At 69.6% G+C, this 55842-nt stretch carries 52 protein-coding genes and 1 pseudogene (2 of these 53 only partly in view); 25 read left to right on the top strand and 28 right to left on the bottom strand.

All coding sequences use genetic code 11. The features are described 5' to 3' along the window. Positions 1-721 carry the 5' portion of an amidohydrolase family protein gene (locus tag ACZ67T_RS16935; protein WP_469984725.1) on the bottom strand. 506 nt of this gene lie to the left of the window's left edge, so only the first 721 of its 1227 coding nucleotides appear in the window; its start codon is at positions 719-721; the stop codon falls past the left edge of the window. A 78-nt stretch (positions 722-799) separates the two neighbouring features. Here ACZ67T_RS16935 and ACZ67T_RS16930 point away from each other — a divergent pair, with 78 nt between their 5' ends. Beyond that, positions 800-1492 carry a FadR/GntR family transcriptional regulator gene (locus tag ACZ67T_RS16930; protein ID WP_469984723.1) on the top strand — a complete coding sequence of 231 codons (693 nt, stop codon included), beginning with the start codon at positions 800-802 and terminating at the stop codon, positions 1490-1492. Between the two features lie 72 nt (positions 1493-1564). Beyond that, complete coding sequence (locus tag ACZ67T_RS16925; protein ID WP_469984722.1) at positions 1565-2218, top strand: GntR family transcriptional regulator; 654 nt, start codon at positions 1565-1567, stop codon at positions 2216-2218. Positions 2219-2238: 20 nt separating this feature from the next. Here ACZ67T_RS16925 and ACZ67T_RS16920 read toward each other — a convergent pair whose 3' ends face one another. From ACZ67T_RS16920 to ACZ67T_RS16905, 4 genes are read right to left on the bottom strand one after another with little or no spacing between them, the layout of a single operon-like run. After that, the gene (locus ACZ67T_RS16920) at positions 2239-3555 is read right to left on the bottom strand and encodes a cytosine permease (protein ID WP_469984721.1); all 1317 of its coding nucleotides are present in this window, start codon (positions 3553-3555) and stop codon (positions 2239-2241) included. A 31-nt stretch (positions 3556-3586) separates the two neighbouring features. Further along, on the bottom strand, positions 3587-5020 hold the full coding sequence (locus tag ACZ67T_RS16915; protein ID WP_469984719.1) for a YlbE family protein: 1434 nt from the start codon (positions 5018-5020) through the stop codon (positions 3587-3589). Next, positions 5017-6564: an acyl-CoA synthetase FdrA gene (gene fdrA, locus ACZ67T_RS16910; protein WP_469984717.1), complete on the bottom strand. Its 1548-nt coding sequence runs from the start codon at positions 6562-6564 to the stop codon at positions 5017-5019. The genes ACZ67T_RS16915 and fdrA overlap by 4 nt, the downstream gene beginning before the upstream one ends. After that, the gene (locus ACZ67T_RS16905; RefSeq protein WP_469984715.1) at positions 6561-7499 is read right to left on the bottom strand and encodes an oxamate carbamoyltransferase subunit AllH family protein; all 939 of its coding nucleotides are present in this window, start codon (positions 7497-7499) and stop codon (positions 6561-6563) included. The genes fdrA and ACZ67T_RS16905 overlap by 4 nt, the downstream gene beginning before the upstream one ends. A 113-nt stretch (positions 7500-7612) precedes the next feature. Here ACZ67T_RS16905 and arcC point away from each other — a divergent pair, with 113 nt between their 5' ends. Then, entirely contained in the window at positions 7613-8542 is a 930-nt protein-coding gene (arcC, locus tag ACZ67T_RS16900; protein ID WP_469984712.1) for a carbamate kinase, read from the top strand. A 99-nt stretch (positions 8543-8641) separates the two neighbouring features. Here the strand turns inward: arcC and ACZ67T_RS16895 are convergent, their stop codons facing one another. After that, positions 8642-10150: an MFS transporter gene (locus tag ACZ67T_RS16895; protein WP_469984710.1), complete on the bottom strand. Its 1509-nt coding sequence runs from the start codon at positions 10148-10150 to the stop codon at positions 8642-8644. A gap of 313 nt (positions 10151-10463) precedes the next feature. On the opposite strand from ACZ67T_RS16895, the gene ACZ67T_RS16890 reads away from it, so the two are divergent. After that, a complete protein-coding gene (locus ACZ67T_RS16890; protein WP_469984709.1) occupies positions 10464-11954 on the top strand; it encodes an NCS1 family nucleobase:cation symporter-1 in 1491 nt (496 codons plus the stop codon). A 76-nt stretch (positions 11955-12030) separates the two neighbouring features. Beyond that, the gene (locus ACZ67T_RS16885; protein ID WP_469984707.1) at positions 12031-12756 is read left to right on the top strand and encodes an aspartate/glutamate racemase family protein; all 726 of its coding nucleotides are present in this window, start codon (positions 12031-12033) and stop codon (positions 12754-12756) included. Between the two features lie 166 nt (positions 12757-12922). On the opposite strand, the gene ACZ67T_RS16880 is transcribed toward ACZ67T_RS16885, so the two are convergent. The 4 genes from ACZ67T_RS16880 to ACZ67T_RS16865 form a co-directional block, all read right to left on the bottom strand. Then, positions 12923-13495 (bottom strand): dihydrofolate reductase family protein, encoded by a 573-nt coding sequence (locus tag ACZ67T_RS16880; protein WP_469984705.1) that lies wholly within the window; start codon positions 13493-13495, stop codon positions 12923-12925. A gap of 123 nt (positions 13496-13618) precedes the next feature. Continuing rightward, positions 13619-14176: a hypothetical protein gene (locus tag ACZ67T_RS16875; RefSeq protein ID WP_469984704.1), complete on the bottom strand. Its 558-nt coding sequence runs from the start codon at positions 14174-14176 to the stop codon at positions 13619-13621. A 63-nt stretch (positions 14177-14239) separates the two neighbouring features. Then, on the bottom strand, positions 14240-15028 hold the full coding sequence (locus ACZ67T_RS16870) for an ArsR/SmtB family transcription factor (RefSeq protein ID WP_469985007.1): 789 nt from the start codon (positions 15026-15028) through the stop codon (positions 14240-14242). Positions 15029-15142: 114 nt separating this feature from the next. Then, a complete protein-coding gene (locus tag ACZ67T_RS16865) occupies positions 15143-15589 on the bottom strand; it encodes an HGxxPAAW family protein (protein WP_469984703.1) in 447 nt (148 codons plus the stop codon). A gap of 91 nt (positions 15590-15680) precedes the next feature. On the opposite strand from ACZ67T_RS16865, the gene ACZ67T_RS16860 reads away from it, so the two are divergent. Further along, positions 15681-16295: a TetR/AcrR family transcriptional regulator gene (locus ACZ67T_RS16860; protein ID WP_469985006.1), complete on the top strand. Its 615-nt coding sequence runs from the start codon at positions 15681-15683 to the stop codon at positions 16293-16295. 111 nt (positions 16296-16406) lie between these two features. On the opposite strand, the gene ACZ67T_RS16855 is transcribed toward ACZ67T_RS16860, so the two are convergent. Beyond that, positions 16407-17270, bottom strand: a complete 864-nt coding sequence (locus ACZ67T_RS16855; RefSeq protein WP_469984701.1) for an NmrA family NAD(P)-binding protein — start codon at positions 17268-17270, stop codon at positions 16407-16409. A 151-nt stretch (positions 17271-17421) separates the two neighbouring features. Here ACZ67T_RS16855 and ACZ67T_RS16850 point away from each other — a divergent pair, with 151 nt between their 5' ends. From ACZ67T_RS16850 to ACZ67T_RS16840, 3 genes are all read left to right on the top strand, one after another. Further along, a complete protein-coding gene (locus tag ACZ67T_RS16850; RefSeq protein ID WP_469984699.1) occupies positions 17422-18108 on the top strand; it encodes a TetR/AcrR family transcriptional regulator in 687 nt (228 codons plus the stop codon). Between the two features lie 312 nt (positions 18109-18420). Next, positions 18421-19173: a class I SAM-dependent methyltransferase gene (locus tag ACZ67T_RS16845; protein WP_469984698.1), complete on the top strand. Its 753-nt coding sequence runs from the start codon at positions 18421-18423 to the stop codon at positions 19171-19173. A 205-nt stretch (positions 19174-19378) separates the two neighbouring features. Further along, positions 19379-20119 carry a carbonic anhydrase gene (locus ACZ67T_RS16840; protein ID WP_469984696.1) on the top strand — a complete coding sequence of 247 codons (741 nt, stop codon included), beginning with the start codon at positions 19379-19381 and terminating at the stop codon, positions 20117-20119. Positions 20120-20221: 102 nt separating this feature from the next. Here the strand turns inward: ACZ67T_RS16840 and ACZ67T_RS16835 are convergent. Further along, a pseudogene (locus ACZ67T_RS16835) lies at positions 20222-20628 on the bottom strand (FAD-dependent monooxygenase); the annotation flags it as partial. Positions 20629-20689: 61 nt separating this feature from the next. On the opposite strand from ACZ67T_RS16835, the gene ACZ67T_RS16830 reads away from it, so the two are divergent. Continuing rightward, on the top strand, positions 20690-21946 hold the full coding sequence (locus ACZ67T_RS16830) for an FUSC family protein (RefSeq protein ID WP_469985005.1): 1257 nt from the start codon (positions 20690-20692) through the stop codon (positions 21944-21946). Positions 21947-21966: 20 nt separating this feature from the next. On the opposite strand, the gene ACZ67T_RS16825 is transcribed toward ACZ67T_RS16830, so the two are convergent. Then, a complete protein-coding gene (locus ACZ67T_RS16825; RefSeq protein ID WP_469984694.1) occupies positions 21967-22533 on the bottom strand; it encodes a TetR family transcriptional regulator in 567 nt (188 codons plus the stop codon). Positions 22534-22636: 103 nt separating this feature from the next. Here ACZ67T_RS16825 and ACZ67T_RS16820 point away from each other — a divergent pair, with 103 nt between their 5' ends. Continuing rightward, positions 22637-23560: an SDR family oxidoreductase gene (locus ACZ67T_RS16820; protein WP_469984692.1), complete on the top strand. Its 924-nt coding sequence runs from the start codon at positions 22637-22639 to the stop codon at positions 23558-23560. A 301-nt stretch (positions 23561-23861) separates the two neighbouring features. On the opposite strand, the gene ACZ67T_RS16815 is transcribed toward ACZ67T_RS16820, so the two are convergent. The 4 genes from ACZ67T_RS16815 to ACZ67T_RS16800 all read right to left on the bottom strand — a co-directional run bounded on the left by ACZ67T_RS16815 (position 23862) and on the right by ACZ67T_RS16800 (position 28971). Continuing rightward, positions 23862-25196, bottom strand: a complete 1335-nt coding sequence (locus ACZ67T_RS16815) for a wax ester/triacylglycerol synthase domain-containing protein (RefSeq protein WP_469984691.1) — start codon at positions 25194-25196, stop codon at positions 23862-23864. Between the two features lie 89 nt (positions 25197-25285). Continuing rightward, on the bottom strand, positions 25286-26572 hold the full coding sequence (locus tag ACZ67T_RS16810) for a nucleotide disphospho-sugar-binding domain-containing protein (RefSeq protein ID WP_469984689.1): 1287 nt from the start codon (positions 26570-26572) through the stop codon (positions 25286-25288). 152 nt (positions 26573-26724) lie between these two features. Then, positions 26725-27660, bottom strand: coding sequence for an alpha/beta fold hydrolase (locus ACZ67T_RS16805; RefSeq protein ID WP_469984687.1), 936 nt, complete (start codon positions 27658-27660; stop codon positions 26725-26727). 276 nt (positions 27661-27936) lie between these two features. Then, positions 27937-28971 carry an alpha/beta hydrolase gene (locus tag ACZ67T_RS16800; protein ID WP_469984685.1) on the bottom strand — a complete coding sequence of 345 codons (1035 nt, stop codon included), beginning with the start codon at positions 28969-28971 and terminating at the stop codon, positions 27937-27939. A 189-nt stretch (positions 28972-29160) separates the two neighbouring features. Between ACZ67T_RS16800 and ACZ67T_RS16795 the strand changes: the two genes are divergently transcribed. Next, a complete protein-coding gene (locus ACZ67T_RS16795; protein WP_469984684.1) occupies positions 29161-29571 on the top strand; it encodes a hypothetical protein in 411 nt (136 codons plus the stop codon). Positions 29572-29598: 27 nt separating this feature from the next. On the opposite strand, the gene ACZ67T_RS16790 is transcribed toward ACZ67T_RS16795, so the two are convergent. Beyond that, the gene (locus ACZ67T_RS16790; protein WP_469984683.1) at positions 29599-30333 is read right to left on the bottom strand and encodes a FadR/GntR family transcriptional regulator; all 735 of its coding nucleotides are present in this window, start codon (positions 30331-30333) and stop codon (positions 29599-29601) included. A gap of 4 nt (positions 30334-30337) precedes the next feature. Next, complete coding sequence (locus ACZ67T_RS16785) at positions 30338-31669, bottom strand: enolase C-terminal domain-like protein (protein ID WP_469984682.1); 1332 nt, start codon at positions 31667-31669, stop codon at positions 30338-30340. A 226-nt stretch (positions 31670-31895) separates the two neighbouring features. Between ACZ67T_RS16785 and ACZ67T_RS16780 the strand changes: the two genes are divergently transcribed. The 3 genes from ACZ67T_RS16780 (at position 31896) to ACZ67T_RS16770 (ending at position 34923) form a co-directional block, all read left to right on the top strand. After that, positions 31896-33221, top strand: a complete 1326-nt coding sequence (locus ACZ67T_RS16780; protein WP_469984680.1) for an MFS transporter — start codon at positions 31896-31898, stop codon at positions 33219-33221. Beyond that, positions 33196-34125: a fumarylacetoacetate hydrolase family protein gene (locus ACZ67T_RS16775; RefSeq protein ID WP_469984678.1), complete on the top strand. Its 930-nt coding sequence runs from the start codon at positions 33196-33198 to the stop codon at positions 34123-34125. The genes ACZ67T_RS16780 and ACZ67T_RS16775 overlap by 26 nt, the downstream gene beginning before the upstream one ends. Positions 34126-34284: 159 nt before the next feature. Further along, positions 34285-34923: a class I SAM-dependent methyltransferase gene (locus ACZ67T_RS16770; protein WP_469984677.1), complete on the top strand. Its 639-nt coding sequence runs from the start codon at positions 34285-34287 to the stop codon at positions 34921-34923. 41 nt (positions 34924-34964) lie between these two features. Here ACZ67T_RS16770 and ACZ67T_RS16765 read toward each other — a convergent pair whose 3' ends face one another. Further along, positions 34965-35381 carry a VOC family protein gene (locus tag ACZ67T_RS16765; RefSeq protein WP_469984675.1) on the bottom strand — a complete coding sequence of 139 codons (417 nt, stop codon included), beginning with the start codon at positions 35379-35381 and terminating at the stop codon, positions 34965-34967. 152 nt (positions 35382-35533) lie between these two features. Between ACZ67T_RS16765 and ACZ67T_RS16760 the strand changes: the two genes are divergently transcribed. Then, positions 35534-36076 carry a DUF1707 SHOCT-like domain-containing protein gene (locus tag ACZ67T_RS16760; protein ID WP_469984673.1) on the top strand — a complete coding sequence of 181 codons (543 nt, stop codon included), beginning with the start codon at positions 35534-35536 and terminating at the stop codon, positions 36074-36076. Positions 36077-36146: 70 nt separating this feature from the next. Here ACZ67T_RS16760 and ACZ67T_RS16755 read toward each other — a convergent pair whose 3' ends face one another. After that, positions 36147-37100: a DUF5996 family protein gene (locus tag ACZ67T_RS16755; protein ID WP_469984672.1), complete on the bottom strand. Its 954-nt coding sequence runs from the start codon at positions 37098-37100 to the stop codon at positions 36147-36149. A 214-nt stretch (positions 37101-37314) separates the two neighbouring features. Next, positions 37315-38109, bottom strand: a complete 795-nt coding sequence (locus ACZ67T_RS16750; RefSeq protein ID WP_469984671.1) for an SDR family NAD(P)-dependent oxidoreductase — start codon at positions 38107-38109, stop codon at positions 37315-37317. A gap of 418 nt (positions 38110-38527) precedes the next feature. Between ACZ67T_RS16750 and ACZ67T_RS16745 the strand changes: the two genes are divergently transcribed. Further along, the gene (locus tag ACZ67T_RS16745; RefSeq protein ID WP_469984670.1) at positions 38528-39025 is read left to right on the top strand and encodes a lamin tail domain-containing protein; all 498 of its coding nucleotides are present in this window, start codon (positions 38528-38530) and stop codon (positions 39023-39025) included. Between the two features lie 133 nt (positions 39026-39158). On the opposite strand, the gene ACZ67T_RS16740 is transcribed toward ACZ67T_RS16745, so the two are convergent. Together ACZ67T_RS16740 and ACZ67T_RS16735 are read right to left on the bottom strand one after the other, a co-directional pair. Further along, positions 39159-39227, bottom strand: a complete 69-nt coding sequence (locus ACZ67T_RS16740; protein ID WP_469985003.1) for a hypothetical protein — start codon at positions 39225-39227, stop codon at positions 39159-39161. Between the two features lie 127 nt (positions 39228-39354). Beyond that, positions 39355-39765 carry a VOC family protein gene (locus ACZ67T_RS16735; RefSeq protein ID WP_469984668.1) on the bottom strand — a complete coding sequence of 137 codons (411 nt, stop codon included), beginning with the start codon at positions 39763-39765 and terminating at the stop codon, positions 39355-39357. Between the two features lie 315 nt (positions 39766-40080). Between ACZ67T_RS16735 and ACZ67T_RS16730 the strand changes: the two genes are divergently transcribed. Continuing rightward, entirely contained in the window at positions 40081-41520 is a 1440-nt protein-coding gene (locus ACZ67T_RS16730) for a purine-cytosine permease family protein (RefSeq protein WP_469984666.1), read from the top strand. Between the two features lie 97 nt (positions 41521-41617). On the opposite strand, the gene ACZ67T_RS16725 is transcribed toward ACZ67T_RS16730, so the two are convergent. Genes ACZ67T_RS16725 through ACZ67T_RS16715 form a run of 3 tightly spaced genes read right to left on the bottom strand, consistent with a single transcriptional unit; the run spans position 41618 to position 46675 of the window. Continuing rightward, on the bottom strand, positions 41618-44374 hold the full coding sequence (locus tag ACZ67T_RS16725) for an alkaline phosphatase family protein (RefSeq protein ID WP_469984665.1): 2757 nt from the start codon (positions 44372-44374) through the stop codon (positions 41618-41620). A 4-nt stretch (positions 44375-44378) separates the two neighbouring features. Continuing rightward, a complete protein-coding gene (locus ACZ67T_RS16720) occupies positions 44379-45737 on the bottom strand; it encodes an ABC transporter permease (protein WP_469984663.1) in 1359 nt (452 codons plus the stop codon). After that, positions 45734-46675, bottom strand: a complete 942-nt coding sequence (locus ACZ67T_RS16715; RefSeq protein WP_469984662.1) for an ABC transporter ATP-binding protein — start codon at positions 46673-46675, stop codon at positions 45734-45736. Before ACZ67T_RS16715 ends, ACZ67T_RS16720 begins: the two co-directional genes overlap by 4 nt. A 589-nt stretch (positions 46676-47264) precedes the next feature. Here ACZ67T_RS16715 and ACZ67T_RS16710 point away from each other — a divergent pair. The 4 genes from ACZ67T_RS16710 (at position 47265) to ACZ67T_RS16695 (ending at position 52199) form a co-directional block, all read left to right on the top strand. Beyond that, positions 47265-47525 carry a DUF5302 domain-containing protein gene (locus ACZ67T_RS16710; protein ID WP_469984661.1) on the top strand — a complete coding sequence of 87 codons (261 nt, stop codon included), beginning with the start codon at positions 47265-47267 and terminating at the stop codon, positions 47523-47525. 83 nt (positions 47526-47608) lie between these two features. Then, a complete protein-coding gene (locus tag ACZ67T_RS16705; RefSeq protein WP_469984659.1) occupies positions 47609-49219 on the top strand; it encodes an APC family permease in 1611 nt (536 codons plus the stop codon). A 659-nt stretch (positions 49220-49878) separates the two neighbouring features. Next, positions 49879-51690 (top strand): MFS transporter, encoded by a 1812-nt coding sequence (locus ACZ67T_RS16700; protein ID WP_469984658.1) that lies wholly within the window; start codon positions 49879-49881, stop codon positions 51688-51690. After that, positions 51690-52199: a MarR family winged helix-turn-helix transcriptional regulator gene (locus ACZ67T_RS16695; protein WP_469984656.1), complete on the top strand. Its 510-nt coding sequence runs from the start codon at positions 51690-51692 to the stop codon at positions 52197-52199. Before ACZ67T_RS16700 ends, ACZ67T_RS16695 begins: the two co-directional genes overlap by 1 nt. A gap of 22 nt (positions 52200-52221) precedes the next feature. Here ACZ67T_RS16695 and ACZ67T_RS16690 read toward each other — a convergent pair whose 3' ends face one another. Continuing rightward, a complete protein-coding gene (locus ACZ67T_RS16690; RefSeq protein ID WP_469984654.1) occupies positions 52222-53349 on the bottom strand; it encodes a PP2C family protein-serine/threonine phosphatase in 1128 nt (375 codons plus the stop codon). Positions 53350-53490: 141 nt separating this feature from the next. Here ACZ67T_RS16690 and ACZ67T_RS16685 point away from each other — a divergent pair, with 141 nt between their 5' ends. The 3 genes from ACZ67T_RS16685 to ACZ67T_RS16675 form a co-directional block, all read left to right on the top strand. Further along, positions 53491-54867 carry a cryptochrome/photolyase family protein gene (locus tag ACZ67T_RS16685; RefSeq protein ID WP_469984652.1) on the top strand — a complete coding sequence of 459 codons (1377 nt, stop codon included), beginning with the start codon at positions 53491-53493 and terminating at the stop codon, positions 54865-54867. A gap of 202 nt (positions 54868-55069) precedes the next feature. Continuing rightward, the gene (locus tag ACZ67T_RS16680; protein WP_469984650.1) at positions 55070-55654 is read left to right on the top strand and encodes a sigma-70 family RNA polymerase sigma factor; all 585 of its coding nucleotides are present in this window, start codon (positions 55070-55072) and stop codon (positions 55652-55654) included. Then, positions 55651-55842, top strand: the start of a protein-coding gene (locus ACZ67T_RS16675) for an anti-sigma factor (RefSeq protein ID WP_469984649.1). The gene runs 561 nt beyond the window's last position; the window shows 192 of its 753 coding nt (coding positions 1-192); it begins with the start codon at positions 55651-55653; the stop codon falls past the right edge of the window. Before ACZ67T_RS16680 ends, ACZ67T_RS16675 begins: the two co-directional genes overlap by 4 nt.

Here is a 55842-nt window from a genome sequence, read left to right as displayed (position 1 = left end):
GGCTGACGGTGACGCGTCCCTGCATGCCGTGCGCCACCGTACGGCGGGCGATCTCGGTGACCTGCTCGATGCCGGCCGGACCGCCGTCGTGCAGGTGAATGTCGAGCGGGACGGCCGCCCTCTCGGACAGGCCGAACAGGACATCGAGCTGACCGTGCATGTCCCCGTCCACACCCACCGGATCCAGGCCGCCGAGCACGTCGGCGCCCTCGGACAGGGCCTTCTCGAGAAGCCCGGCAGTCCCCGGCTCGGTGAGCAGACCGAGCTGGGGAAAGGCCACCACCTGTACGTCGAGCAGATCGGTGCGGGAGGAGGCGGCGGCACGGACGCCGTGCACATTGGAGAGCCCGTGGACGGGCGCGACGTCGACATGTGCACGCATCGCGCGAGTGCCGCGGGTGACGGCACGGTCCATGAGCGCACCGGCGCGCTCCTCGACCGGCGTCGTCATGCCCGCCCGCGCGGCCACGTCGCCGTCGATCAGGTCCCGCAGGGTCGACGCGGGCTCACGGCTGAGCCAGCTCTGACCCCACGTGGTCTTGTCGGGGTGAATGTGGGCGTCGACCGGCGAGGGCAGGGCCAAGGCGCCGCCACCGTCCACGACTTCGTACTCTTCAGGCAGAGCGGGAGGGGCGATGGCGGCGATACGCCCGTCGGCGACCAGAACGTCGCGGGGCTGCCCGCCGTCCAGACGTATCGCTGTGAACAAGAGGTGCGTCATGACGGCATAACTCCTTCGTTGGAGAAGAACCGATCGCTAGAGTTATCAGGTCATCAGATGACTAGAGAAGGGGTAGGGATGAAAAACGTGGAACGGGCGCCGTCGCTGGTCGACACCGTGATCGCCGCGTTGCGACAGGAGATCGCGACGGGCACCTGGCAGCTCGGCGACAAGATCCCGTCCGAGAGCCGGCTCGCCGAGACGCTGGGCGTCAGCCGCCTGTCGGTACGCGAGGCCGTACGCGTCCTCGTGCACTCGGGTCTGTTGATGACCCGTCAGGGCAACGGGACCTTTGTGACCGCCACCGACGAGGCCCAGGTCGCCCTGCGCCGCCAGCTCGACCGCGCCGCCGCCCAGGACATCATCGACGTACGCCGCGGCCTCGACATCGTCGCCGCCCGGCTCGCCGCGACGAGGCGCACGGCGGACGATCTCCAGCAGATGCGGCAGTCCCTGGACGACCGGGCCGACGCGAGCCGGAACGCCGACGCCGACGCCTTCGCGGACGCCGATGCCGACTTCCACCTCCGCATCGCCGAGGCCTCCCGCAACCCCGTACTGCAGAACCTCTACCGGGGGATGAGCGAGGCTCTGCGCGACAGCGTCAAGGCCGACCAGTGCATGAAGCACACCCTCAGCGGCGCTGACACGTCGCACGAGGACCTGCACCGGGCCGTCAAGGACGGGGACGCGGCCGGCGCGGCTGCCATCGCGATGGCCATCCTCGACCGGCAGGAGCACGGCTGCGACGACCCGGCCGGCCGGCCGTGAGCGGGTCCTCCGTCCTGTGCCGAAGGTGGGGTAAGGCCGAACGACCTGCGACGCGGTGCGAGAATAGGGATCATGGCAGGGGATGACACTTTTGAACCCGAGTCGGAGCGGGTCACGCGTACGCTGCGCGATCAGATTCTCGACGGTGTGCGGGCGCCGGGCAGCAAGCTCGTGGAGCGGGAACTGGCGGCCGAGCTGGGGGTGAGCCGCCTGCCAGTCCGTGACGCCCTGAAGGACCTGGTGAACGAGGGCCTGGTCACGCCGCGCCCGCGGAGCTGGGCCGTGGTGCGTGAGTTCACCGCCTCCGATGTCGAGGATCTGGACGAGGTCAAGGCAGCCCTGGAGATGCTGGCGTTCCGTCTCGCCGCCCAGCGGCGCACCCGCGCGGGACTCGCGCGGCTGCGGGCCGACCTGGACGCCGAGCTGAGGGCGGCGGCCAAGGGGGACGCCGTACCGGCGCGGCGGGCCGCGGCCGACTTCCACGAGACGGTGACGGCGCTGGCGGACAACGAACTGCTGAACGAGCTCGGCCGTACCCTGAGCAGCCGCATGCGATGGCTGCTCGGCCAGCACGACGACATCGCCGGCGTCGCCAAGGAGCACGAGGAGCTGTACGAGGCGATCGAGGCCCGGGACGTGACGCGCGTCGAGGAACTGGCCCTCAAGCACCTGGCGACGGGCCGCAGCGAAGCCGCCGCGCACCGCAGGCGCACCCCGGAGCAGTAGACACACACCTGCGTCCGCCATCACGCACTCCGGCTTCGTACGGGCATCCCCTCCAGTGCGGCATAGGCGATCAGGGCGACGAGCAGGCCGGTGACCGCGTCGGAGAACTGCGGCGCGTACCAGTGCACGAGCCCGCCGGCCGCCGCTCCGGCGGCCCACGCGGCGAACGCGGTGGGACGTACCGCCGCCGCGGCGCGCGCGTCGAGCCGACGGCGCAGGATCACCTGGTCGGCGATCAGCACACCACCGAGCGGTGGGACGAACACGCTGAGGACGACCAGCCAGTCGAGGAAGTGGTCCCAGACACCGGCGAGGGCGGCGACCGTGCCGACGGCCCCCAGGACGAGCGTCATCACGCGCATCCGCGTACGGGTCAGATGCGACCAGCTGAGTGCCCCGTTGTAGAGACAGTGGCTGCAGACCGAGCCGAGGTTGACGAAGACGAACACCGCGGCCAGTACGTCCAGGGCGATGCCGTGACCGCCGGTGAGGATGGGAAGGAAGTTGCCGCCGACCGTGCCGGCCGAGGCGACGGCGCCGGCCGCGACGACGATCCCTCCGGTGACCTGGGCGACGAGACTCGCCACGGGGAACGCGGTGGCCGTCGCGATGACGGCCTGTCTGCCGTTTTTGGACCAGCGGGTGAAGTCGGCCGTCATCGTTCCGGAGTCCGCGAAGGTCGCCATGATGAGGGAGACGGCGGCGCCGAACGTGAGGGCGCTGTTCCCGCCGACGCCCTGGTAGTCGAGGACGGTCGCGAGGTCGTGGTTCCTGGAGACGATCACCAGGGCTATCAGGCCGACGAGGATGAACAGCGGGGCGGCCACCGCGCCCAGCCAGGACAGGGCGCGGATGCCGAGGAACGTGATCGCGACGAAGGCGACCCCGGCGACGGCGGCGACGAGTTGTTCGTGCCAGCCGAACGCCTGGTGGAGGGTGGCACCCGTGGCGCCGGTGTTGAAGGCGAACCAGCCGACGACGACCGTCGCGAGGAAACCGGAGGCGACGACGTGGCCGACCCTCCCGAACGTCTTGGTCGCCTGGAGGGAGAAGCTCTCGCCCGTGCTGCCCGCCCGGTGGCTGAGCAGACCGACGTAGACCAGCATCACGAGGTTCGCGGCGACGATGGCGGCCAGACCGCGCCAGAAGCCCATGAGCGCGACGACGATTCCGCCGGGGACGGCGTTGGTCAGGATCATCGGGAACCCGAACCACACGGCCGACACGGTGAGAAGGGACTTGCGGCTCTCCGTCGGAACGGGAGTGTGCTCGTACTCCGGGTCCAGCTCGAGGCCCGCGTGGGCCGTGTCCGCCGCGGCGGGATCGCGTCTGTTCATCCTTGGCCTCCGTGGGTGGGTCGGCGCGCCGTCAGGCGACCGTGCTGGCAAGGGCCAGGGCTATGGCGGCCTGCTCGAAGACGGCGGCGGGCGGGTGTGTGATGCCGGCGCCGATCATCCCGATGCCCGCTTCCTTGTGGGCGATCGCCGTGTTGATGACCGGCAGGATCCCCGTGGCCAGGACCTTGCGGACGTCTATGCCGGTGGGGATGCCCTGGAACCCCAGGGCGGGGATGGTGGCGTTCGGGTTCTCAGCCGTCGTGATCTCGCCCATGTCCCGGGTGAAGGTGACGGCCTCCCGCACGGTTCCGCCGACGAGCGCGACGATGGCGGGTGCGGTCGCCATGGCGAACCCGCCGAAGCCGTACGTCTCGCTGATCGCGCTGTCACCGATGTCCAGACCGGCGTCCTCGGGCCTGAACCCGGCGAACATCGGCCCGATGACCGGCTGGGCCGGGCCCGTGAGCCACTGGTTCCCGGGCAGGCCGCTGACGCGGAGGCCGAACTCGACGCCGTTACGGGCCATCGTCGTCACGATCGTCGAACCTTCGATGCCGTGAGCGGCGTCCATGGCGGCCTTGGCCATGGCGAGCCACGTGGGTCCGGAGAAGTAGTCCGAACTGGCGATGAAGTCGAAGACCTCCTTCTTCTGCTCGGTGGTGAAGCTCGTCCGCAGCAGGGCGGGAGTGAGGGCCTGAGTGAGGAGCAGAGTGCCCGCGATGTTGCGGTTGTGGCACTCGTCGCCCATGTGCAGCGCCTGGGAGAGCAGAAGGCGCAGGTCGACGGGGCCGCCGATCTCCATGGCCTCCTTGAGCACGGGGCCGAGGACGTCCCGCATCCAGACCAGGCGCTCGATGACGCTCTCGTCGTTCGCCCCCATGCGCAGGATCTTCGCCATCTGCTCGGAGAGATTGGTGAAGGCGGTGTTGCCATGGGTTTCGTTGCGGACGATGTGCATGTACATCGACGCGGACGTGACACCGGCCATCGAACCGACGCAGTCGTGTTCGTGGCAGGGCGAGAAGGTGATCTCGCCGGATGCCGCGAGCCGTTCGGCCTCGTCGAGGTCACGCGCCAGGCCCTCGAACACGAGGGCGCCGGTGACGGCCCCCTTCATGGCGCCCGCCATACGCTCCCAGGTGATCGGCGGTCCGGCGTGCAGGATCGTCGTCGGGGTCATCCCGGGCACCACGTCGACGGCCCGGCCGAAGCCGACCAGCATCGGGCGGGCGCCGATGATGCGTTCGACGGCTTCGGCATTGGCCGCCTCGGTCCGCTCGGCGACGCGCGGGTCCTCCAGCGTGTCGAGTGCCGCGAGGACCTCGGGGCTGCCGCCGCCCGGCGGAGTCCAGTCGAGGGTCGTGGCCTGCGCGCCCTGGGCTGTGAGGTCCCGGTCGAACATGGCCAGTCCGACGTTGACGACGCTGAGGTCGCTGGTGAAGAGGCTGGTGGCCTGAGTGCTCATGCGCGGTGTGCCTTCCGGGCGGTCTCACGGGCGAAGTGGCCCGTCTCGGTGCTGCTGCGGGTGACGGTGACTCCGGCGGCCTCGAGGGCCGCGACCTGTTCCGCGAGGGCCGGGGTGTCGAGGTCGGTGCCCAGGACGTAGCCCACGATCTCCAGGTGACGGCCCGCGTCGGAGGCGATCTTCCTGGCCTGCGCGATGGCGGGGAGCGTGACCCCGACGGGGTCCTCGTGGGCGCCGAAGCCGAGGACGAAGTCCATGAGGATGACGGCTGCTTGGGGGTCCGCGGCCTCCTGGACGAGGCGCGCCAGGCGCAGCGACGGGTCGATCATCGGGTGCGGGCGGCCGTTGGTGAAGTCGTCGTCGCCGAAGTCGAGGAAGGTGTGCCCGACGCTGGGACTGCCGGCCGTGAGACGGCGCTCGGGGTCCTTCTGGATGTTGCTCCATACGTTGTCGCTGACTTCCAGCAGCGCGTACATCGACTCGTCGCACAGGGTCCCGCCGCAGAACAGGCCGCGCACGTAACGCTGTTCAGGCGCGAGCCGGGCGCAGACCTCGTCCACCTGCTTGGCGGCCAGTTCCTCGACGGCAGCATGAGAGTCGAACCCGAGGCGGACGGCCTGGAGCGCCGCGTCCTGGGTGCTCGCGGCGAAGTGTCCGCCGGCCGCGGTCACCGCTTCCTCGGATCCGCCGACGAAGTAGACGACGACGGGCTTGCCCGCGCCCGCGATCTCGGCCAGCACCTTGTCCTGTACAGCCGGGGCGGGCGGCTTGGAGACGAGCACGATCACGCTGGTGCCGGGATCGTCGGCAAGGGCCCGGATCCCGTCGATCATCATGATGCCGCCGACCTGTTCGCTCAGGTCTCGGCCGCCCGTGCCGATGAGCTGCGAGATGCCCGCGCCCAGCGCGTGGATACGGACACTGACCTCCTGTGCCCCGGTGCCGGATGCCGCGACGACACCGACGGTGCCGGGCCGCACGGCGTTCCCGAAACACAGCGCGACGTTGTTGATGATCGCGGTGCCGCAGTCGGGCCCCATCATGAACAGGCCCTTGCTGTGCGCCAGTTGCTTGAGGCGGACCTCTTCCTCGATCGGGACGTTGTCGCTGAAGACCATCACGTGCAGGCCGTTCTCCAGCGCCTTGCGGGCTTCGCGGCCCGCGTACGCGCCGTTGACCGCGACGATCGCGAGGTTCGCCCCGGGGATGCCGCGCGCGGCACTGTCGACCGTCCGGTACGTGACCGTGTCCGCACCGCTCGCACTGGGTGCCTTCTGTACGAGGAGTGCCTCGACCTCCGCCAGCAGCGCTGTCTGATCGGCTCCCTCACCCGCCGCGACGACGATCATGAGATCCCCGGTGCCCGCGGCACCGAGATCCGCCGTGAGCAGGCCGAGGCTGCTCAGCACGCCCTTGTTCATCTCGGTGCCCATGGCTACGAACGCCTGCTCCACGCCGGGCAGTTGATTCGCCCGGGTCGAGACGGACATCAGGGACACCGAGTCGAAGTAGGTGTTCTTCTTGACGACTGCTGTGATGCTCACAGCGAACCTCGCAGTTCTTTCTCCAGGCGAAGCCCGGTCACGAGACCGGACAAGGTGTCGGTGCCGGACGTGTGGCCGATGGCCAGCGCATGTCGGACCGGGGTGCGGATGGATCGCGTCACGTGTACTTCGCCCCACCGGTCGGGGCGGGCCAGCGTGTGCAGGACGTCGAGCAGTGAGTCGCCGGCCCGTCCCGTCAGGGCCTCGTCGAGCGCGGCGAAACCCAACCGCGTGGTGCGGCCGGGGTGTTCGAGCAGGACGCCCTGGAGCGCCCGCCCGAACGGGCCGAGCCCGCTGCCGGGGAGCGAGGACAGCAGGGCCAACGCGGTCAGGAAGTCGTCGCCCGCGGGCGTCAGCCCCGGGCCGAGTCCGAGGAGTGCCAGGACGCCGCCGCGCATGCCGGTGTCGTCCCCGGACCTGATGGCGCGTGTGAGGACGTCGCGCCCATCGGCGAGTGCCCGGGTGACGGCCACCTCCATCGACGACGCGGCGGGAGTCGGACCGAGCATGCCGCCGCGTGAGCCGTGCGCGCGTATCAGCCGGTCGAGAGCCGAGGCGGCGGTCGCGAGTTCGTCCGGGCCGAGCGCCGCGAGCGACGGCAGAATGGGATGCCATTCATTTGCACCTTCCGTACGCACTCGCAGGCGTCCGCGCGCCGCACGGACGGTGATGACCCCCGGCGCGAACTCCACGGTCTGACTCGCCGCGATGCCCCGGTCCGACCAGCCGTCCGCATCGGTGACGAGGGTCCGTGGAGCGTCACCACCGCCTCGTGCGGCGAGGGCGATGAGCCTGTCACCAGGGGTCAGTACATTGACCGTACGGTGGAAGACGCCTTCGACGACGCCTTGCCCGCGAAGTGCGCGCAGGTGCGCGATCAGAGCGGCGTCGCCGGACACGGCGCGCAGCTCGGTGGCTGTACACAGAGAAGTCACTGCACTCTCCTCGCCCTCACCGTGCCCATGGGGCGTGATGGGTTCCCCTCAACATTCGCTCACTGGTATACCATTTGACAATGGGGAAGCGAACAAGTCTGTGGAGGGAATCCATGCGCATCGTCGTGGCTCTCGGAGGCAACGCGCTGGCCCGTCGGGGAGAGCCGATGACCGCCGACCATCTGCGCGCGAACGTGAGGTCCACGTGCGAGGCACTGGCCGGCCTCGCACGTCAGCACGAGCTCGTCATCACTCACGGGAACGGACCCCAGGTGGGTCTGCTCGCTCTGCAGAACCTCGCCTACCAGGACGTGGCGGCGTACCCGCTGGACATCCTCGGTGCGGAGACGCAGGGCATGATCGGTTACGTCATCCAGCAGGAGCTCTCCAACGCTCTCGCCGGGGAGCGCGAGGTGGCGGCGGTCGTCACGACCACCGAGGTCGACGAGGCGGACCCGGCGTTCGAGCGCCCGACGAAGCTGATCGGCCCCCAGTACTCCGCGCAGGACGCCGCTGAGGCGGCGGCCGAGTACCGGTGGACGATCGCGCGCGACGGTGCGGCGTTCCGGCGCGTGGTGCCGTCTCCCGTCCCGCGGCGCATCGTCCAGGCACCGCTGGTGCGGATGCTCCTGGAGAACGGCCGGCTCGTCGTCTGTGTCGGTGGCGGAGGCGTGCCCGTGAAGATCGACGGCAAGGGTCGCCAGACCGGCATGCAGGCCGTGGTGGACAAGGACCTCGCCAGCGCGGCACTCGCGGCCGAGCTCAAGGCGGACATGCTGGTCATGCTCACGGACGGCGACTACGTCAGTGAGAATTGGGGGACGCCCGAGCAGCGGGACATCCTGACGGCATCCCCGGAAGCGATCTCCGAACTGGCCTTCGCCGAGGGGTCCATGAAGCCGAAGGTCGACGCCGCGGTGCGGGTCGCGAAGGCCGGCGGACGCGCGCTCATCGGACCGCTCGAACGGATCGACGACCTGTTGGAGCGCCGGGTGGGCACGGAGATCCGGGCCGATGTCGCGGACGGAATCGTCTTCGCCTGAGCCGAGGGAGCCTGTTGAGGAATTCACGGACGGTAGTGGTCCGGCTGCCCGCTGGGGGAGTCGGACCACACCTTCGGGATTACCTTCTATTTCTCCGCGTCAAGCGCCGCGACTTCCGCTTCCCTGCCTTTTTGCGAGCCCTTCAGGATTGCGGTGCAAAGTATTTGCGTGCGCATATACGCGGGTAGATTGACGGCCGGCCAGCGTGGCCGTCGCGACCGCGGCCAGGAGGAGCAGGGCCAGGGGGATCCAGATGGCCGAGGTGAAGCCGTGCAGCGCGGCGGCGCGCCGGCTCCCGTGGAAGGCCGCTGCCGCGCTCGCGGCCACTGTGTTGAACACGGCGGACCCGATGGAACCGCCCATCTGCTGCGCGGAGTTGACCGTCGCCGAGGCGATGCCGGAGTCCTGCGGGGGCACGTCGGAGGTGGCGCCGGTCATGATGGCCAGGAAGCTGCCACCCTGGCCGACGCTGAAGGTGATCAGCGCGGGGAGGACGTGCGCGGCGTACGTGGAATGCGGGTCCAGGAGCGTGAGCTGGAACAGCCCGCACGCCGCGATGCACAGCCCGGCCGTCATCATCACGCGCGGTCCGAGCCTGGGCAGCAGGCGGGTGCCGAGCTGGGTGGCGGTCGCGGTGGTGACGAGACTGATGGGCAGGAAGCCCAGGCCGGCGGCCAGGGCGGACCAGTCGAGAACGGTCTGCAGGTAGTACGTGAGATACAGCGCGACGGACAGCTGGCCCGCCATCAGTGAGCTGCCGGCAAGGAGTGAGGCGACTCGGCGGCGGTCGCGCATCAGCCGCGGAGGCAGCAGCGGTGCGGCGGCCCGCGTCTGCCACCAGGCGAAAGCCGTCAACAGCACGGCCCCGGCGAGCAGCACGCCGAGTACGCCGGGAGACGTCCAGCCCTGAGCCTCCGCCTGGCTGCACCCGTACACCACCGTCGTCAGGCCACCGCACCCGAGCACCGCTCCCGCGATGTCGATGCGGCCGGTCAGGCGCTGGGCGCGGTCGCGCGGTGTCCACAGCGTGCCGAGCAGGGCGGCGAGGGCGATGGGTACGTTGACCAGCAGGCACCAGCGCCAGCCGAGCCACTGGGTGAGCAGCCCGCCCAGGACGACGCCGAGGGAGGCGCCGGCCCCGCCGAGAGCGCCGAAGACGGCGATGGCCTTCCGGCGTTCGCGCGGGTCGGTGAAGGTCGTGGCCACCAGGGCGAGGGCCGAGGCCGCCAGCAGTGCGGCGAAGGCGCCCTGTACGGCGCGGGCGGCGAACAGAGCCTGCGCCGTGGGAGCGGCTCCCGCCGCCGCCGAGGCGACCGCGAAACCGAGCAGGCCCGAGGCGAAGGCGCGCTTGCGGCCCGCATGGTCGGCGATGCGGCCCGCGAGCAGGAGCAGCCCGCCGAACGCGACCGTGTAAGAGGTGACGACCCATGGGCGATCGCCGTCCGCCATGCCCAACTCCGTCTGGATGGACGGCAGGGCCACGTTCACGATGGTGCTGTCCAGCAGGATCATCAGCTGGGCCAGGCCGAGGACGCACAGGGCCCACCAGCGCCGGGGATCCGGGGGCTGTTCCTTCTGGGTGCCGGGCGAGGGCGGTGGAGCTGGCATGCAGATTTTGTATACCAAAACACAGGTGAACGTAAAGGTCACACCCATGGATCCGGTGTGACCCATGTACTGGTATGCAAAAAGCCTGCTCGCGGGCGTGTGGGGTGGCAATGGGCGGTTCGCGGGCCTGCGCCGCCCGGAAACAATTTGCTCACGCAATCTTCACGCCGTGAGAGATGTCACGATGGAGCGTTGCGCGGCTGCGCATAAATTCTGGGCAGCGACCTATTGACCGCCCCTACCGCCCCCCGTAATCTCCCGTTCCGAAACAAGGAAAGTTAATTCCGCAATACGGAAACGCCGGGAGTGTGTCATGGCCGCCGTGCACAAAACGCCACCCACCGCTGCGGTCGACGGGAAACCCCGGACGAGCCCCGGGCTGTACAGCCCCGACCTCGCCCCCACGAAGAAGGAAGGTCGTCGCTGGGGCGCGTACAACGTCTTCACCCTCTGGGGCAACGACGTGCACAGCCTCGGCAACTACGCTTTCGCGATAGGCCTGTTCGCCCTGGGGATGAGCGTCTGGAACATCCTGGCCGCCTTCGCGATCGCGTCAGCGCTGCTCTTCCTGCTCCTGACCCTCTCGGGATACATGGGCAGCAAGACGGGTGTCCCGTTCCCCGTCATGAGCCGCATCTCCTTCGGCGTCAAGGGAGCGCAGATCCCGGCCGTCGTCCGTGGCGTCGTGGCCATCGCGTGGTTCGGCATCCAGACGTACCTGGCGGCGTCCGTGCTGGGCGCGCTCGTCAAGGTGCTCTTCCCCGGCCTGCGCTCGCTCGACGAGAACTCGATCCTCGGGCTGTCGACCCTGGGCTGGGCAACGTTCCTGACCCTGTGGGTCATTCAGGTCGTCATCGTCAGCTACGGCATGGAACTCATCCGCAAGTACATGGCGTTCGCGGCGCCGACGATCCTGATCACCATGTCCGCGCTGGCGATCTGGATGTTCATCCGCGCCGACGGCTCCATCGCCCTGTCGACGGGGCACGCGCCGAGCGGCCTCGACATGTGGCGCCAGATCTTCGAGAGCGCCGCACTCTGGGTCGTCATCTACGGCACCTTCGTGCTCAACTTCTGTGACTTCACCCGCTCCGCGAAGAGCCGTCGGGCGATCGTGCGCGGCAACCTCGTCGGCATCCCGGTGAACATGCTGTTCTTCGCCGGCATCGTGGTCGTGCTCAGCGGGGCCCAGTTCAAGCTGAACGGCGAGGTCATCACCGGGCCCGAGGACATCGTGCGCTCGATCCCCAACACGTACCTGATGGCGGCGGCCTCACTCGCGTTCATCACGCTGACGATCGCGGTGAACCTCATGGCGAACTTCGTGGCGCCCATCTACGCCCTCGTCAACCTCTTCCCGCGCACGCTCGACTTCCGCCGCAGCGGCGTGGTGAGCGCCGTCATCGGCCTGGTCATCCTGCCGTGGAACCTCTACGACAACCCGACCGTCGTGAACTACTTCCTGGGCGGCCTCGGAGCACTGCTCGGCCCCGTCTTCGGCGTCGTCATGGCGGACTACTGGTTGGTCCGCCGGACCCGTGTGAACGTCCCCGACCTCTACACCGACGACCGGCAGGGCGACTACTTCTACCAGCGCGGGTTCCACCTGAAGGCCATCGGCGCCTTCGTGCCCGCCGCGGCCGTCGCCGTCGTCATCGCGCTCGTCCCCGCCTTCAAGTCCGTTTCGGGGTTCTCCTGGTTCATCGGCGCGGTCCTCTCCGCCGTCGTCTACCTGGTCCTCGCCGACCGCAAGCAGGCGACCCGGGACGTCGACGGTGAGGCCATCGCGGTCGACGCCGCCTGACGACTCCGCGCCACGCCCCCGCACCACCCTCGTACCACCTTCGGCCCAGGCCGGCCTCAGCAGAGAAAGCCAAGAAATGCGCATCCTCGTCGTCAATGTCAACACCACCGCCTCGATGACCGAGAGCATCGGCGCCCAGGCCGCCGCCGTCGCCTCACCGGGCACGGAGATCGTGCCCCTCACCCCGCCGTTCGGGGCCGAGTCCGTGGAGGGCAACTACGAGAGCTACCTCGCGGCCGTCGCCGTGATGGAGGCGGTCCGCTCCTATCCGCACCCCTTCGACGCCGTCATCCAGGCCGGGTACGGCGAGCACGGTCGCGAGGGGCTCCAGGAACTCCTCGACGTTCCCGTCGTCGACATCACGGAAGCCGCCGCGAGCACCGCGCAGTTCCTCGGCCACCGCTACTCGGTGGTCACCACGCTCGACCGGACCGTGCCGCTCATCGAGGACCGCCTCAAGCTCGCGGGTCTCGCCGACCGCTGCGCGTCGGTGCGGGCCAGCGGAATGGCCGTACTCGACCTGGAGAGCGACGCGGAAGCCGCCGTCGAGGCCATCGTGGAACAGGCGGCCCAGGCAGTCGAACGTGACAAGGCCGAAGTGATCTGCCTCGGTTGCGGCGGCATGGCCGGACTCACGGAGCGCGTCGTCGAGCGCACGGGTGTCCCCGTCGTCGACGGCGTCGCGGCGGCCGTCACCATCGCCGAGTCGCTCGTCCGCCTCGGCCTCTCCACCTCGAAGGTGCGCACGTACGCGGCGCCGCGTACGAAGGCCATCAGGAACTGGCCGCCGCGGGCCGCCTGAACAAGGGGCCGGGCCCGCTTCGCGCGGTGACGTCATGCGGGCGGTGACGAACACAGATACCGCTCGACCGGGCGTCACCGTCAGCGGGGGAGGCCGCTTGGACTGTCCGCCGGCCCCCCGAAGAGGTCGACGCGGCTCAGCCCGCTCGAACCGTCATCGGCTGCTGTCATCGGACGACGTCGAACACCTGCTTCTGCACGCCGTTGGCGTACGCCTCGGACCCGACCAGCTTGAGCTTCTGGGTGTCCTTGTCCGTGGCGCTGTACAGCCGCTTGCCCGCGCCGAGCAGCAGCGGGAAGACGAGCAGGTGGTAGCGGTCGATGAGGCAGGCGTCGGAAAGGCTCCGGTTGAGGGCGGCGCTGCCGTGGATGACGATCGGCCCGCCCTCCGTCTCCTTGAGAGCGGCGACCTCGTCGAGGGAGCGCAGGATCGTGGTCTCGCCCCAGTCCGCGACGAGATCGTCCTCGGTGAGGCCGGTGGAGACGACGTACTTCGGCATGACCTTGTACCGGGCGAACTCCTCCATGCCGGGCCAGACGGGACTGAACGCCTCGTAGCTGACACGGCCCATCATCATGGCGGCGGCCTCCTCCTGCTCGCGGCCCTTGATCTCGAACGCCTCCGGAAGGAACTCGACCTCCTTGAAGGTCCATCCGGAGTTCCGGTAGCCGGGCTCGCCACCCGGGGCCTCGACGACGCCGTCGAGCGAGACGAAGGCGGTGCTGATCAGCGTGCGCATCTCACGGTCTCCTTGTGTGCTTCTTCATGGCCGGCCGCCGCGGCTGCTCGCCCGCGGATCTCCACTGTCACTGACTGAATGACTGCGGAGCCCGCACAAAATCATCGGCGCGCACCGGGCCGCTCAGGTGTTGGTGTCCGACGACGGAGCCACCTGGTGGAAGGTGCCGGCCGGCACCCCTTGGATACCGGTCCCCGATGGCGGCAGCAGGGACAGGAGTTGCCGCGTGTGGCCGGGCAGTTCCACCTCCGCCAGACCGGTGATGAGATCCCTGAGCGGGAGGGGCTGATTGACCTGGACCTTGTCGTGGGACAGCAGTAAGGCGGGCACCAGCGTGTTGAGTTCGGTCTCGCTCAGCATCGGCCCGCCGAGGGCGCAGAGCGCGTCGGCCTGGAGGCGGACGCGCTCACGGAGCCCTGCGTTGCCGCCGGCGAGACCGATGACGCGCTCGATGGTCCAGGTGTCGTGTGCCATGCGGTTGTCGTACGTGGTGGGTGCTCCCGCGGACGCGGCGGCGACGGTCGCGATGGTGGTGGCGTTGACGATGGCTACGTGCGCCAGGATCTGGTCGGCGTTCCATTCGCCGGTAGGTGGGACGGGCATCGCGTCCCCGGAGCCGGCCACTGTGGCGGCCGCCTCCAGGAGCGTGCGGTAGGCGTCCCTAAGAGGGATGGTGGCCATCACGTCTCCTGTCGTCAGTCCTGCGAGGGGTGCCGGGGGGGAGGGGGCGTCGTGCCTGCCCCTTCAGGCGTGGGTGCCGGCCATGTCCCACGGTGCCTGCGGGAGCACCTCGCCGGTCTCGAGCAGTGACTTGAGGTTCGCCAGGACGGCCGGCCAGCCCTGTGAAATGCCGTTCAGCATCTCCGTGTCGGGAAGGTTCTCGTGGGTCACGGTGAGCCGGACGATGTCTTCGTGCGGCTCGACGAGGAAGGTGACGACGGACGGGTCGCGCCGCGTCCGGGCATCCGGGGTGTCCTCGAACGTGATGACCAGGCGCGTCGGAGGCTCGGCTTCGAGGACCTGACCGACGACGTCGACGGCCCCCGATCCGTCGACGCGCCGGTGCTCCCAGGCCGATCCCGGCTCCCAGTCGGAGACGTTGGCGTGTCCCCAGTAGCGCGCTGTCAGGTCTGCGTCCGTCAGCGCCTGCCACACCTGCTCCGCACCGGCCCGGATGTAGGTGACGTAGACGTAGGACGGTACGGATGCTGATCCGCTGGTCATGGCGTACTCCTCTGCCTGGTTCCTGATGGCACTGATCGCTTGCAGCCGGGGCCTGTCGAACTCGGAGATCCAGCGTTCCTGGATCTCGTGGATCGGGGCCGGATTGAGGTAGTGAAGCCGTTCGCGTCCGCGCCGGACGACGGTCACGAGGCCGGCCCGCCCGAGGATGTCGAGATGCTGGGTGGCCGACTGGCGCGCCATCTCCAGGCGGTCGCACAGCTCGCGCAGTGTCTGGCCGTTGTGCTCGCGCAGACGGTCGAGCAGCCGCCGTCGGGTGGGGTCGGCCAGCGCCTTGAAGACCTGGTCCATCGCAGTCGCTTCGAAACTCACACTCCGATTATGCAGGTATTCACCTGCATAATGCCAGTGGTGGCGAGGAGCGGGTTCATGGACACCCGGTATGCGTCCTGGCCGTCTCCCGTGTCAGAGGTCGACGGTGGGCGGTGTGAGTGTGGGCGTGGCGGTGGGTTCGGCGGAGGATTCCGGGCGTGTCGGAACACCGCGTCGTCCCGCCAGCCGGCACCCGAGGCAGTCCGCGTGCCCGTCGCGCGCGGCGCGGTCCCGGCCTCTGTGATCCGCAGGTCGCGGGCCTGGACGCTTGCCCCAGCCCGCGATGTGCAGACCCCATGTGATCGGCGCCGCCGCGGCCAGGACGCAGATCCCCAGCCAGATCCCCGGGCGCCAGCCGCAGATGCCGAGCCCGGTGACGATCGCCCCGGCCGTGGCGACCGCGAAGCCGGCCCACCCGGCGACGGTGTGCCCCTCATCGCGGTGGTGTGCGGTGGCCTGCCCACCGGGTTGTCCGCCGGGGCGCCTCGCCAGTGGCCCGTCGAGTGGCCCGTTCCGGTGTCCGTCCAGTTGCCCGTTCATGGGCTGAGGGCCTCCCTGATGGAGTTCGCTATTTGTTGAGTGACCGATCAAGAAAGGACCGTAGCATGAGTTTTTGAGTGAACGCTCTAGAATGGTGAGCATGAGCAAGGCACGAGGGCGTCCGCGCACGTTCGACCGGGACGCGGCGCTGTGGGCGGCCATCCGGCTGTTCTGGGAGCGAGGCTTCGAGGCGACGTCTCTTGGTGAGCTGACGGTGGCGATGGACATCCGCCCGGGCAGCCTCTACGCGGCGTTCGGCGACAAGAAGGCGCTGTTCAGGGAGGCCGTCGAGGTGTACGGGCGGTCGCCGATGGGGTCCTTCCCGGCTCGTGCGCTGGCCGAGGAGCCGACGGCCCGCGGGGCCGTGTCCCGGATCCTGCGTGAGGCGGCGGCGATCTACGCGGATCCGTCGCACCCGCCGGGCTGCCTGGCCATCAGCGCGGCCACCAACGTCACCGTGCATGACGAGGAGATCGCGAAGTTCCTGCGCGACGTGCGCAACGTGGGCGTCGCTGCCATCGAGGAGCGGTTGCGCCGGGCCGAGGGGGACGGGGAGCTGCAGCCTGGGACCGATGCGTCGGCCCTGGCGTCGTACTTCGCCACGATCGTGCAGGGGCTTTCGCAGCGCGCACGGGACGGAGCCGGCAGGGAGGAGCTGTCCCAGGTGGCCGAGCTGGCGCTGGCCGCGTGGCCGAGCGGCGACTGACGCCCATCCCTGTCCGGCTCGTCCTGGCGCCCACGCCCGCCACCGCGACCCGCCGGCGCGACTGAGCCTGCCGTCGACGGGCCCGACGCTCAACACACATACGGGTGTGGATCAGTTGTGGCCCAGGCGCTCGCGCAGCACCGTGCTCAGGGAGGTCGGTTCGCGCCCGATCAGGTTGGCCAGAGTGGGGTCGACCGTTGCGAACTCGCCCGCGCGGCTGGCGGTGAAGACACCGAGCAGCTGGTCGGCGGTCTCGGCGGGGACGCCGTGGCCCACGAGCTGCTCGCGGAACGCGTCGTCAGGTGTCGTGATCCTCTTGACGCTGCGGCCGTGCGCTTGCGACGCGATGCCGGCGATGTCGGCGAAGGTCAGTGCCTGCGCGGCGGTGAGCGGCGGGGTCGGGCCGTCGAAGCGGCCCTCGTCGGCGAGGAGGGCGGCCGCCGCGTCGGCGAGGTCGGCGTGCGCGGTCCAGCTCACCGGCCCGTCCGCGGGGAGTTCGGCCTCACCGGACTCCAGTCCGTGCCCCAGGAACTGCAGCGCGCTCGTGGCGTAGAAGCCGTTGCGCAGCGCGGTGTACGGCACGCCGCAGGTCCGCAGGGACTCTTCGGTGGCGGCGTGGTCACGGCAGGGCTCGAAATGCGACGTGGCGCTCGCGCCCATGTGGCTGGTGTAGAGGATGCGCCGGGCGCCCGCCGCAACCGCGCCCGCGATTGCGGCGCGATGCTGCCGCACGGCCTCCTCGCCCATCTTGTCGACGGAGACGATCAGCACTTGCGAGGCGCCCTCGAAGGCGTGAGCGAGACCGGCGGTGTCGCTGAAACTCCCTTGCCGTACACGTATCCCCCGGTCTGCGAGGTCGTGGGCCTTCTGCGGGTCGCGGACGCTGACGCCGACCCGCTCCGCGGGTGCGCGTGTCAGCAGGCTCTCGACGATCTGACGCCCGAGCATTCCGGTCGCTCCGGTCACGATGATCATGGTTGCTCCAACGCTTGGTTCCAGCGGAATCTGATTTAGCGTATCAGCGATATTAACGATGGTATCGCTCCTGCTGTACCGTTGATATATGCCACCACGTTCACGAGGCAGCCGCGGCGTGGCCGCCGTCGATTCTGAGACGCCCGCACCCATGGCGCGCGAAGAGCCCCGGCAGCGGGTGATCGAGGCTGCCGCGGATCTGTTGGCGCGCGAGGGTCGTGACGCGGTCACGACGCGCGCCGTCGCGGTCGCCGCCGGCCTGCAACCGCCCGCTATCTACCGGCTGTTCGGCGACAAGGACGGACTGCTCGAAGCGGTGGCCGAGCACGGCTTCGCCAAGTTCCTCGCGGGCAAGACCGTGGCCCCGCATCCGCAGGACCCGATCGAGGATCTGCGGGCCGGCTGGGATCTGGCCGTCGAGTTCGGGCTGGACAACCCCGCGCTCTACACGCTGATGTACAGCGAACCCACGACCACTTCGTCGGCCGCGTTCGAGGCGGGCATGAAGATCCTCATGGGGCGGATCCGGCGGCTGGCCGCCGGCGGCTGGCTGCGGGTCGACGAGGAGTTCGCCGCCATGATCATCCACGCCACGGCGCGCGGCGCGGTCCTCACCTGGCTGTCACTGCCCGAGGAGCAGCGCAATCCGGCCCTGTTGACCACGCTTCGAGAGTCCATGGTCGCCACCGTCACCAACGAGGAGCCGGCCGTGCAGGCCGCCGGCCCGGCCGGCGCGGCGCGCGCCCTGCGTGCCGCGCTGCCTGAACAGACAACCCTCAGCGGAGCGGAGGAGCGCCTGCTGACCGAGTGGCTGGAACGTCTCGCCGCCGACGGCTGACCCGCCGGGCCACTCCAGCCCGTACGCGCTCCGGCAGCCGAAGCCTGCTTGTGCCTGGCAACGCGCCGTGTCCTGCGCCTGCTTGCGCCGAGCATCTCGCTTCGTCCTGCGCCCGCTGGTGCCAAGCACCTCGCCGTCCGTGTCCCGTGCCCGCTTGTACCCGAACACCGCGTCGATGCCCGGATCTTGTGGCTTCTGCCAGTACGACCGTCTGCCGGGGTGCGGGAAGACTTCCCGTCAGTGGCCGCGGCGTCTCCGGGGGGAACGGGGGCCGGGCCAAGGGGATGACCAAGCGCAGGGGAGGACATCACGGTGAGCGTGCAGCAGCAGTACGACGAGATCGGTGAGGCGTTCGAGGGGTTCAAGGCCCTGCCGCTGGCGCAGTACGGGGAGGTGCCCGGCTTCCTGGGCATGGTCGGCGATGTGCGCGGCAAGTCGGTCCTCGACCTGGCCTCCGGTACCGGCTTTTACAGCAGGGAGTTCAAGCGGCGCGGCGCCACGGAGGTGCTCGGAATCGACATCTCCGGTGAAATGGTCGCCGTGGCCGAGAAGCTGGAGCAGCGCGATCCGTTGGGCGTGCGTTACGAGGTGGGCGATGTGTCCCAACTGCGGCCCCTCGGGCGGCGCTTCGACATCGCCACAGCCGTCCAGTTGCTCAACTACGCGCAGAGCATCGCCGCCTTCGAGCGGATGTGCCGCAACGTGCACCGCAACCTGGCGCCCGGCGCCGAGTTCTTCCTGCTCAACCAGGCACCCGACCACCGCTTCGACGGGCCGTCACTCGACAAGTACGGCTTCCGCGCCGAGCTCACCGGCGAGGAGGCCGAGACCGGACCGCGCGTCCGGATCTCGGCGTTGCTCGAGCCGCCGGTCGGGCCGATCTCGTTCGTCACCACGTGCCCGCGCCGCGAGGTCTACGAAGAGTGCCTGCGGGCGGCCGGATTCGGTGAGGTGACGTGGGTCCCGCTGAAGGTGTCCGACGCCGGCGTGCGCGAGTTCGGCGCGGACTTCTGGGCGGACTTCCTCGCCAACCCCCCGCTGGAGATGCTGCGCTGCCGCGCCTGAGGACCGACCGGATCCCGGCGCCGCCGCCCGAGCGTCTCTGCAGCCGGCACGGCTCACAGATGCCTGCCCTGTAGCCCGCCCGGTGGCAAAGTGCCGCGCGCCCGCTCGTGCCTGTCGTCAGGTCGGCCGCACCTGGCAGCACAATCGCCCCTGTGAGAACGCATGGGCGTGTGCGAGCGGCACGCGGCACCGAGGGGAACGACCGATGGACACAGCAGCATCTCCGGACCGCCGACTTCTGCTCGCCGGCGCACTCGCGAGTGCCACGGTCGCGCTGGCGGGGTGCACACCGACCAAAGCCGTCACCGCGCCGACCAGTAGCAGCACCACGCCCATTCCGAGGCCCTCCACGCCCGCGGCGGCCTTCGCGAGACTGATGGAGGGCAACAAGCGCTGGGTGAGCGGAGACCTCCAGCACCCCGACCGGGATCCGGACCGGCGCGAGCTGGTGGCTCAGCAGCAGGAGCCGTACGGATCGGTCCTCTCGTGCATCGACTCCCGCGTACCGCCCGAGCTCCTCTTCGACACCGGGCTCGGCGACCTCTACGTCATGCGCACGGGCGGCGAGGCGGTCGGGCCCGTCGTCATCGGCTCCGTCGAGTACGGGCCCATGACGAGCGGCACCCCGCTCATCGTGGTCCTCGGCCATCAGCGCTGCGGAGCCGTCAAGGCGGCGTACGAGTCGCTGCGCGACGACAAGCCGCTGCCGGGCAACCTGCAGGCGATCGTCAAGGCTCTGCAACCGGCGTACAAGCAGGCAGTCCGCGAGGGCGGCGGCGACCCCGTAGAGACCATGGCCCGCGCGCAGGTCACCTTGACCGCGGCCGGTCTGCGCACCAACAACGACCTCGCCCCTCTCGTGAAGAAGGGGGACCTCGCCGTCGTGGGCGCCTACTACTCACTCGACACGGGCAAGGTGGAAGTCCTGGCCGGCGCTCCCTCCTGAACGGATCCGCCCTGAACCGATCAGCCTTGAACCGATCAGCCTTGAACCCCGCCCTGAACAGACTCGCGCCGCAGAGCACTTCAGCCGGCGAGCAAGTCGATGGAGCGTCACCCCGGGCACGCGGTCCCACCGGTGCCGGGTCGGGAGCGTGTGGACGGGGCGCGGGACCGGTGCCGTCTCGCCGTCGGTGATCAGCGCGGTGAGTTCCGGCGCGCACCCGTCGACCTCTCCCGCGACGCGGGCGGTCGCGGCGGTGGCATCGGTGGCGTCGGTGAAGTCGATGCCCGGGAGCCACTCGGCGGGGCAGTACAGCTGGACGTACGTGTGAAGGATGTTCCCCGCCTCGCGGTGCGCGGAGATCCGCTTGCCCGGGGCGAGGGCGAACATCCCGCCGTCGCCGTTGCTTCGGCCGCCGCGGTGTGCCGCTCGTCGGCGTCGTACAGGTGGGTCTCGATGAACGTCGTTCCCACGTACTGGGGCTCGGTGCCGGAGACCCGCGATCTCGTCCGGCATGACCCGGGCGGTCTACGCCGCCGGGAGGCGCCGCACGGATCGGGGAAGGGTCTGAAGATGCGCCTGGTACCTGAGCGGCTGGCGAAGCTGCTGAGCCGTGTCCCGAGCGGGCGTCAGCTCGTGAAACGGCTGCGGCACCCGGTCGCCGTGCAGACGCTGAGGGCCACGGCCGCGTCGACGATCGCCTACGTCATCGCCCTGCACCTCAGCCGCGAACCGGCCCCCCTCACCGCCCCTCTGACCGCTCTCCTCGTCGTGCAGGTGACCCTGTACGCGACCGTGAAGACGAGCATCAGCCGCATCAACTCCGTGGTCGTCGGGGTGTTCATCGCCATCGGGTTCAGCGCCTTGGTAGGGCTGACCTGGTGGAGTCTGGGGCTGATCATCCTGGCCTCGCTCACCATCGGCCCCTTCGTGCGCGCGAACGAGTTCGTGCCCGAGGTGGCGATCAGCGCCATGCTCGTACTCGGCGTCACCCGCGTGGCATCGAGCGCATGGGACCGCGTACTGGAAACCCTGATCGGAGCCCTGACCGGGCTCGCGTTCAACCTCTTCTTCGCCCCGCCCCTCTGGGTGGACACCGCGGGCGACGCCCTGGAGGACCTCGCCCGGCGCATGCGCCGGCTGCTGCTCGACCTCAGCGACCAGCTCGACGAGGAGACCCACTGGCCACTTGCGGCGGCACGGCTCCACGAGGCGCGCCGCCTCGATCAGGACATCGCCGACGTGGACGCCTCCCTGCGGCAGGCCGAGGACAGCCTCCGGCTCAATCCGCGTGTACGGGAAGGGCGACTGCACCGCGTGGTGCTGCGGACCGGCCTCGACACGCTCGAAATCTGCACCGTCGTGCTGCGCGTCATCGCCCGGACCCTCACGGACCTGGCCAAACAGCGTGAGGAGGGGCCGCTGCTCGCGCCCGAGGTGTCGAACGCCATGCGTGATCTCCTCGGCAACGTCGCGGACGCCGTCGTCAGTTTCGCCGTACTCGTCGGCACCGGAACCAGCTCGGAATCGGAAACGGCCGAGGACCGCCTGGTCAGCCACCTCGCCGCCGCCAATACCCAGCGCGAACACGTCGCGCAATTGCTTCTGGACACCGTCCAGGACGACCCGAGCCAGTGGCAGCTGCAGGGGGCTCTGCTCACCGAGATCGATCGCATCCTCGCCGAACTCGACACGGAACACCGCACACAGCGCCTGATGGAGGAACTGGACCGCAACGCCGTACAGCTGCACGAACGCTTCCCGGCGCTGGTCGGGGTGCAGCGATGGGCCCGCGAGCACAGGCCGCGCGTACGCCGGAAGGGCGCGTGACGGAGAGGGGGCGGCGCCGGTCAGGTGCCCGTCAGCGCCGTCCTGAGCTCGTGCAGTGATTCCCGTATGAACTGCGACATCTCACGGTCCTCGGCCGCGCCGATCCACCGCTCGAAGCCCACCTTGAAGACGGCGACGCCCGCCTCGGCGGTCAGGCTTGCGGCCGGTTCCGCCACGCCGCGTCGGCGCAGGGTGTCGGCGAGCGCGGCCGACATCGAGGCGAGCTTGATGAGCTCGCGCTCCTGGAGTTCCGCGGTCGCCATGATCACGGCCTGACGCTGCCGCGCGAAGTCTCGGCGGTCGGCGAAGAACTCGGCGACCGTGTCGAGGCCCACGGCCACCGCGTCGATCGGCGCCGCAGACTTCGGAACGCCGGCGACCGCTTGCACGAGCGCCTCCTCCAGCCGGCTGGAGCCGGCGAAGAGGACCTCGCGCTTGTCCGCGTAGTGCCGAAAGAACGTGCGCTCCGTGAGTCCGGCCCGTTTGGCGATCTCCGCCACGGTCGTCTGCTCGAACCCGCGCTCGCTGTAGAGCTCCAGTGCCGCGTTCGCCAGACGCCCACGCGCGTTCGGCTCCCATCTACCCATGGCCAGATCTTACGTGATGACAGTGAATGACATCAGGTGTAGCGTTGATGACAGGTACTGACATCACCGTGTGCCACCTGTCATCGACTCCTTGGGGTTTCTCATGCGCATCTTCGTGACCGGCGCGTCCGGTTGGATCGGCTCCGCCGTCGTTCCCGAGCTCATCGACGCGGGGCACGAGGTCGTCGGGCTGGCACGCTCCGACGCCTCCGCGGCCGCGCTCGCCGCCGCCAGGGCCGAGGTCGTGCGCGGCACCGTCGACGACCTCGACGTACTGCGTGACGCGGCCGCCGCGTCGGACGGGGTGATCCACCTTGCCTTCAAGCACGACATCGCCTTCACCGGCGACTTCCAGGGGGCCGCGGAGGCGGACCGCCGCGCCGTGGACACCATCGGCGCCGCGCTCGTGGGCACCGACCGGCCCTTCGTCATCGCCTCCGGCGTGGCCGGCCTCGCGCCCGGACGGGTGTCGACCGAGCACGACAAGGCCACGAACGACGGTTCGCCGATCTCCCTTCGCGTGGCCACCGCAGATGCGGTGCTGGCACTCGCCTCGCAGGGTGTGCGCTCGTCCGTGGTGCGCCTCTCTCCCACCTGCCACGGCGACGGGGACAACGGATTCATGGCGGCGCTGGTCGCCACTGCCCGCGCCAAGGGCGTCTCCGGCTACCTCGGCGACGGCGCCAACCGCTGGCCGGCCGTCCACCGGCTCGACGCCGCCCACCTGTTCCGCCTCGCGGTCGAAAAGGCCCCCGCCGGATCGGTGCTGCACGGCGTCGCGGAGGAGGGCGTCGCCATCCGCGATGTCGCCGAAGTGATCGGCCGCCACCTCGACGTGCCGGTGACCTCCGTGGCTCCCGAGAGCGCCGCCGAGCACTTCACCTGGCTCAGCGCCTTCGTCGGGATCGACGCCCCGGCGTCGAACACGCTGACCCGCCAACTGCTGGCCTGGGAGCCGACTCAGCCCGGCCTCCTCGAAGACCTCGACAAGGGGCACTACTTCCAGGCACCGGCGACTACTTCCTGACGCGAGCCGCGGGGCCGACGTCGACGCACGCCGATCGCGGCACAGCTCGGTGGGCTCGTCTCACGTGGAACGGTCGCTGCGTCGACGGAGCATCTGTCTCGCCACGCCCGACCCCGCACGGCCGGCGGCACGGGACGGGTGTGTCGGCCGGCGAGCCGATCCCCCGCTGCCCGCTGTCGTGCGCGTTTCCCCGGCCAGGGCTTACGGGTGAAGTGCCTGGGCTCACGGGCGAAGTGGTTGACGCCGACATGCGTCACCTCGACTCCACAGACGCCAGCAGACCCTCTCTTCTTGGAGACGTTCAGTTGGCCAGGGCGCCGATCTCGTCGTGGATTCGTTCAGTGAGTGCTTGGGCCAGGTGGCGGTGGCTGTGGTCGGTGATGGCGGTGACGACCGACGTGCTGCCGTGATGGATGGCGGTGACTGCGAGGGGGTGGCCCGGGCCGAGCGGTGGGATGCCCGCCATCGCGGTGAGTCGCGCCGGTCCGAGAGTGAGTTCTCCGGCGTGTGTGGACACGCTGCTGCACAGGAGGGAGAAGTAGCGGGGTGAGTCGACGTAACGGCCCGCTGCGTTGCTCAGAGGGGTGATCTTGCGTGGTCGTGATGAGACCACGCCGGCCTGGGCGCGTGCCCTGGCGCCGATGGCGCTTCGCCGGATGAAGGAGTCGACGGCGGCGAGTCTCAGCCGCGCGTCCCGTTGCCGGGGGAGCGGCACCCGGACGGTGGCGTAATGGTTGCCGAGGAGCTGTGATTCCTCACGGGTGCGTACGTCGACGGGGACCAGGGCGCAGACGCCGGGCCACGTCGACAGTGGCCGGTCGGTGAGGCCCATCGTTCGCAGCGCTCCCGCCGTGGCGGAGAGGAAGACCGCGTTGGTGGAGGCGCGTTCGGCTGACCCGGCGGAGCGCAATGAGTCGCGGGCCGCGTCGAGTTCCTTGCGTGGCACCTGGCGGAAGGACAGGACTCGGTGAGGGTCCACCGGACCGTGAAAGGGCAGTGGGCGTGCCTTGGGAAGCAAGTCGCCCAAATTCCAAGCGAGTTGGCGGGATCGGGACGGTGTGTCCGCTGTCGCCGGGCCGCCGGCTCGCGGAGGGTGCAGGGCGCCGGTCTCGTCGAAAAGGGCGCGGAGCAACGTGGCGATCGACCTGCCGTCGAGCAGTGCGTGATGGGCGCGGAACAGGAGGACGAAGCCGCCCGTGGTGGGGATGAGGTGCAGCTGCCATGGGGGGCGGCATGGGGCGAGCGGTGTGGTGAACAGGGCTGCGATGTGCGCTTCGAGCCCCGTCGCGGTGACGTCGGGGCTCTCGGCGATGTGGTGACCGGCCTCGAAGGGCCCACCGGTCGACCACAGCGGCCAACTCTCGCAGGGGGGATCGGTCTCGCGTGCGCTCGGCATCTGACGTAGCCGCTCGTAGCGCGCAAGGCGATCACCGGCCAGGCGGCGAAGGGCTGACAGAGTGGGCGGAGGGCCCTCGAACCAGGCGAGCAGCGCCGCCGTCATGCTGGATCCGCCCCTGCTCTGCTGGCGGTGCATCCAGGCGTCCAGCGGTGGCATAGGGGTGCCGGGGTGCGAGGTGTCGTGTTCGGTGGATGCCAACGGCGTGGCGAGGTGTGGTGGCGGGGCTTGTTGCGTCATGGGGGATCCTCACGCTGTTGTCGGCGGTGGCCTGCTCCGTTCGGTGTGTCCGGCGCGCGCCGGGCCGGGGCGCTCACGGATGACCCGGATCAGCCGAGCGTGGCGACCGCGCGGGCGACGGCCCCCGCTCCGTCCTCCCGCGCCAGTCGTACGGCCGCTGCCGCGGCGTTCCGCGACAGCGCACAGTCCTGGGTCGCGCGGGTGAGCGCGCCGGCCAGCCGTGCGGCGGTCAGTTCGGTGCAGGGGAGGGCTTCCGCACTCACGCCGAGCTGCACGAGTCGGGCGGCCCACCAGGGCTGGTCGGTCATGACCGGGACGGGTACGGCCGGAACCCCCGCTCTGAGACCGGCCGCAGTGGTGCCCGCGCCCGCGTGGTGGACCACCGCGGCCGTCCGAGGCATCAGCCAGCTGTGCGGGATCTCACCGACAGTGATCACGTCGTCGTCGACCACCGAGAGACCGGCCCAGCCCGACTGGACGACCCCACGCAGCCCCGCGCGCCGAAGAGCCTGCGCCGCGATCCGGCCGAGCTCCTCGGGGTCACCGGGCATCATGCTTCCGAAACCGATGAGTACCGGGGGTGGTCCTGCGGCCAGGAAGTCCCGTACCAGGCTGGGTGGTTGCCAGTTCGGGCACTCGTGCGGCCACCAGTAGCCGGCCACGTGCAGCCCTTGCCGCCAGTCCGCCGGGCGTGGAACGACCCACGGGCTGTAGCCGTGCCAGATCGGCCACTGGTTGCGCTCGCGCACGCTGCGCAGGCGATGGGCGCTGCGGTGGTCGACACCCAGGCGGGCGTGGACGGCGCGATGGGCCGTGCGGTACAGGGCGTCGAAGAGGGCGTTCGCGGCGTGGCCCCGCAGCCGGTTGGTGCGGCCTGGGCCGTGCCAGGCCATCGTGCACGGGGTGAACTCGGCTGTGGGTACGTCGGGTTGAAGGAAGACGCCCATGGTGGTAATGCCGTGGTAGCGCGCGATGGCCGCGCCGATCGGGGCCGCGATGGTGGACAACAGGATGAGGTCGGCCTTCGGATCCACCGCGGCGAGGATGGGGTCCACCAGCGAGAGCATGGCCTGTTCGGTCGACCGGACGAGCGACCGTAGCGACGTGAGCGCCCGGAGCTGACGCGAGTGGGGAGTGCTTGACGGACGCGCCCCACCTTTGGCGCCGCCGTTGGTGCTCCGGTGGGCGCTGATCAGTGCCTCAAAGGGGTCGGCTTCGAGCGGCTCCATGCGAAGTCCGCAACAAGCAACCATCGGGGCGAACTTGGCGTGCGTGACGATCTCGACGGTGTGCCCGTCGGCCAACAGTCGATGTGCGAGGCCGGTGTACGGGGCGACCGAGCCGGTCGACCCCACCGTAATGACTTGGATGCGCATCGAGTGCGGGTCCCCTTTCGGCTGGAGTCGCGCAACCCGGGGTCCTGCCAGGTCGCTGGGCTGCCGCGACTCGCGTTTTTCCTACGCCACCAACGAGCACGCGGACCGGGAGTCACATGATCAAGTACTGCCCGGGACGCCGCCGGGTGTTCTCACCTTGCTGGGCAGGGCAGGGAAGTCCGTTCGACCTCGCGGCAGTACGCGAGCTGCTCCAACGCCTCGCCCGACAGGAAGTGTGTGATCAGATCGGCGAGTTCGACCGGTCGCTCCAGCGGAAGCATGTGGTCGGCGTCCGCGACCTGCGTGAACCAGCTGTCGGAACACGTCGCGGCGAGGTGCCGGCACAGGTCCGGAGTGGTGAACGTGTCGTGCTCCCCGGTGGCGACCAGCACGGGCATGGCCGGAGGCCGGCTCGTGTCGAGCATCTCGTGCCTGAGCAGACGCATCGTGTTGGCGAGGTGCTTCGCGACGTCCTCCTCGCTCAGGTTGAGCATCCGGCGCATCAGGAAGCGGCGAACCCGGGAGCCTGCGGTGACGGAGTCGATCCGGTCGGCGTTGACCATGAACGCGACCGTCTCCTCGGCGAACTCCTCCATACGTCGCTCCACGAGCAGGTCCAGCGTCCGGCGCATGGCTACCTGGGCGTGCCCGGGAATGGACGTCATGGTGCCCACCAGCACCATTCTCTCGACCAGTTCCGGCCGCCGCTGCGCGAGGCGGTAGACGATCGCCGTGCCGTAGGAACCGCCCACGAGATTGACGGAGGTCAGCCCCGACTCGTCGAGCATGTGACCCAGGGCGTCAGCGAGGAAGTCCGCACCATGGCGGTCGGGCAGGACGTTCCCGGCACCCCATCCCGGCAGGTCGACGGTGAACACGTCCACGTGCGCCAGCAGTTCACGTTCCAGACGCCCCCAACTCTCCTTGGTCTGGAACGCGCCGCCGACCAGCACCAGTGGTGCGATACGCGGCGCGGCAGCCCGGACGAGCCGTGACTCGCAGTGGTATCCCTCCCACTCGTGGCGGGACACGAGGGCGGATCGGGTGCGGGTGTTCGGGACGGCGAGCGCCGGGGACATCACAGACATGGGGCCTCAACCCCCGTTCCGTGCACCAGATCCCGCGGCGGACCGCCTCGGCACCTTCGCCGCGTGGTGGATCCGGCCCAGGTCCCGACAAAACCGTGCAGTGACATGCCGTCAAGATATCGTCCCGAACCGTCAAGATATCGTCCCGAACGGAACATTCTGTTCCATTCGCTGGATAGTGGTCGAGCCGTGGCATACCAACTCTCTAAGCTCGCAGACTTGTTCCCCTGACGCCCGTGCACAGCTCCGAGCGCGGGCTCAGGCGCAGGCGCAGGTTCAGGTACTGCGGTCGGCGAGCAGGCGCCGGAGCCAGCGGGTGCGTGCGTCGCGTGCGTCCCGGCTCAGGGCCGCCGTGGGCGCCACGCTGTCGAAGCCGTGGTAAGCGCCGGGCCATACGTGCAGTTCAGCCTGCCCGCCGGCCTGCCAGATCGCGTTCGCGTACGCCACGCCCTCGTCCCGGAACATGTCCGCCGACCCGACGTCGAGATACGCCGGGGGGAGTTGTGACAGGTCCGTGGCACGGGAGGGGGCCGCGTACGGGGGCACGTTCTCAGCACCGTAGAGGTCACCGAGCAGTGCCTGCCACGCAGTGGCGTTCGAGGTGAGGTCCCAGGGCCCGAGGCCCGACATCTGCTGACTGGAGAAGGTGCCGCCGCGGTCGTCGAGCATGGGGCACAGCAGCAGCTGCCCCAGCGGCTCCGGACCGCCGCGATCGCGGGCCAGCAGCGCGAGGGCCGCGGCGAGCCCGCCGCCGGCGCTCTTGCCTCCGATGATGATGCGGGCAGGGTCGACGCCCAGCTCGGCCGCGTGCTCGGCCGCCCAGACAAGCCCGGCGCAGCAGTCCTCCAGCGGCCCCGGGTATCGCGCCCGCGGCGCCAGCCGGTACTCGACCGAGATCACGGCCATGTTCAGCGGCAGCGCCCACTCGCGAAGAATCCGGGGCAGCACGGACCATGCGTTGCCCATGATCATCGCGCCGCCGTGCATGTAGTAGAGCAGCGGCAGCGGTCCGACGAGCCCGGACGGCCGGGCGCTCACAAGCGTGACCTCCGGCCCGCCGGGCGGTCCCGGTACGCGTAACTCCGTCACCTCGAAACGTCCGCCCGCGCGAAGATCCTCGGCGGTCGGCCTGGGCCGGGCCGTGGCATCCCGCTTCTGCCGGGCCGCAAGATTCTCCGGTGTGAGCGGCTGCCTCGGCTCGATGTTCAAGTCAGGGAGCGCGAGGTTCAGTTCGGGGTCGAACTGGGGCACCGGCATGAGTGCCGGGGCCCGGCCGGACTCCGATGCCGAGCGCGCGCGGCGATCACTCATGACCCACCCATCGTCGGACTGCGGAACGATCGCCTGAGGACCATGCAACGCAGCCAACCACATTGATTCAACGGGGGAGACAAGGCCGATATTCATCCCTACGAGTGAATTGATGAATGGACGTCTGAACGGTCGTCCCGGCGGTGCGCTGTGCTGGGTCAAAGGACAACGGATGCCGAGGGGGAGCGTATGCGTGTCGCCGTGCTGTGTGTCTGGCTGGTCACCGCGAGCCTGGGCGGATATCTGGCCACGGTGTGGATCCGCCACGGCGGGCTGCAACAGCGCACGCCGGGCGTGACGCGGCTGCCGCTGTGGCTCGTCCTCGGCCACATCGCCCTCGCTGTCGCCGGACTTGCCGCCTGGACCGCGTACCTCCTCGGCAACGCGCGTGGCTCCGCCTGGGCCGCCTGCGCCGTCGTTCTGATCGTCGCCGCCTTCGGTTTCATGATGCTCTTCCGCTGGCTGCCCAGCCGGGGGAGACATTCGCAGGGCCATGCCACCGCCGAACGGAAATTCCCGCTGACCGCGGTCGTCGCCCACGGCATGAGCGCCGCCGTCACGGTGCTGCTGGTCGCGCTCGTCGTCCTGGGGCGCGCGTGACAGGAACAGCGGCGGCGTCCCCCGCCCTCAGGAGCGCTCCCGCACCGCGTGCAGGCGGTCACGCACCCAGGCGTCCACGTCGTTGACGTGCCGGCTGGCCGCGGTGAAGGCGGCGAGGCTGTCGTGGTCGCGCAGCGCGCGGTAGATGTCCATGTGCTGCTCGTGGGTCCAGGCGAGTACATCCGACTTGATCAGGGCGCGCCAGATACGGGCTCTGGCCGTCTGCTGGGTGACCGAGGAGAGCAGCGACTCCAGGGTGCGGTTGCCCGTCGCGGCGACGATGTCGGCATGGAATGCGAGGTCTTCGCGGACCAGCTCCTCCGGGTCGTTCAGCGTGCGCATGCGCTCGATCCGCTGCTGGAGACCATCGAGGGTGGCTGCGTCGATCCGCGTGGCCGCGAGCGCGGTGGCGCTCGGCTCTATGACCTTGCGGCACTCCAGCATCTCGTCGAGCCCGGTGTCGTTGGCGAGGTCGAGGAAGCTGCCGATGGCGCGCACCAGCCGGTCCGGCCGCAGATCCGTGACGAACGTGCCGTCACCGCGCCGTACCTCCAGGACCCCGGCCATGGCGAGCGCGCGTACGGCCTCGCGGAGAGAGGGACGGGACAGCTCCAGCTCGTTCGCCAGCGCGGTCTCCGGGGGAAGCCGCTGCCCCGGCGCGAACTCGCCCGATTCGATGCGCTTCTTGAGCCGGCTGATCGCCACGTCGACGACACTGTGCCCGCTCTCGCCGAAGCCGTCCGCATCCCTCTTCGTTGACATGGGATCAGGATCCCATCCGGTCGGCCTGGCCCCAGACCGGACCGGTGGGGTAGCGGTAGGTCTCCAGCGTCTCGCGGCGGATCTGCGCGCTGTAGCCCGGAGCCTCGGGCGCCAGGTAGCGCGAGCCGCTGATGCGGACGGGGTCGTGGAAGTGCTCGTGGAGGTGGTCCACGTACTCCACGACGCGGTCTTCCATCGAGCCGCTGACCGCCACGTAGTCGAAGATCGACAGGTGCTGCACCAGCTCGCACAGGCCGACGCCGCCCGCGTGCGGGCAGACCGGCACATCGTGCGCGGCGGCGAGCAGCAGGGCGGCGACCGCCTCGTTCACGCCGCCGAGCCGGCAGGCGTCGATCTGGCAGATGCCGATCGCCTTGCTCTGCAGGAACTGCTTGAACATCACGGCGTTGTGGGCGTGTTCACCGGTGGCCACGTGGATCGGCGCGATGCGCTGCGCGATGGCAGCGTGGCCCAGGATGTCGTCCGGGCTCGTCGGCTCCTCGAACCACCAGATGTCGAACTCCGCGAGCGCGTCCGCCCAGGCGATCGCCTCCTCCACGCCGAGGGTCTGGTTGGCGTCGATCATCAGCCTGCGGTCGGATCCGATGATCTCGCGGGCGATGCGGCAGCGGCGTATGTCGTCCTTGAGGTCGGCGCCGACCTTGAGCTTGACCGCGTCCCAGCCCTGCGCGACGGCCTCCTTGCACAGCCGGGCGAGCTTGGCGTCGTCGTAACCGAGCCAGCCGGCGCTGGTGGTGTACGCGGGGTAGCCGTGCTTGCGCACATACGCCTCGCGTTCGGCGCGGCCCGGCACCTTGGACTCGAGCATGTCGAGTGCGGCCTCCGGAGTCAGCGCGTCCTTGAGGTAGCGCCAGTCCACCAGATCCACCAACTGCTGCGGTGAGAAGTCGGAGAGCAGCTTCCACACCGGCTTGCCCGCCAGCTTGGCGGCCAGATCCCAGGCGGCGTTGACGACGGCGGCCGTGCCGAGGTGGATGGCTCCCTTGTCGGGGCCGAGCCAGCGCAGCTGACTGTCGCCGAGCAGATGGCGGGAGAAGCCGCCCAGGTCGCTGACGATCTCGGCCACCGACATGCCCACGGCCCGCTCGCCGATCGCCCGTGCGGCCTGCACCGCGAGGTCGTTGCCGCGGCCGATGGTGAAGGTGAAGCCGTGCCCCTCGGAGACGCCCGTGGCCTTGTCGCCGCCGGCCACGCGCAGCACCACGTAGGCCGCCGAGTAGTCCGGCGAGTCGTTCATCGCGTCGGAGCCGTCGAGGTCCTTGGACGTGGGAAAGCGGACGTCGATCGTTTCCACATCGACGATACGAGCAGTCATCGGCGGTCACTCCTGTGTGGTCCGGCGGATTGATGGCCAAGATGTCAGATGTCTGCCGTGCTCGCCAGATGTTTCGCTGAGATCATCAAGTTAGTTCCCAGGTATTGCCCGTCAGTTGGGCCATCGCTACGGTCCATTGGTCAGATGTCTGCGGCGCCCCCAGGCCAGACATCTGACAGACAACCGCAGCCCCTACGCGAGTCAGCGTGGACCGCAGGGAGGTCCGATGAACACGGTGTCCACCGTGGAGAACGTGCGCCGGAAGGTGTCCCGGCGCTTGCTCCCCCCACTCTTCTTGATGTTCGTACTGAGCTTTCTGGACCGCACGAACGTCGCGCTGGTGAAACCCCACCTCGAGGCGGACGTGGGTATCGACGCCGCCGCCTACGGCCTCGGCGCAGGCGTCTTCTTCGTCGGATACGCCGTGCTGGGAGTCCCGTCCAACCTCGCTCTGCACCGGATCGGCGCCCGTCGCTGGCTGGCCGCCCTCATGTTCGTATGGGGCCTGCTGTCCTGCGCGATGGCCCTCGTCGACAGCCCCACCAGCTTCTACGCGTTGCGCTTCCTGCTCGGCGCCGCCGAAGCCGGCTTCTTCCCCGGCGTGATCCTCTACATCACGTACTGGTTCCCGGCCGCCGACCGCGGCAAGGCGACCGGGATGTTCCAGTCTGCCGTCGCCATCTCCAGCATCATCGGCAACCCCCTCGGCGGCTATCTCATCGGGCTCCACGGCCTGGCCGGGCTCGACGGCTGGAAGTGGATGTTCCTCCTGGAGGGCGCGCCCACCGTCCTGCTGGCAATCGCCGTCCCCTGGCTCCTCACCGACCGCCCGGAACAGGCGAGTTGGCTGACGAGCGAGGAGAAGGCGCTCCTCATCGACCGCATCGCCGCGGACCGCCCGGACCGGAGCGTGCGCTCACCGCAGCGCGCCCGCGCCATCATCAGCGACAGCCGGGTGCTCCGACTGATGTTCGTCTACTTCGCGATCCAGATCAGCGTGTACGGGGTCACCTTCTGGCTGCCCGCGCTGGTCGGCCGCATCGACGGTCTCGGCGATGTCGGCATCGGCTTCGTGTCCGCTCTGCCCTGGGTGTGCGCCCTGCTCGGCGTGGTGATCCTGCCCTGGTACTCCGACCGCACCGGCGACCGGCGCGGGCCCCTGCGGCTCGCCCTCGTACTGACCGTCGCCGGACTGCTCGGCGGAGTGCTCCTGCCGCCGGTGCCGGCGGTCGCCGCCCTGTGTGTCGCCGCCTTCGGCTTCCTGGGCGCGCAGCCGGTGTTCTGGACGGTGCCGCCCACGATCCTCGCCGGCATCCAGATCGCCGGCACCATCCCGCTGATCTCCGGCTTCGGCAACCTCGGCGGTTTCGTCGGCCCGTATGTGATGGGTGCCGTCGAGTCGGGTACCGGTTCAGGGGCCGGCGGCCTCTATGTCATCGCGGCGATCGCCGCCGCCGGGGCCGTCGTGGCCACCGGTTTCCACTGGGTGGGTCAGACCACCCGAACTCCCGTGGAGGGGAACGAAAATGACGCGCATCGTGCGCTTCGCTGACGACACCGGAACCGTACACACCGGAGTCAGTGACGGGACCGGAACCATCCGCACCTTCGAAGGCGCGCCGCGCATCGCCGACCTGCTGCGACTTCCGGCAGCGGAACTGCGCACGCTGACGGAGGCCACCGCGGCCTCCGCCGGACCCGGCCTTCCGGTGGGCGACGTCCTGCTGCTCCCGCCGCTCGACGGCCTGATGGAGCTGTGGGCCGCCGGCGTCACGTACGAGCGTTCCCGGGACGCCCGGGTGGCGGAGAGCACCGAGCAGTCGGTGTACGAGCGGATCTACGACGCCGAGCGCCCGGAGCTGTTCTTCAAGTCCCAGCCGTGGCGCGTCGTGACCGACGACGAGCCGATCGCCGTACGGGAGGACTCGGACCTCGACGTCCCCGAGCCCGAACTCGGCCTCGTGCTCAACCGGCATGGCGAGACGGTCGGTTACGTGATCGTGGACGACGTCAGCTCCCGTTCGATCGAGGGCGAGAACCCGCTCTATCTGCCCCAGGCCAAGATCTACGCCGGAAGCGCGGCGGTGTCCGCGGGCATAGCGCCCTTCTGGGAGATCGAGGACGCGACCGCCCTGAAGATCACCCTCGTGGTGCGGCGGGGCGCGGCCGTCGCCTACGAGGCGACGACCACCACGGCCTCCTTCCACCGTCCGCCGCAGGGGCTGGTGGGCCATCTCTGGCGCTCCCAGCCGTTCCCCGACGGGGCGGTGCTGTCCACCGGCACCGGCATCGTGCCGGGACTGGACTTCACCCTCCGGGGCGGCGACGCCGTCGAGATCACCATCGACGGCGTCGGAAAGCTCTCGAATCCCGTACTCGGGGATCAGGCAGAGCTGGACTGGCTGGTCGAAGCGATCGACCGCCCACTGACGCGGCGTGCGCACCGAATGGGCTGAGCGGGGGCCGGTGAACGACGTGTGTGCGGCGGCGGCCTCAGGGGCTGGATGCGTCAAACTGCCGATGGAACAAGGGGGTTGACTCACTCGCGGGTCCATGAGAGGGGGGAGGTCCATCGACGGGGTACTTGTCAGTGCGAGGCTCTAGTCTCGTCGCTTGTGACTGAGACTCCCTCCCACCATGCGACAGCGAACGCCTACGACGCCGTGGCCGTCCTCTACGCCGAACTCGTCCGCAACGAGCTGGACACGCAGCCGCTGGACCGCGCGGTGCTCGCCGCGTTCGCCGAACTCGCGCAGACGAACGACGGCGGGCCCGTGGCCGAGCTGGGCTGCGGCCCGGGCCGAGTCACCGCGCACCTGCGGAACCTCGGCCTCGATGTCTTCGGCGTCGACCTGTCGCCGGCGATGATCGATCTGGCCCGCGAGACCTACCCGGACCTGCGGTTCGAGGTCGGCTCCATGGACGCCCTGAGCCTGGCCGACGGCTCGCTGAACGGCATCGTGTCCTGGTACTCGGTCATCCACACGCCACCGCAGCACGTGCCGTCGTACTTCGACGAGTTCCGCCGCGTACTCACGCCCGGCGGCCACCTCTTGCTCGCCTTCTTCGAGTCCGGGGACGATCCGGTCACGGAGTTCGACCACAAGGTGGTGACGGCATACCGGTGGCCGATCGACGACCTGGCGAAGACGGCCGCCAAGGCCGGGTTCACCGAGGTGGGCCGAATGCTGCGCGAGCCACGCGAGGGCGAACGGTTCCGCCAGGGGCGTCTGCTGATGCGTAGGGGCGGCTGACGCCGACCACCGCCCGCGAATCGCCCGCCGTCTGCGGCAGGTCAGGCGCCGGCCTCGTTGATGTTCACCATCCAGGTGATGCCGAACTTGTCGTTGCACATGCCGAACACGTCGCCCCACATCTGCTTCTCCAGCGGGACCGCCACGTTGCCGCCGGCGGACAGCTTCTCCCAGTAGCCGCGGAGCTCGTCGGCGTCGTCCCCGCTCAGGCTCACGGAGAAGTTGTTCCCCTGCTTGAGCTCCATGCCCGGAGGGTTGTCCGCACCCATGAGCGTGAAGCCGTTCGGAGCCTCGAGCATGCCGTGCATGACCTTGTCGGCGTACCCAGGGGGCGTCTCGGAGCCGAATGAGCCGTACGTGTTCATCGACAGATCGCCGCCGAAGACGCTCTTGTAGAACTCCATGGCTTGTTTGGCGTCACCGGCGAAGCTGATGTACGGGTTGAGTCGAGAGGCCATGAGGGATTCCTTTCGTGACGTTTTGTCAGGGGTGCACATTAGTCGCGTTCCGGCTGTTCAACGGGGATAGGCGCAGACCGATTTCCCGGGGGTGGGCCCTGGACGAGTGGATTCGTCGGCGGCAGCGGAATCCCCGACACTAGAGTGAAACGGTGAATCTCCCGCAGGAAAACCCGGCACGCCCGATCAGCGAAGACGACCGCAGCGCGGCTGTGCAACGTGTGCAGGAGGCGTACGCCGAGGGGCACCTCTCGCATGAGGAGATGGACGAGCGGCTGCAGCAGGTGCTCACCGCCAAGACGCACAGCGAACTCGGGCCGGCTCTTGCCTCGCTCCCGGAGGAGGATGCGGGCACCTCGTCCACGATCGGCGCCCTGGGCGGACGGATCCAGCGGCGCGGAGCATGGCGGGTCCCTCGGAATCTCAAGGTCGAGTCCGCGTACGGAAGTGTGCGCCTGGACCTGTCCCGGGCGGTCTTCGAGCATCCGGCAGTCGACATCGAGCTTCACGTCGGCACCGGCAGGGCCAGAATCAAGGTTCCTCGCGACGCGATCGTCGACGTCGAGGGTCTGCACACCGGGTGGAAGGACCTGCGCTACAAGGCGCCGCGGAGCTCCGGCCGGGGCGGGCCGAGGATTCGGATCTCTGGAACCATGGGGTTCGGCCGGTTGAAGATTCGCCACGCGCGGCGTTGAGAGCCATCAGGCGCTACGACCGTCTCGCACTGCGACCGTCCGGCGCCAAAGCGGTCTGGCGACGGCTGGTTCAGTGGTTCCGGCCGTGGTCGGCGGCCGGCGGTGTCGTGCTCATGCGCCAGCCGTCACAGCGGGGTCCTATCAGGTCGGCCGGCCAGCCCGACGTTTCCACGGCCGCGTCGTAGACGGCATCGCCGAAGGCCACGACGGCCCGGTGCGGATCGGCCATCTCCCTGAGCGTGGCCCATGGCAGCAGGGCCAGCCCCGCATCGGGATTCCAGGCCGCGCCGTCGACGCCCCAGGACCGGCCTTCGAGACCGTCCGGCTGGGGCCAGATGTACGCGTACATACCGGCGTTGGGCGACTTGGCATCCCCGAACGTGAACCCGACCGACACGTACTCGTCGCGCGCGGCATTCTGCATGAACGCCGGACGGTCAGCCTCCGGAGTGGCTCGAAGTGCCCGGTGACGCGTGGCGGACAGATCGAAACCGCCCCACATCACACCGACCCGTGGGCGATGCCCCTGGAAGGGCGCCTGCCACGTTTCGAGCCCGCCGGCCGCGAGGTTGAACGCCGTCCACATCAGCCGAGCCGCGTCCGCGTCCCAGATACGTTCGACCCGATCGTCCTCGAACGTTCGCGGGGCACCAGGGATCTCGCAGATCAATGACGTGCGCGGTGGGCGCACACCGAGCTCGGCAGCGGCGTCGCAGAACGATGTGAAGAAGCCGGCCAGGGACCCGTTGGACACGGGTACCGTCACCGAGCCCCGGTCGGACTCGATGACCACGTCACCGTCGAGGAGCCGGTAGTGCACCTCGAAGGTCATTCCCTGCCGCCGATGGGCCGGTGTCCGCAGCCCGCGGGAAGTGACATCGAGAACGATGTTTCCCCAGCCGGCCTCGAAGGGCTCGTCCAGGGTGTACTTGCCGCCGACCTGCACCAGCCGGTTGACGTAGCTGACCATCGGCGCCAGATCTTCGTAGACCAGCTCAGGCCACTCGGTAGGTCGTTCGCTCATGGAGAGCCTCCCGGTCCGTCGACGGGATCGGCAAGTCGGCAAGAGGAAAGCGGGGCCGGGTGACATCCCCTTTGCGGCGTCCCCACACCGTCCGGGATGCCTTCTATGACCCGGCACCCATTTTCGCATGCGGGTCACGGCGCTGCCTGCTCGGCGGCGAGGGTCGCCCATCCGGCAGAACCCGACCCGACCCGCACGATCGTAGGCCGCCGCCTCACGGGAGGATGGCGTCGATGTATCCGCCGTCGACCCGCAGCGCGCCGCCCGTGGTCGCGGACGCCAGGTCGGAGCTCAGGTAGACAACCATGTTGGCGATCTCCTCGGGTTCGATCAGGCGCTGCAACAGGGACTGCGGGCGGTACTCGCGCATGAAGACTCGCTGTGCCTCGTCCCACGGCAGGTCACGGTCGACGAGTTGGTACACGAAGTCTTCGACACCGCCGGTGTGAGTAGGGCCGGCCATGACGCAGTTCACGGTGACACCGGTCCCGGCCGCATGCTTGGCGAAGCCCCGGCTGACCGCGAGCAGGGCGGTCTTCGACATGCCGTAGTGGATCATCTCGGCGGGGATCACCACCGCGGAGTCGCTCGCGATGTACTGGACGCGCCCCCAGCCGCGTTCGGTCATCCGCGGCAGGTACAGCCGCGTGAGACGGACGGCGGACAGCACGTTCACCTCGAAGTAGCGGCGCCATTCGTCGTCCGTGATGTCCAAGGGGTTCTTCGCGTCGAAGATGCCGAGATTGTTGATGAGGATGTCCACGTCAGGCAGTGTTCCCCGGGCGCTTTGAGCGCCCTCCTCGGAACCGACGTCGGCGGCGACCGGAACGAAGTCGCCGTCCGGCACGCCTACTTTGAGCTGTTCGACGGCCGCCTCCACCCTGCCCTGGTCGCGTCCGTTGACGCCGACTCGCGCGCCGGCCCGCGCCAGTCCGGCCGCGATCGCGGCTCCGATGCCTTGCGTGGAGCCCGTCACCAGAGCGGTCCGGCCCGAGAGATCCAGGTGCACGTCTTGTCCCTTGCTCGCATGGGTGGGTGATCGGCAGGTCGTCACGGGACTGTTCCCGCTCGCAGACCACCGGCGATGTCCGGACCCTCGCAATTGGGGCCGAACGGGTGGGGAGCGGTACGGCTGTTACGCGCTTCTGGGTGACGGGGCGCCGCGAGGCGCGGTTGAAGCCGGGCCCGGAGTCGTGCGGGGCAGAGGCCGAGGCGTCAACTTGGTGCCTTCGACGGATAAATGGACGATGCATCTGAGAGCAACAGAAATATGGACGACTTGTAACCACCTTCACGCCGTGCACACATTCAGGACGATCTGTTGGCAAGTTGTGCGTTCTCGGCCATCGGGCCGGGACCCGCACAGAGCAGACCTGCGGCGCACCACGCCGGTACACGGGTCTGCAGTACAAAGTGGAGGGGCATTCATGTCCGCTTTCATGTCAGTTGCTGCCCGCCGTACGGCTGCCGCCGCTCTCGCGGCCGGCGCGCTGGTCGGATCGTTCGCCGCGTCGGCATCGGCCGACGCCGCCGGCCGCCCGCACCGCGACCGCGTCGAGATCTCCGGCGCACAGTACGACTCCCCGGGCTGGGACAACGGCACCAACCGCTCCCTCAACAAGGAGTGGATCGATGTCACCAACACGTCCCGCCACGCGGTGAACCTCGACGGTTGGACGCTGTCGGCCAGGGACGGCCGCACCTACACCTTCCACCACTACCGCCTGGCGGGCCGCGCGACGGTCCGCGTCCACACCGGTGTCGGACGCGACAGCGGCCGTGATGTGTACCAGGACCGTCGCAGGTATGTGTGGGACAACCGCTCCGACACCGCCACCCTGCGCGACGACCACAACCGGAGGGTCGACACCCTGTCCTGGGGCGGCCACCGCGACGGCCGCGGCCACGGCGGCGGCCATCGCTGACCTGATCTGAACCTGCCCGCGGGACTCCCAGCCCGCGGGCAGCGATGACCCGCCTCAGGAGGGGGCGTTCCGCAGCACGGTCTGCGGGACGCCCCCTCTGTCAGGAGCAGGGCCGTCAGCCGGCCCGGCACGATCACGTCGAGGTGGGCTCCCCGTCGGCTGCGGAGGCGATGGCGTCACCGACACCGGAGTCCTGAAGCACCTGCTTGAACGCGCCACCGCCACCGACGATGAGTTCCTGTCCACCGGTTCGGCCACGGTCGGCATCGCCTCGGCCACCGGCGTCGTTGCCCCGCTCCTGTCCGTCCTCGCCCGACCGGACGCGAGCGCTAGGAGTTGGACCAGTCGCGGGTGGACAGCACCAGTATGTAGCCGTCCGGGTCCTGGATCGTCACTCCCCACGTGTCCCAGTAGGGGTTGTGCGCCGGGACCCGTTTGCCGCCGTGCTGTTCGAGGCGTTCCACGAGGGAGTCCGGGACCGCTTCGCCGAGGTAGATCACCAGTAGATCCTCGGCGGTCGGCCGCGGCTCCATGGGTGCGGCGGGATCGTTGACGAGTTCCAGGTGCCAGGCCGCATCCGGCCAGCCGGCCATGAGAAGTGAGTGATCGTCAGGAGTGCCGTCCGACGTGTGCCGGTAGAGGACGTCGAGGCCGAGTCCCGAGATCCAGAAGACTTCCGCCGCTTCGAGGTCGCGCGACGGACGGGCGATGCGTACATGAGCCGCGGCGTTGGCCGGCATCGTGTCAACTCCTGATCGGTGAGGACCTCTGGTCGATTGGCGGGTCGTACGCGGAGCCTAGCGAGCAGGCGATCATCCGCCCATCCGGCGCAGGCCGTAGGTCTTCCTGGGCGACCCGTTTCGCCGTCAGCTGGTCCAGGCCCCTCGCCCACGGCGATCACGCTCGCGGCGCGCGACATCCCCGCGCGCCGCTCGCCGGGGGTGCAAGCGGCGTCGTCCGGTCCGTGAGGTTCACGTGATGACCTGGAATGCTCTTGATGCCCACCCCGACAAGCAACTGGTGCGCATCCCAATCGTGGGTTTCCGGAGGTCAGGATGGCGTTCAGGGCAACTGGCGGCACCCGCGAGGGGCCCGAGCGGGGCGAGCCGGTCACCGACCGCACCGGTCATGTGGAGACCCACGGTGTCGACCACATCCCGGACTCCGATCGCCATGGTCGGCCACGTTCCCTGTGCACGGTGTGGGCGGCCTCCAACATGAGCTACCTGTACATCGTGCTGGGCGGCGCGATGGTGCTGCTCGGCCTCGACATCTGGCAGTCCTTCGCGGTGATCGTGGCCGGCAACCTCTTCTGGGCGGGAGTGGGGTACCTCGCGATCAGCGGCCCCAGCTCCGGAACGCCGAGCTGGGTGGTGACGCGGGCGATGTTCGGCGTCCGCGGCAACAGATTCCTCAACGTGACGCTCGGGTGGACCATCGCGGTCGCCTACGAGGCGATCAGCCTGGCCCTGGGGTCCCTCGCCGGATTCGCACTGGTCGAGCAGTTGGGTATCCACGCGAACACCCCGGTCAAGGTCGCGATCGTGCTGGTCACCGCTGTCGTGACGTTCTCCATCAGCGTGTACGGGCACGCCACCATCCTGCGGTGCAGCATCTGGTTCACCTGGGCGCTGACCGCCTGCGTCCTGGTCCTGGCGTACTACGTGCTGCGCCACACGGACTGGGGCTACCGGACGCCTGCTGCCACCGCGGTCCACGGCCACGAGCTGTGGGTGCTCCTCGCCTCGGGATTCACGATCATGGTGGGCGGCCCTCTGTCATGGAGCAGCGGCGCGGACTACGCCCGTTATCTGCCCGCCGACACCTCCCGCAAGGCGGTGTGCTGGTGGACGGCCGTCGGCGGATTCGTGCCGGCCGTCCTGCTCAGCGGACTCGGTGTCCTGGCCGGGACGGCGGTGGACATGACCGACGCGCAGACGTCACTGAGGGCGGTCATGCCCGGTTGGTTCTATCCGGTCTTCCTGCTGGTCGTCATCTTCGGCTCGATCACGAACAACGTACTCACCGCATACAGCGGCGGCCTGGCCCTTCAATCCGGCGGGATCCCCTGGAGCCGCGCGTTCACCGTCATCTTCGACGCCTCCATCGCGCTCGGCCTCACCTTCTACTCCCTGTTCGTGTCCGACTTCCTCGACACCATGAACAGCGGTCTGGAACTCTCCGTCGCGTTCCTCGGCCCCGGGTTCGCGATCTACGCCGTGGACATCTTCCTGCGCCGCAACCGCTACGACGGAGTCGCGTTGCAGAACCAGACCCCCACCAGCCGCTTCTGGTACTGGCACGGAGTGAATCCGGCCGGAGCCGCCGCGGTGGCCATCGGCATCGGGGCGGCGCTCCTGTGCGCCAACACGGCCATCTACACCGGCCCGATCGCAGCCGCCCTCGGCGGCGCCGACCTGTCCGCAGTCGTCGGGATGTCCCTGGGCGCCTTGATCTACGCGGGACTGATGCTTCGTCAGCGGCGCTCGGGCTGAAACAGGACACGAATCGGCAGAAGGGCCCCCGCCCGGCGTCGATGCCGGGCAGGGGCCCTTCTCGGATCTACGACCTGGGATCCGCGCTGCGACTACGTCAGCCGTCGGATTCCGGCGACGGGATGTAGGCGCCCGGCACGTCCTTCGGGGCGAAGATCTTGTTCTCGCCGGGGTACGGCTTCGACCACTCGTGCGTCTGGTACCACGTGAAGTGGTTCATCTGCGCGGGGTTCGCGAAGTCGGGCTTGGCGTCGCGCCCGGTCAGCCGCTGCTGCGCCTTCCAGGCGTCCCACTGCGCCGCGAGCTTCTGCTTGTCCGCGGGCACCTTCGCCGACGGCGCCGCCGCGGCATTGGGGTTCTGCGGCGCAGGGGTGTCCAGGCCGCAGGAGGGCGGGGTCTTCAGGCCGCCGGTGAGGGAGGTCCGGTTGGGCAGCGTGGTGAAGGGCGTGAGGTCCGCCTTCTGGGTGAACGCCCCACGCATCGGGCTGGCCGCGCTGTCCTTCTGGTTCATCGGGTGGACCCCGAGGATCTGCTCGATGGTGCGGATCATCGTGATCTGCGAGTAGTAGTGGCTGTCGACGACGCCGTGCCTGGCCCAGGGGCTGATGATCTGGATCGGGGCGCGGTGGCCGTCGACGTGGTCGAGGCCGGCCTGGGAGTCGTCCTCGACAACGAAGATCGCCGAGTCCTTCCAGTACTTGCTGTGCGAGATCTCGTCGACCATCCTGCCGACCGCCAGGTCGTTGTCCGCGACCTGGGCGGCGGCGTTCGCCGGACCGCCGGTGTGGTCGCTGGACAGCCAGAACATGTTCAGGTTGGCCGGCCCGTTCTTCTCGAAGTCACGCTTCCAGATCTCGGACCGGTAGATGTCCGGGACGCTCGTGTCGAACTTCGGGAACCCGTGCACCGAAACGGAGTTGAGGGACGGGATGGGCGAGGAGGACATCAGGGGGTAGGCGGTGTCCTGACCGGTCGCGCCCATGTTCTTGGAGTCGCAGTAGAGGTTCTGCCAGCTCGCGTCCGCCGGCTTGGTGAGGAACTGCTGGAACTCGCCGAAGTCCCGTACGGACTTCCCGGCAGCCTGGGCGCCGGTCCAGATGAAGCCGGTCCGCTGGTGACCGAGCGCGTCGTCCTCGGTGTCGTAGCTGCGCGCGTACTCACCGGCCGAGGACTCGGTGTACTCCGGGTCGTCGGCCTGCATCAGCCAGTTGTGGCCCTCAGCGGAGTTCGTACCGATGTCGTACGTGTTGTCGTACAGGCCGAACTGCTTGGCCAGGGCGTGCTGGTTCGGCGTCACGTTCTCGCCGAACTGCGCCAGCGACGGGTCGCCGTTGCCCTCCGGGACGTCGCCGAGGACCTGGTCGTAGGTCCGGTTCTCCTTGACGATCAGGAACACGTGCTTGATCGTCGACGGGTCTCCGAGCCGCTCCGGGACCGGCACCGGCTTCTTCTTGTCCTTGCCGTGGGCCAGCGTGACCGAGCCGCGGGTCCAGCCGTTCTGCTGGAAGACCTTGGCCGTCTGCGACTTGATGACACGGTCGTTCGGCAGGGTGAACCGCTGCACGCTCGACGTCGTGTCGTGGGTGGCGTGCCCACCGCCGGCGGTGGGGCGGCGGGCGTCGATTCCACGGGTGTTGGAGACGACCACCTGCTTGCCGACGGTGGCGATCTCGGCGGGGAAGTAGTCCGTCGGGAGCAGGCCGACGTAGCTGACCGGCTCCTGCGGGGTCGTGTACCGGTAGACGGCGACCGCGTTGGCGCGGCCGAGGGTCACCAGCAGATGGCCGTCGTCGGTGAGCGTCACCGCGTCGGGCTCGTAGCCGACCGAGGACTCCGGCCAGGGCTGGGTGGCGACGGTCTGCACGACCTTGTTCTTGGTCGTGTCGATGACCGACACGTCGTTGGTGGCGGTGTTGGTGACGAACAGCGCGTTCTTCTTGGCGTACAGTGCGGTCGGGTGCAGACCGACGTTGATGCTCGACACGGCGGCATCCGGGTTCGCCAGGTCGATGACGCTGACCGTGCCGGTGGTGGTGGAGGCGGTCACCGGGTCCGCGGGCACCTGGGTGTTGTAGGAGTTGATCGTGGTGTCGCCGGGCTTCGCGGGACGCCCGCCCTCGTTGCTCACGTAGAGCTTGGTGCCGACCTCGGCCATGTCACGCGGGGCATTGCCCACGGACCAGCTCTGCTCGATGGCGCCGGTCGCCGCGTCGATGGCGACGACGCGGTTCTGGCCGTTGACCGCCGAGTACACGGTGGAGCCGTCGGACGAGAACACGGGCTCGCCCACCAGCGCGTGCTTGGGTCCGTCCGCCGGGATCTTCACGGAGGTCGGGTCGGCGACGCTGCCGTCCGCGTTGACGGTGAATCTGGTGTATCCGTCGATCTGGCCCAGCCACAGCTGCGAACCGTCGGGCGAGTACGTGGGGCCTTCCTGGCCCACGTCGTTGCCGCTGATCCGCAGGTCGGCCGACGCGGAGTTGCCGACGAGCTGCTGCACCTTCCAGCTCTTGAGGTCCACGATGGAAAGGGCCATACCGCCGTCGGTGACCGAGGCCGCGAGGTGGGTGCCGTCCGGGCTGACCGAGGACGACATGATCTTGCCGTTGTTGACGACCAGACGGTCGCCGTACGGGGCGATGTACTGATCGCTGGAGATGACCTGGCCCTGACGCGTGTTCTGGCCGACCTGGTCGGTGCCGAACTGGTGCGTCTGGGCGAAAGCGGTGCCGGCGGCGGCGAGGGCGAGAGCCGAGATGCCGGCCGTGGCCAGAGGTATGCGGCGGCCGATGCGTCTGCCGAGAAGACCGGAACGGGCCTTCGCGGCACGCCTGCGACGGCGTGTGACCTGCATGGACTTATCCCTTCGAGGTAGAGAACAGCTCGACGTTGCCGTCGAACTGCCAGAGCGGGTTCGGTCCGTCCCCGGTCGGGGTCCGCACCAGGAAGTAGCCGTTCACTTCCTTCGGTCCATCGCCATCGGCCATGAACCGCCCGTCAGCGGTGACGTCGAGCTGGTAGATGGCCGACCCGGTGGCCTCGACGTCGGGGAGATGCCAGGACACGACGCAGCGCCAGTCGTTGCCCGGCCCTTCGGCCGCGACCCTGGAGCTGCCCTTGGTGCACGCCGCGCTCGCCTTGAGCTGCGCTTCGGTGACGTCGGGGCGGTTGAGCTGCTCGGTCTGCAGGCGGTAGAGATGGGCGAATGCCGTGGCGACCGAGCGCTGCACCTTGGCCTGCTCGATCCCGGAGCCCGTGGCCGAGGTCGCCGGGGCGACGACGACGGCCGTCAGGACGAGAAGCCCGACGAGTGGCAGGGCTCCGACCGTGATGGCGCGGCGTCCCGAGCCGTCGTGGGTCGGATTGGTGAAGTCCCGCTTCAGGAAAAGGACATGGGCCAGCGCCGTCGCGGTCAGAGCCCACACCAGGCTGACAACGATGCCAACGAGCAGCGGACCGAGCTGTGCCGGGCCGGTGAACAGACCGTTCCAGGCGATGAAGGCGTAGCTGGGCAGGGCCAGGCGCACGCCGACGGGGAGCGGCAGCATCTGGGCGAGCTGCATCGTGAGCGCGACGAGCATGGGCAGCAGGAGCCCCATCGGGGAGCGCCCGAGCGCGACGGAACCGAGCAGTCCGATCGCGGCGAAGGCCAGGGTCGGGGCGAGTACGCAGACCCAGGCGAGCAGGACCTGGACGGCCGCGTCTCCCGGAGACAGGAGGTGGCCGTCGAGACCGACCAGCGGCTGGTTGCCGACCGCCACGACCCCACCGGCCGCGCTGGAACAGGCCAGCCCGGCGACGAGCAGCAGGATGACGGTGAGGCTGGCCAGTGCCTTCGCCGCGAAGATCCGCCGGGGCGAGCGGACCGCCACGAGCAGATGGCGCCAGGTGCCCAGCCGGTCCTCGGAGGCGAACACGTCACCGGCGACCACCGAAGTCAGCAGCGGGAGCGCCCAGGTACCCGAGAAACCGAGCACCACCAGCGATCCGGCCCATCCCGTGGCGTGCATCCAGCGACCGAAGAGCGTGTCGACGGGGAGCGAGCTCTGCTGGCTCACCGCTGCGACGAAGAGCGCGGGCGCGATCCAGCAGGCGAGGACCAGCAGGCGGATCCGCCATTGCGAGACGAGCTTGACGAGCTCGAAGCGGTAGCCGCGCGCCACCGAGACGCGGGCGGCGGCAGCGGCGGCGGGGCCGGCGGCGATGGTTGCGGTCATCTGCTGTTCTCCTGCTGCTCGGTGAGGGCGAGGAACGCCGCTTCGAGCGGCGACACCACGGGCGCGAGCTCGCGCAGCGCGATGTCCGCGTGCACGAGCCGCACCACCAGCTCGTCGAGGGCGGGCACCAGCGCGCGCACGACGAGCGCCTCGGTGTCGTGCCGTCCGACGGCGTTGTCGACGACGCGGATCCCACGGGTGTCCGCCGCGAGCCGGCGCGCGGTATGGGGGTCGGAGGTCAGCAGCCGGTAATCGAGCTCGCTGTTCTCGGCGGCCAGCTTGCTCAGCGGGCCGGAGAAGACGATCCGTCCGGTGGCGAGGATGGTGACCTCCGAGCACAGCGCCTCGAGGTCGTCCATGCGGTGGCTCGACAGCACGACGCTGGTGCCCTCCGTCGCGAGCCGGGCCAGGACACCGTGTACGTGCTTCTTCCCTGCCGGGTCGAGTCCGTTGGACGGCTCGTCGAGCACGAGCAGCCGGGGCTTGGTGAGCAGGGCCGCGGCGAGCCCGAGCCGTTGACGCATGCCGAGGGAGAAGCCGCGGGCACGGTCGTCGGCGACATCGGTGAGCCCGACCTGTTCGAGTACGTCGCCGATCCCCGACGCCCGTGCGTCGACGCCGCGCAGGGCGGCCAGCGCGGCCAGGTTCTGCCTGGCGGTGAGCGAGGGGTAGAGACCGGGACCGTCCACGAAGCCGGCGACACCCTCGGGAGCGGCCAGCGCCCGCCCGATGGGCGTACCCAGGATGTCCAGTTGGCCGCCGTCGGCGACGGCCAGGCCCAGCAGGAGCCCGAGCAGCGTCGTCTTCCCGGCGCCGTTCGGTCCGACCAGGCCGTGGATCTGCCCCTGCGCCACATCCAGATCGATGTCGTCCAGCGCGATGACGTCGCCGAAACATCTGGTGATCCCACGAGCCCGTATAGCGAGGCTTTCGTCCATGAGCGCCTTCCCTGGAAACCTCCGAGGACCTTAGGGACGGCATGCGACGCAGGCGGGGACGGATCCTTGACGTTCAGAGAACGGGAGACGACCGGAATCCATCACGCCGATGCCTGGCCGGTAACGGTCGACAAGTCGAACGACCCGCTGCTCAGGGTGAGTTGACGTCAAGTCATCCATTGTCTGCGCCACGCTGATCCCCCGGCACTGAGACGCGGACGTGACCGACGAACTACGTGAGCACGTGCAGCTGAAGGCCAGGTAGGCGGTCGCGCGCGCCCGCAGGGAGCACGAGCGGTACCACTCCCTCTGCTCAAGCTCGAACACGCCGTCACCCGGCCGGACCGGCAGCGCCTGCTGCGGACCGCGACCTGGCTCGTCGACACGGCGGCCGCGACGACAGCCGAGCAGGCCGCCTCGTGCAGGCGGTCCGACCCCCGGCCGGACCGCCTTCGGCACAGTCATCGACGCACTCGTCGTACCGACATGACCGTCCACCGGCGACGCCCGGCGCCACCTGGCGCAGGCACGCAAGTACTGACGAGCATGACAAGCTGTCCTTTCCATTGCCCGAACCCAGGAGGTCACCATGGCTGCAGAGTCTGTATCGCAGGAAGGTTCGGAGCCGACCGAGGCCGAGACGGAAAGGCCGGCGCCCGAGACGGAAGCGCTGGCGCCCGATGAGGAGGGCCAGTACGACCTGAAGCGCAAGTTCCGCGAGGCGCTCGACCGTAAGCGCGGCATGCAGACGGACGCCGCGGGCGGCGCCGCGAAGACCGCGTCGAAGATCCGTGGCGCGCACGGTCCGGCTTCGAGCCAGAAGTCGTTCCGACGCAAGAGCGGCGGCTGAGCGCGGCACAGCTCCTTCGGCGCTGAGGCGCCGCGTGGCACGCTGAGCCCCCTGGGTCTGTGATCGTCTGGGAGGTTGGCCACGTGGCGCAGCATCAGCCGGCGGGGACGGTGGGCGATGCGGACGCCCGCGCCGAGGAGAACCGGCTCCGCAAGGAGCTCGGTTTCTGGGGCCTGACCGCGATCGGCTTCTCCAACATCCTCGGCTCGGGCTGGCTGTTCGCCGCCCTGTACGCCGCCCAGACCGCCGGCCCCGCCGCACTGCTGTCCTGGATCGCGGCCGGCGCGCTCTGCGCACTGGTGGCCCTGGTCATGGTCGAACTCGGCGCCACCAGGCCGGAGGGCGGCGGCACCGTCCGGTGGCCGCTGTACGCGAGCGGCCGACTGGTCGGCACGGTCGTCGGCTGGTCCGTCCTGCTCTCCGTGGGCGGCACCGCCGCCGAGATCAGCGCGATCATGCAATACGCCGCCCACTATGTGCCCGGGCTCTACGAAGGCGGCAAGCTCACGGCGTCGGGCCTGGGCGTCGCCTCCGCACTCAGTGTGCTGCTCACCGCGCTGAACTGGTTCGCGGTACGGATGTTCGCCCGCCTGAACAACCTCGTGTCGGTGTTCAAGGTCGTCGTCCCCGTGGTCACGATCATCGCGCTCCTCCTGTCCGGCACCCACTCGGGCCGCCTCACCGACCACGGTGGCTTCGCCCCGTACGGCTACGCCGCGTGCCTGGCCGCACTCGCCGGCGGCGGCATCGTGTACTCCGTGAACGGCTTCCAGGCCCCCCTGGACTTCTCCGGCGAAGCCCGCAATCCGCGCCGCAACGTCCCCGCATCCGTGCTCACCGGCATCGCCCTCGCGGTGCTCGTCTACCTCGGACTCCAACTCGCGTTCCTGTACACGGTGCCCGACTCACTCCTCGCGGACGGCTGGCAGGGCGTCAACTTCGATTCCCCGTTCGGCCAGCTCGCCCTGGTGCTCAACCTGCACTGGCTGGCGACCCTGCTCTACGCCGACGCGGTCGTCTCCCCGGGCGGTTCGGCCTACGTGGGCGTCGCCATCGACGCCCGCCACACGTACGCCCTCGCGAAGAACGGCCTGGTGCCCCGGTTCTTCATGCGTATCGACCCCCGGTCCGGCATCGCGCGCCGCGCCCTGGTCCTCAACCTCGTCGTCATCATCCTGTTCATGCTGCCGTTCGGCGGCTGGCAGGACATCGTGAGCGTGATGGGGGACATGTACCTCCTGATCTACGCGGCCTCGGCGGTCGCCGTCGCGTCCTTCCGGGCTCACGACCGCGAACGCGGAGTGCCCCTCGCGGAAGGCCAGGTGCCGGGCGTGCGGTGGATCGCGCCGGTCAGCTTCGCCGTGTCCTCCGAGTTCGTCTACTGGTCCGGCTGGGAACACCTGCGGCTCGCCCTGCCCCTGGTCCTGGCCGGAGTCCCGCTGTACCTGCTGCAACGGCGCCGGACTGCGGGACATCCCGTACGCGAGGAACTGCGTCAGGGGGCCTGGATCGTCTTCCATCTGGCGGCGCTGACCCTGCTGTCATGGCTCGGCACGTTCGGAGGCTCCGGACATCTGCCGGCCCCGTACGACTCCGTCGTGGTCGGCGTCCTGGCGCTCGCGGTCTTCGTATGGGCGGTGCGTTCGGGCGCAGCCCATCTCCGTACGGATCCGTCAGACGAGCGGGCGTTCTGAGGGCGGCCGCGACGCCACCGGCCCGGTCTCAGGAAATCGGCGAGACGTTCCATGATCGCCGCGGCCTTGGCCAGTATCCGGCGGTCGGCGGGGAAGACGTGTTCCTCGGTGGCGGCTTCCAGCCACGCCTCGCGGTCCGCGGGGACGCGTGAAAGGGTCTTGCGCCCCTCGGCCGAGATCGAGATGAGCGTCCTACGTCCGTCCGTGGGGTCCGGCGCGCTGGTGATGAACCCTTCCCGGCGCGGGGTGGCGACAGTCTCGGCCATCGACTGGGGGCGGACGTGCTCGGCAACCGCCCGTGCGCTCACCGTGGTGGGGCCCTGCTCGGCGATGCGGCTGAGCGTGGGCATCCGGTGGTGCGCCGGGGTCGACGGTGGTCGCGTTGGCAACTGAACTCGCGGTCGTGGCAGTGGACTTGGTGGACCTGACGCTCTCCCGGCTGCGGCCGGATCCCGGCGGGGTTTCTCGCGACGCCCTCGATCGTTGAGGGGGGAGCGGAGAGCGGCCGCTTCCCCGGAGGTGACGAGCGGAGGCCACGTCGATGGCCCAGCCCTGTCGGACGGCCCGTTTGCCCAGGTCAGATGGCATGGCCGCAGGCGGATGCCGGGAGTAGATTGGTTGATGTCAAGCAACTAACTCCCGGGCGGGAGTGATGCCCTGTGGCAAGGACAACCGCTGAGCCGGCCGCCGCGCGGCGGGGCCGTTTCCGTGAGCCAGGACCGCGTTACAAGTGGATCGCGCTCTCCAACACCACGCTGGGCGTGCTGATCGCGACGATCAATATGTCCATCATGCTCATCGCGTTGCCGGACATCTTCCGGGGGATCGGCGTGGATCCGCTGCAGCCGGGCAACACGAGCCTGCTGCTGTGGTTGATCATGAGCTACATGGTGGTCACCGCCGTGCTGGTGGTCAGTTTCGGCCGCCTCGGTGACATGTTCGGCAGGGTCCGGATGTACAACATGGGGTTCGCGGTGTTCACCGTGTTCTCGGTGCTGTTGTCGGTGACCTGGATGCACGGCACGGCGGGCGCCCTGTGGCTGATCGGGATGCGGGTCCTGCAAGGCGTCGGCGGGGCGATGCTGATGGCGAACTCCAACGCCATCCTCACCGACGCCTTCCCCGCCCGTCAGCGCGGCCTCGCGCTCGGGCTGAACCAGGTGGCGGGCATCACCGGTTCGTTCATCGGCCTGGTCCTCGGCGGTCTGCTCGGCCCCGTCAACTGGCATCTGGTGTTCCTGGTGTCCGTACCGTTCGGCCTGTTCGGCACCGTGTGGGCGTACGTGAAGCTGCACGACACGGGCGTACGGGCGGGGGCCCGGCTCGACTGGTGGGGCAACCTCACCTTCGCCGTGGGCCTGATCGCCGTACTGGCCGGCATCACCTACGGCATCCAGCCCTACGGCGGCGACATCATGGGCTGGGCCGACCCATGGGTGATCGCCGCGATCGCCGGTGGCGTGGCGGTGCTCGTCGTCTTCTGCGTGGTGGAGACCAAGGTCCCCGAGCCGATGTTCCATCTGTCGCTGTTCAGGATCCGCGCGTTCACCGCGGGGAACGTGGCCAGTCTGCTGGCGGCGCTCGGGCGCGGCGGCCTGATGTTCATCCTGATCATCTGGCTGCAGGGCATCTGGCTGCCCCGCCACGGTTACGGCTTCGAGCAGACCCCGCTGTGGGCCGGCATCTACATGCTTCCGCTGACGGTCGGGTTCCTCGTCGCGGGGCCCTTCTCCGGCTGGGCTTCCGACCGGTTCGGGGCCAGGGCCTTCGCCACCGGGGGAATGCTGCTGGCCGCCGCCACCTTCCTGGCCCTTCAGGCGCTGCCCGTCGACTTCAGTTATCCGATGTTCGCCCTCGTCCTGCTGCTGAACGGGCTCGGCACGGGCCTGTTCGCGGCACCCAACCGGGCGGCCATCATGAACAGCCTGCCGCCCGACCAGCGGGGGGTGGGTGCCGGGATCAGTACCACGTTCCAGAACTCGGCCACGGTGCTCTCCATCGGCATCTTCTTCTCCCTGATGATCGCGGGCCTCGCCACCGCCCTGCCCGCCGCCCTCGACCACGGTCTGACCGCCCAGGGGGTACCCGCCGCCGACGCCGCCAAGGTCGCCGCCCTCCCGCCGGTCGGCGTGCTGTTCGCCTCGCTCCTCGGTTACAACCCGATCCAGACCCTGCTCGGCCCGCACGTACTCGCTCAACTGCCGCCGGGCCACGCCCACTACCTCACCGGACGCGGCTTCTTCCCGGAGCTGATCTCCCAGCCGTTCGCCGACGGCCTGTCCGTGGCCTTCGACTTCGCGATCGCCGCGTGCGTCGTCGCCGCCATCGCGTCTCTGCTGCGTGGCGGCCGCTACATCCACGACGACCGGACCCTGCCCAAGCCCGTTGCGCTCCCGGCGCCCGACCCTCGTCCCCAGACGTCCACCCTCCCTGAGGCGCCCCCGCCGACGCCCCGATCCGAGGGGCCCTGATGACCTCTCCCACCTCCACCACATCCCGCATCTCCCCCACCTCCCTCTTCGACCACGAGCAGTCGGCGGAGCTCGCCGAGCAGCTTCGTGCCGCGATCCAGCAGCTTCTCCCCGAACTGCGCGCCAAAGGCACGCAGAGCCAGCTCACCCCCAGTCGGCTGACCGCACTCGCGGCGCTCGCCGCTCACGGGCCGCTGCGCATCAGCGACCTCGCCACGCGCATGGGCATCGCCCTGTCCACCGTCTCCCGCATGGTGGACCTCCTCGACGGCTTCGGATGGATCGAGCGCGAGGCGGACCCCAAGGACCAGCGGGCCACCTTGATCGCCCTCAACGACACGGGCCGGGCGCTCCTGGCATCCACGCGCCGTCAGGCAGCCACCCGCCTCGCCGAGCGGATCGACCAGCTCACCCCCGACCAGCAGCGCTCGCTGCACGATGCCCTGCCGGCGCTGGAAGCCCTCACCGAACAGCGGCCCGGCGAACCGCCCAGGACCAGCCGACGCTAGGAATCTTTCGTGGCCGGACCTGTCAGTGCCGGTCCGGCCGAGGGGCCGGTCGGCGCTGGATGGCGATGACGGCGGCATCGTCGCCGAGATGTCCTTGGCAGTGGGCGAGGAGGTCCCGGCGGAGGTGGTCCAGGAGTGCTTCCGGGCGGTTCTTGGCCCAGTGCTCGACTCGCTGCGCCAACGGGTAGAAGACGCCGTTCTCGTCGCGGGCTTCGGTGACCCCGTCGGTGTAGAGGATCAGGGTGTCACCGGTGCCGAAGGCGAACTCCTCGACGGGAAACTTCACGGCCGGCAGCGTGGCCACGCCGAGGGGCGGGGCCGGGTGGGCGGTGGTGAGAGTACGGACGTGGCGCTCGTGCAGCAGTAACGGCGGGGGATGCCCGCAGCAGGTCATGCGGGTCAGGTGCCCGTCATTGGGGATCTCCAGGAGCAGGGCGGTGATGAAGTGCTCGGCGATCCCGTCCTCCGCCTCGCCGAAATCGGTGAGGTAACGGGACACGCTCCGGTCCAGGGCGGCGGCGAGCGCGGGCAGCGTGGCGTGCTGGTCGGCGACCACGCGGAACGCACCGAGCAGCTGCGCCGACTCGCCGACCGCGGCCAGCCCGTGTCCCCGTACATCACCGATGATCATCCGTACGCCGTCGCCGGTGCCTGTCGCCGTGTAGAGGTCGCCGCCGATCTCGGCCTCGTCCTCCGCCGCCAGGTACAGCGAGGCGATCCGCAACGGGCCGATGCGGTGGGGGAGCGGCCGCAGCAGGGCCTTCTGTGCGGCCTCGGCCACGGACCGCACTCTGGCCAGCTCCCGTTTGCGGTGCTCACGCACGCGGCAGAAGAACACGATCAGGGCGGAGAGCACGGTGAGGGAGAAGACCTGCACGATCACGTTGCGCGTGTTCAGGACGCCGAAATGGATACCGATGTACACCTGGGCCCCGACCGCCAGGGCCCCGATGAGCGCCGTCAGGCGGGGTCCGGCGAAGGAGGCGGTGAGCGCGGGGGCCACGACCAGCAGCGGCCCCAGATGCACGTCTTCCGGCACCAGGATGTCGACGACCGTGATCACCACGATGAGCGCGAGCGGAAGCATCACCAGCGCGTGACTCGGCTGCCACCGCTGCCACAGACCTCCCAGGCGCCGCTGTAGGCCCACCCATCCACTGTGCACCCTCGGAGGGCGGCGTGGGTGTCGAGAGGCTCCTCACGTGTGGAGATCGCACAGGGTGACGACTCTCGGGGACCGCACCGTCCGCATCCGGACGGCACGCTGTTCCACCTCGTAGAGTCCGGGGCCATGGCGAACGTCTCGATCGTGTTGTTCACGTCCGATCTCCGTGTCCACGACCATCCGCCGCTGCGGGCGGCGCTCCGGGCGTCGAGTGAGGTGGTGCCGCTGTTCGTACGGGACACGGGGATCGCGTCGGCCGGGTATGCGGTGCCCAATCGGGAGGCGTTCCTCGCGGACTGCCTGGGTGATCTCGACGCGGCGTTGCGCGCGTGCGGTGGGCGTCTCGTGGTGCGGTCGGGGGACGTCGCCGATGCCGTGGCCGGGGTCGCGGCCGAGACCGGCGCGGACGAGGTGCACGTGGCGGCCGGCGTCAGCGCTTACGCGCAGCTGCGCGAGGAGCGGCTGCGGAAGGTCCTTGAGGCGCAGGGGCGGAGGCTGATCGTCCATGACGCGGTCGTGACCGCGGTGCCGCCGGGCACCGTCACCCCGGCGGCGTCGGACCACTTCGCCGTATTCACCCCGTACTTCCGGCGCTGGTCGGAGCAGCGCCTGCGCGATGTCCTCGCGCCGCCGCGCACGATCCGGGTCCCGGACGGCGTGACCACGGAGGAGGTGCCGTCACGCGCGCGAGTCTCCGGGACCTCCCCGGGCCTCACGGCGGGCGGGGAGAGGGCGGGCCGTGAACAGCTGACCGCGTGGCTGCGGCACGGTGTCGCAGGCTACGAGGACGGGCACGACGACCTGCCCGGCGACGCGACCTCACGTCTGTCGCCGCATCTGCACTTCGGCACGCTGTCCCCGGTCGAACTCGTCCATCGGGCGCGCCGAGCCGGCGGTCCGGGCGCCGACGCGTTCGTACGTCAGCTCGCCTGGCGCGACTTCCACCACCAGGTCCTCGCCGCGCGCCCGGCCGCCGCGGCGCACGACTACCGCACCCGCCACGACAGCTGGCGCTCCGAACGGGCCGCGGCCCGCGACATCGAGGCGTGGCGGGAGGGGCTTACGGGCTATCCCGTGATCGACGCGGCCATGCGGCAACTGCGTCACGAGGGCTGGATGCACAACCGCGGCCGCCTCCTGACGGCGAGCTTCCTCACGAAGACGCTCTACGTCGACTGGCGCGTCGGCGCCCGCCACTTCCTGGACCTCCTCGTCGACGGCGACATCGCGAACAACCAGCTCAACTGGCAGTGGATGGCGGGGACGGGCACAGACTCGCGCCCCAACCGCGTCCTCAACCCCGTGACGCAGGCGAAGCGTTACGACCCGGACGGCGCGTACGTACGCCGCTGGGTGCCGGAACTCGCGGGTCTCGCCGGGCCCGCCGTGCACGAGCCGTGGAAGCTGCCCGGACTCGAGCGCGCCAAGTACGCGTACCCGGACCCGATCATCGAACTCGCCGAAGGGCTCGAGCGGTTCAAGCGGGCGCGAGGGCGGGACTGAGCGCCCCGGTCTAGCGGCCCGCGTCAAGGGCCTCTTCTGGGCGGGCGAGGGAAGAGGCTGCTGTGCGGGCGGCGTATCCGGGGCGTGCGGCCGTCTGCGGAGCGCGTGCCGCGTGGAAAACTCGTCCGGATCAGGACCAATCCGCCGGCCCGCCCGCTACGCATTACCGGTGTCCCGCCGTTCCCTCCCGGAAGATCGCCACGTGAACCGAATCGCACCCCTAGGTGAGTCCCCCAGGCCGGAGCCCGATCTCCAGGCGCTGATGGGCCGGACCGCCAAGGGCAGCCAGGAGGCATTCGCCGCCGTCTACGACCGGGTGGCCGGGCCGGTGTTCGGCGTGGTGCGCAGCGTGCTGCGCGACCACGCCCAGTCCGAAGAGGTGGCCCAGGAGGTCCTGATCGAGGTGTGGCGCAGCGCCGCCCGCTACCGCCCCGACCGCGGTACGGCCATGAACTGGATACTCACCCTCGCCCACCGGCGGGCCATCGACCGGGTCCGATCGGTCGAGGCCTCGGCCGCCAGGGAGCGGCAGGCCGCCCTCCTGGAACACACCCCCGAGTTCGACGAGGTGACCGAACAGGTGGAGCACCGCCTCGAACGTGAACAGGTACGCCGCTGTCTGCGCGGCCTCACGGAGCTCCAGCGTCAGTCCGTCACGCTGGCCTACTACCGCGGACTCACATACCGGGAAGTGGCCGAGCTGCTCGCGCTGCCTCTCGGCACGGTCAAGACGCGCCTGCGCGACGGTCTCATCCGCCTGCGCGACTGCCTGGGGGTGAACGCATGACGAACGCCGATGTCCACACGCTGACCGGCGCCTACGTGCTCCACGCGCTGTCCGAGGACGAGCGGGCCGCCTTCGAACGCCACCTCGTGGGCTGCGAGGCCTGTACTCAGGAGGTCGCTGAACTGGATGCCACGGCAGGGAGGTTGGGGCTTGCCGTCAGCGAGACGCCGCCACCCGCGCTCAGGGCC

It is taken from the genome of Streptomyces sp. NPDC107517 (genome assembly GCF_055582645.1).
Note: the sequence above shows the minus strand (reverse complement) of the source record. Positions and strands in the feature narration are given on the sequence as shown.

Excerpts from the sequence above, each read along its gene's own strand:
- ACZ67T_RS16930 (WP_469984723.1), top strand. The coding sequence starts at position 800 with ATGAAAAACGTGGAACGGGCGCCGTCGCTGGTCGACACCGTGATCGCC.
- ACZ67T_RS16925 (WP_469984722.1), top strand. The coding sequence starts at position 1,565 with ATGGCAGGGGATGACACTTTTGAACCCGAGTCGGAGCGGGTCACGCGT.
- ACZ67T_RS16920 (WP_469984721.1), bottom strand. The coding sequence starts at position 3,555 with ATGAACAGACGCGATCCCGCCGCGGCGGACACGGCCCACGCGGGCCTC.
- ACZ67T_RS16915 (WP_469984719.1), bottom strand. The coding sequence starts at position 5,020 with ATGAGCACTCAGGCCACCAGCCTCTTCACCAGCGACCTCAGCGTCGTC.
- arcC (WP_469984712.1), top strand. The coding sequence starts at position 7,613 with ATGCGCATCGTCGTGGCTCTCGGAGGCAACGCGCTGGCCCGTCGGGGA.
- ACZ67T_RS16895 (WP_469984710.1), bottom strand. The coding sequence starts at position 10,150 with ATGCCAGCTCCACCGCCCTCGCCCGGCACCCAGAAGGAACAGCCCCCG.
- ACZ67T_RS16890 (WP_469984709.1), top strand. The coding sequence starts at position 10,464 with ATGGCCGCCGTGCACAAAACGCCACCCACCGCTGCGGTCGACGGGAAA.
- ACZ67T_RS16885 (WP_469984707.1), top strand. The coding sequence starts at position 12,031 with ATGCGCATCCTCGTCGTCAATGTCAACACCACCGCCTCGATGACCGAG.
- ACZ67T_RS16880 (WP_469984705.1), bottom strand. The coding sequence starts at position 13,495 with ATGCGCACGCTGATCAGCACCGCCTTCGTCTCGCTCGACGGCGTCGTC.
- ACZ67T_RS16875 (WP_469984704.1), bottom strand. The coding sequence starts at position 14,176 with ATGGCCACCATCCCTCTTAGGGACGCCTACCGCACGCTCCTGGAGGCG.
- ACZ67T_RS16870 (WP_469985007.1), bottom strand. The coding sequence starts at position 15,028 with ATGGACCAGGTCTTCAAGGCGCTGGCCGACCCCACCCGACGGCGGCTG.
- ACZ67T_RS16865 (WP_469984703.1), bottom strand. The coding sequence starts at position 15,589 with ATGAACGGGCAACTGGACGGACACCGGAACGGGCCACTCGACGGGCCA.
- ACZ67T_RS16860 (WP_469985006.1), top strand. The coding sequence starts at position 15,681 with ATGGTGAGCATGAGCAAGGCACGAGGGCGTCCGCGCACGTTCGACCGG.
- ACZ67T_RS16855 (WP_469984701.1), bottom strand. The coding sequence starts at position 17,270 with ATGATCATCGTGACCGGAGCGACCGGAATGCTCGGGCGTCAGATCGTC.
- ACZ67T_RS16850 (WP_469984699.1), top strand. The coding sequence starts at position 17,422 with ATGGCGCGCGAAGAGCCCCGGCAGCGGGTGATCGAGGCTGCCGCGGAT.
- ACZ67T_RS16840 (WP_469984696.1), top strand. The coding sequence starts at position 19,379 with ATGGACACAGCAGCATCTCCGGACCGCCGACTTCTGCTCGCCGGCGCA.
- ACZ67T_RS16830 (WP_469985005.1), top strand. The coding sequence starts at position 20,690 with ATGCGCCTGGTACCTGAGCGGCTGGCGAAGCTGCTGAGCCGTGTCCCG.
- ACZ67T_RS16825 (WP_469984694.1), bottom strand. The coding sequence starts at position 22,533 with ATGGGTAGATGGGAGCCGAACGCGCGTGGGCGTCTGGCGAACGCGGCA.
- ACZ67T_RS16820 (WP_469984692.1), top strand. The coding sequence starts at position 22,637 with ATGCGCATCTTCGTGACCGGCGCGTCCGGTTGGATCGGCTCCGCCGTC.
- ACZ67T_RS16815 (WP_469984691.1), bottom strand. The coding sequence starts at position 25,196 with ATGACGCAACAAGCCCCGCCACCACACCTCGCCACGCCGTTGGCATCC.
- ACZ67T_RS16810 (WP_469984689.1), bottom strand. The coding sequence starts at position 26,572 with ATGCGCATCCAAGTCATTACGGTGGGGTCGACCGGCTCGGTCGCCCCG.
- ACZ67T_RS16805 (WP_469984687.1), bottom strand. The coding sequence starts at position 27,660 with ATGTCTGTGATGTCCCCGGCGCTCGCCGTCCCGAACACCCGCACCCGA.
- ACZ67T_RS16800 (WP_469984685.1), bottom strand. The coding sequence starts at position 28,971 with ATGAGTGATCGCCGCGCGCGCTCGGCATCGGAGTCCGGCCGGGCCCCG.
- ACZ67T_RS16795 (WP_469984684.1), top strand. The coding sequence starts at position 29,161 with ATGCGTGTCGCCGTGCTGTGTGTCTGGCTGGTCACCGCGAGCCTGGGC.
- ACZ67T_RS16790 (WP_469984683.1), bottom strand. The coding sequence starts at position 30,333 with ATGTCAACGAAGAGGGATGCGGACGGCTTCGGCGAGAGCGGGCACAGT.
- ACZ67T_RS16785 (WP_469984682.1), bottom strand. The coding sequence starts at position 31,669 with ATGACTGCTCGTATCGTCGATGTGGAAACGATCGACGTCCGCTTTCCC.
- ACZ67T_RS16780 (WP_469984680.1), top strand. The coding sequence starts at position 31,896 with ATGAACACGGTGTCCACCGTGGAGAACGTGCGCCGGAAGGTGTCCCGG.
- ACZ67T_RS16775 (WP_469984678.1), top strand. The coding sequence starts at position 33,196 with ATGACGCGCATCGTGCGCTTCGCTGACGACACCGGAACCGTACACACC.
- ACZ67T_RS16765 (WP_469984675.1), bottom strand. The coding sequence starts at position 35,381 with ATGGCCTCTCGACTCAACCCGTACATCAGCTTCGCCGGTGACGCCAAA.
- ACZ67T_RS16755 (WP_469984672.1), bottom strand. The coding sequence starts at position 37,100 with ATGAGCGAACGACCTACCGAGTGGCCTGAGCTGGTCTACGAAGATCTG.
- ACZ67T_RS16745 (WP_469984670.1), top strand. The coding sequence starts at position 38,528 with ATGTCCGCTTTCATGTCAGTTGCTGCCCGCCGTACGGCTGCCGCCGCT.
- ACZ67T_RS16735 (WP_469984668.1), bottom strand. The coding sequence starts at position 39,765 with ATGCCGGCCAACGCCGCGGCTCATGTACGCATCGCCCGTCCGTCGCGC.
- ACZ67T_RS16730 (WP_469984666.1), top strand. The coding sequence starts at position 40,081 with ATGGCGTTCAGGGCAACTGGCGGCACCCGCGAGGGGCCCGAGCGGGGC.
- ACZ67T_RS16725 (WP_469984665.1), bottom strand. The coding sequence starts at position 44,374 with ATGCAGGTCACACGCCGTCGCAGGCGTGCCGCGAAGGCCCGTTCCGGT.
- ACZ67T_RS16720 (WP_469984663.1), bottom strand. The coding sequence starts at position 45,737 with ATGACCGCAACCATCGCCGCCGGCCCCGCCGCCGCTGCCGCCGCCCGC.
- ACZ67T_RS16715 (WP_469984662.1), bottom strand. The coding sequence starts at position 46,675 with ATGGACGAAAGCCTCGCTATACGGGCTCGTGGGATCACCAGATGTTTC.
- ACZ67T_RS16710 (WP_469984661.1), top strand. The coding sequence starts at position 47,265 with ATGGCTGCAGAGTCTGTATCGCAGGAAGGTTCGGAGCCGACCGAGGCC.
- ACZ67T_RS16695 (WP_469984656.1), top strand. The coding sequence starts at position 51,690 with ATGACCTCTCCCACCTCCACCACATCCCGCATCTCCCCCACCTCCCTC.
- ACZ67T_RS16685 (WP_469984652.1), top strand. The coding sequence starts at position 53,491 with ATGGCGAACGTCTCGATCGTGTTGTTCACGTCCGATCTCCGTGTCCAC.